This window comes from Segatella copri (assembly GCF_002224675.1).
Lineage (GTDB): Bacteria > Bacteroidota > Bacteroidia > Bacteroidales > Bacteroidaceae > Prevotella > Prevotella copri_U.
Map to the genome: position 1 here is coordinate 1 of NZ_NMPZ01000029.1, position 46695 is coordinate 46695.

The window sequence follows — 46695 nt, forward strand, 5'->3', positions numbered from 1 at the left end:
AAAGGGCAGAAGCTCCTAGCCCAGGGCATCGCCCTGGGTAATTATGAACGCAAACCCGTCGCCCTGTAAGGGCAAAAGCTTTAAAATACTGGCAATGTACAAAGCTTTTGCCCTTACAGGGCGTCTTATTGATTGCTATTATACCCAGGGCGATGCCCTGGGCTAGGAGCTTCTGCCCTTTCAGGGCGTGTGGAGCTTACATGCGAAACTTGAGTAGAATTACAGTTGTATTTACATTTGCGTTTGTATTTACATTTGTATTTACACAGAATAGGTGACTATTCCTCCATCAACTTGCGATAGCGACCCTTCTTGATCTCTGTATCGCCAAGACGGCGGGCCTTGTTGATTTCATACTCAGAATAGCTGCCCTCGAAGAAGAAGACCTCACCATTGCCCTCGAAGGCAAGAATGTGGGTACAGATACGGTCAAGGAACCAGCGGTCGTGGCTGATTACCACCGCACAACCGGCAAATGCTTCCAAACCTTCCTCCAAGGCACGCAGCGTGTTCACGTCGATATCGTTGGTAGGCTCATCGAGAAGCAATACGTTGCCTTCCTGCTTCAATGCCAAAGCCAACTGCAGACGGTTGCGCTCACCACCTGAGAGAACACTGCAGAGCTTGCTCTGGTCGGTGCCCGAGAAGTTGAAACGGCTGATGTAAGCACGTGCATTCACGTCTCTGCCACCCAGACGCAAGGTCTCGTTGCCCTGAGAAATCACCTCGTAAACGGTCTTCTGAGGGTCGATGTCCTTGTGCTGCTGGTCAACATAAGCCAGCTTCACGGTCTCACCCACCTCGAATGTACCGCCATCAGCCTGATCCAAGCCCATGATGAGGCGGAAGAGAGTAGTCTTGCCGGCTCCGTTAGGACCAATCACACCTACGATGCCGTTAGGAGGAAGCATGAAGTTGAGGTCGTTGAAGAGAACCTTCTCGCCGAACGCCTTCTTTACATGCTGAGCCTCAATCACCTTGTTGCCCAGACGAGGACCGTTAGGGATGAAGATTTCCAGCTTCTCCTCGCGCTCCTTCTGCTCCTGGTTGAGCATCTGCTCGTAAGAGTTCAGACGAGCCTTACCCTTAGCTTGACGAGCCTTAGGTGCCATGCGAACCCATTCCAACTCGCGCTCCAATGTCTTGCGGCGCTTAGAGGCAGTCTTCTCCTCCTGAATCATTCGCTTGGTCTTCTGGTCGAGCCATGAAGAGTAGTTGCCCTTCCATGGAATACCCTCGCCACGGTCCAACTCCAGAATCCACTCGCTCACGTCGTCGAGGAAGTAGCGGTCGTGGGTAACGGCGATAACCGTACCCTCATACTGCTGCAGGTGCTGCTCCAGCCAGTCGATGCTCTCAGCATCCAGGTGGTTGGTAGGCTCATCGAGCAGGAGTACGTCCGGCTTCTGCAGGAGCAGGCGGCAGAGAGCCACACGGCGGCGCTCACCACCCGAGAGATTGGTAACAGGCCAATCGCCAGGAGGACAATGCAGGGCAGCCATCGCACGCTCCAGCTTGGAGTCGATGTTCCAGGCATCGGTTGCATCAATGATATCCTGCACCTCTGCCTGACGCTGCATCAGCTTGTCCATCTTATCAGGGTCTCCGTAATATTCTTCGAGACCGAACTTATTGTTGATGTCCTCGTATTCTGCGAGTGCATCATAGATTTTCTGCACACCCTCCATCACGTTTTCCTTCACGGTCTTGTTCTCGTCGAGTGGAGGATCCTGAGGCAAGTAGCCCACAGAGTAGCCTGGGCTCCAAACCACCTCACCCTGGGTAGGTTGCTCAAGTCCTGCGATGATTTTCATCAACGTAGATTTACCGGCACCGTTCAAACCGATGATACCGATTTTTGCTCCGTAGAAGAACGATAGGTAGATGTTCTTCAGAATCTGTTTCTGGTTTTGTGGGATAATCTTAGATACGCCCACCATTGAGAAGATGATCTTCTTGTCGTCAACTGTTGCCATATATATTATTAAATAATGTGTATTTGTGAATAAATAGAGTAAATTGCCGAAATTGGCACTAACAGTTGCAAAGATACATTATTTTTTTGAAATTCTCGCCTTTCTTTCCAAGAAAAGTTGTATATTTGCAATTAAATGATTTTTTGTTGATTAATTAAAGAAAGGACAATAATATGGATGCAACTTATATTGACCTGACCATTCGCCTTTCTCTCGCCCTGCTTTTGGGAGGAGCGATAGGCATTGAGCGAGAATATCGTGCCAAGGAGGCTGGTTTCCGCACCCACTTCCTGGTGGCTTTGGGAAGTGCGCTTTTCTGTGTCGTTTCCCAGTTTGGATTCGGAGTGGATCTGAAGGATTCCTCGCGTGTGGCGGCGCAGGTGGTTTCGGGCATCGGATTCCTGGGCGCCGGTACGATTATCTTCCAGAAGAATGTGGTGCGTGGTCTTACTACGGCGGCTGGCTTGTGGGTGACGGCGGCCATCGGATTGGCGTGCGGTACGGGAATGTATGTTGCGGCGGCTCTTACCACGGTGATGGTGCTGCTGGGACTGGAGGTGCTGAACTATTGGATTCCGCCATTGGGAACCACTACCGTTGAGCTGAATTTCTCTGCCCCGTCTCGTGAGAGCGTGAAGGAATTCATCAGTCAAATCAAGCAGAAGGGAATGGAGGTGCATTCCTACGAACTGAAAGAGCGCCGGTTATCCAAGGAGGAATTCCTGGAGGCGAATATCGAAGTGAAGGCGAAGAAGGATTTCCATACCCTGGAGATTCTTGACCTGATGAACGATTTCTCGGATGTCACGATTTCTGCGATAAAATAGAAATCCTACGATAAGTATCTATGATAAAATATAAAGAAAAAAGGAGTTAAGATGATGGCCTTAACTCCTTTTTTTCTTTATATACTGTAAAATCTTATCGCCTTTTGGATGCTTAGAAGATTCTCGCCAGATAGTCGTAGTGTTCGCCTTCTGCCACGAGTTCCCCATGTAGGCCGCAGGTTTCGGCGATGGATTTCAGTAATGGAAAATCCACGTAGAGCCAGTCGAAGCGGTCGCCCTTTACATCCTTGTAGATCATCTGATAATCTACTTCTCCGTAATAGGCTCCGTTCAGATTGATATCGAAACTTCCATCCTCATTCTCGTAGATGTATTTCAGGTCGGAGGAATCGATGAGAATCTGACCGCCCGGATTCAGCAACGCCTTCAGGCGCTGGAAGAGGGCAGGGAGATGTTCTATCTTTCCGGCAATTCCCGTTCCGTTCATCAGGAGGAGAATCGTATCGAAACCCGTTCCCAGATGATCGTCGAAGAGATTGATGCATTCCGCATCCTTCACTCCTCTCAACTTCATTGCTTCGCAACTCAAGGGCGAAATATCTATCGCCTTCACCGTAAAGCCCTTCTCTTGCAGGGCGAGTGTATGGCAACCGCTGCCGGCTCCAATATCCAGCACCCGTCCCTTGGCTAGCTGCAAGGCTTTCTGCTCCAGCACCGGCATTTCCGGGACGCTTCTGAAGAGATGGGTTACTGGCATTTCGTCTTCCTCGAACATCGAAGACAGCACTCTCAGTCGGGCCGCCTTCCCCTGCTTTTGAAAGTCGAGAATGGCTGCGCCCATCGGGTCTTTATCTGCTGATAATATTTCTGTATTCATTTTTCTTTTTTTCTATCTGTTTTATCTCAAGTATATTTCTATTTTATCCAGATGAACTCAATTGAGTTTAAGTTTCTTGAATTCTTCTGCAAAAATACAATAAAGTTTTGATAAAACAGATATATTTCTGAAAAAACTGATCAGATTTTTACTCGTATCTGATTGCCTCGATAGGGTCGAGTCTTGCTGCCTTCTTGGCCGGATACCATCCGAAGAACACACCGGTGAAGGTACAGACGGCGAAACTCATGATGATGCTCCAAGGCTCTATCTGAGTGGCTATGTGCAGGAAGGCATTCAGACTCAGCGACAGACTCACTCCCAGGATTACTCCGATGATTCCACCGGTTACAGAGAGCAGAATCGCCTCGATGAGGAACTGGTTCAGAATATCAATTCCTCTAGCTCCCACACTCATTCGAAGACCGATTTCACGGGTTCGCTCGGTAACTGAAACATACATGATGTTCATGATTCCAATACCGCCCACCAGCAGGGAAATTCCTGCCACACTACCCAGAAGAATGGTGATGGTGGACATGGTGGAATTCATCATGCTGGAGATTTCCTCCTGCGAACGGATGTTGAAATCATCCTCATCTGCCTCGGTGGTCTCGGTGGCTTCCTTCAACTTATGATTGCGGCGGAGGATTTCCGAAATCTGATCCTGCGCAGGCTGCGATGCTTCCTCAGTAATGGCAGAACATACGATTCCGCCCAGATAGGTCTGTGCCAGGATTCGCTTCATCACGGTGGTGTATGGGGCGAGCACGAGGTCATCCTGGTCCATTCCCATGGAGTTGTAACCCTTCTTCTGGAGCACTCCTACTACACGGAACGGGATGCTGTTGAAACGTACTACCTTGCCGATCGGGTCGCTGCCGTCGGAGAAGAGATAATCCACTACGGTCTGACCCAGGATGCAGACCTTGGCTGCTGCCTTGATATCGGTATCAGTAAACATTTCTCCATCTGCCACCTTCAGCTGGCGGATGCTCAGGTAGTCCTGGTTCACGCCATAGATGGAACTCTGCGTATTGTTGTTGCCGTAAATCCACTGTCCCGAACTGTTTACGGTAGGCGAAATGGCACTGATGTAATTACAATCCTCCTTGATGCTCTGGTAGTCTGCCTGCTTCAGGGTCTCCATCGATGAAGCATCCTGTCGCACACCGCCTCTCATGTCGGCACCCGGCGAAATCATAATCATATTGCTACCCATCTCGGCGATGTTCGCCTTGATGCTCGCCTTACTTCCCTGTCCGATGGCAAGCATCGTAATCACGGCTGCAATACCGATGATGATGCCTAGGGCTGTGAGGAAGGAGCGCATCTTGTTGGCTGCTATCGCCCGGATGGCTATCTTAAAAAGATTCTGATAATTCATATTCTATACTGTTATTCGTCCGTATTGGCTGGCAGGGCGGCAAGGCCTTCTGCTGCCGAAAGGATGTGGTCATTATAGGTATCGCTGATGATGTGTCCGTCGCGCAATTCGATGTTGCGACTGGAATACTTGGCGATATCCGGGTTGTGGGTTACGAAGATGATGGTTCTGCCCTCAGCGTAGAGTTTCTGGAAGAGAACCAGAATCTCGAAGCTGGTTCTCGTATCCAGGTTACCCGTAGCCTCGTCGGCGAGAATCACAGCAGGATTGTTCACCAGTGCTCGGGCGATGGCTACACGCTGCATCTGTCCACCCGACATCTGATTGCTCTTATGATAGAGTCTCTCGCCCAGTCCTACAGCCTTCAGAGCTTCGATGGCACGCTGCTTGCGCTCTTCTGCGCTGATGGCAGGATTGTACATCAGCGGCAGCTCTACATTCTCCACACTCGTGGTCTTTGGCAGGAGATTGTAGTTCTGGAAGATGAAGCCAATCTTGCGGTTGCGCAGGATGGCTCTGTCGTTGCGGCTCATCTTGCGCACGCTCACGCCATCCAGGTAATATTCGCCCTTGGAAGGGGTGTCGAGGCAGCCCAGCTGATTGAGCAGGGTGGATTTGCCGGAACCCGACTTACCCATGATGGTAACGAACTCGCCCTCGTAGATCTTGAAGCTTACGCCTTTCAGGGCGTGGACGGTTTCATCACCCACAAGAAAGTCGCGGCGAACGTTGTCGAGCTCTATCACCACCTTCTTGTTCTCGTTGTTATTTGATGTTTCAGACATAATGATTCTTTTTTACTTCTCCCCTTACTTCTTCTTTCCTCTAGGACCCGGACCGCTGATCAGTCCCTGACTCTGCTGTGGAGCATCCTCTTCTTCCGGAACATTCACCACGATTTCCGTTACAATCTTATCGCCCTGCTTCAATCCCTTGGTGATTTCTGTATTGATTCCATCACTCTGACCGATGGTTACAGGATGAGCGGTGAGGGTGTTGCCGTTCAATGTCCAGACCTTGTTCTTGCCCTTGCAATCCACAATCTTTATATCCTTGCCCACGGTTTCCTTGGTAGGGGTAAAGCGGAGAGCCTTGTTGGCTACGGCGAGCACGCCGCTGCGCTCCTGGGTGTAGATGGTAACGTTGGCTGTAAGACCCGGTTTCAATTTCAAATCAGCATTTGGTGCTGAGATTACAACCTCGTAAGTTACTACGTTATTGGTAGTTGTAGCTTCCAGACGCACCTGCTTCACGGTTCCCTCGAAGGTATCATCCGGATAGGCATCTACGGTGAAAGTTACTCGGTCGCCCTCCTTTACATTGCCGATATCAGCCTCGTCCACATTGGCTACTACCTGCATATTGGTCAGGTCCTTGGCGATGGTGAAAAGCTCTGGGGTGTTGAAGCTTGCAGCTACGGTCTGACCTTCCTCTACGCTCTTCGAAATCACGGTTCCGTCGATAGGAGAGGTGATGGTAGCATAGCCGAGGTTGGTCTGCGCTCTCTGTACGTTTTCCTTGGAAGACGCAACCTGCTCCTTAGCCTGGCGATAGGTGAGGAGTGCATTCTCGTATTCATCGGCGCTGACAAGTCCCTTCTTGTAAAGGGTTTTGTAGCGCTCCATATTGGCTGCCTGATAGTTCAGACTGCTCTGTGCGCTGGCTAGGTTTGCCTTCGCGGTATTCAGTTCGCTCAAGAGATTGGTCTTGTCGAGTTCTGCGATGACCTGTCCCTTCTTTACCTGGGAGTTGTAGTCCACATAGAGTTTGTTGACGATACCACTCACCTGTGTACCCACGGTTACTGAGGTCACCGCCTCGATGGTACCCGTAGCGGTTACGCTGTTCTGCAAGGTTTTCAGCGCCACTTTTTCCTCCTTGAAGTTAATATCTTCCTCCTTTTTTCCGCCCGACATCGCCCATGCCGCCACGGCAACGATTACTATCACCACGACAGCAATCCAGATTTTGCTAATTCTCAACTTTTTCATTTATATTCAGATTAATTTAATTCGAAATAATAAAACTTTGTTAGGGAGGGGGAGTTAAGGAGCTCCTTAACTCCTTCACCCTCCTTAAATATGTCCCTCCTTATAGAATTTCAACATATTGATGTTGAGGATGGCGAGGTATTTCGCCTGGAGCTCGTTCTGCTTCGCTTTGAGCAGGTTATCCTTTCCTGTTCTTAGCTCAACGATGTTCTTCAATCCCAGCTTAAACTGCTCGCTCAGCAGATTGTAACTGGTCTGGGCACTCTCGCTGCTAACCTTTGCCGCCTTAAACTGGCTCTGGTTGGTGGTAGCCTGCAACCAGTAGTTCTCAATGGTAGAGTAGAGCTGGGTCTGCTGGTTCTTTAGGTCGAGCTGGATGCTTTCGCGCTGAATCAATGCCTTGTTCACCTGAGTCTTGGTAGAACGGTTTTCAAAGAGAGGGATGCTCACTCCTACGCCGCCTCCAACGCTGAAGTTGGTCTTCAACTGTTTGGCAAGACCATTGCTGTTCATGGAAGTATTGCTGGTAGAGATACCTCCGTTGGCGCTGATGGTAGGCAGCTTGCCCGCCTTCGCAATCTTGATGTTCAAGTCGTTCTGAGCCAACTGATTCTTGATGGTCTTGAACTCCGGACGGTTTTCGAGAGCCGCAGCATAGACTCCGTTCATTGCCGGAACAGCTACGAGAGCCATCTCATCGGTGGTATTCGGAATCTCGATGTCAAAAGCTTCATCACTTGTAATCTGAAGCAGTTCCTTCAACTGTCGCTTGTAGTTCTTCACATTACTTTCAGCCTGCACGATGTTGAATTCATCCTGAGCCCGCTGAGCGGTGAGCTGTGCCAGGTCTGCCTGACTCATCTTGCCTATCTTCACCATCTCCTTGCCCCGTTCCTCGTTCTGCTGGCTCGAGAGATAGCTCTCCTTGTTCACCTGGATAGCCTCTGTAGAGTAGAGAATCTGCACGTAGAGTTGTGCAATCTGTTCCTGCAGTTTGATAGCCTGAGTAGCCGAATCGAGCTGTGCAGCCTCGGCAGAGAGCTGGTTCAGTTTTACCTGATTATGGTTCTTGTTTCCATTCCAGATGGTATAGTTACCCATCACGGAGTAGTTTCCGTTGTAATACACCTTGTCGATGCTGGCTCTTGAGAAACCGTCACCGCTGATACCGCTAGCCACCCACGGCGTATAGTTCACGCTTTGGTTGGTGCTGGCGCTGAGCGACGGAAGCAGAGCAGCTTTCGACTGCAGATAATCTTCTTGGGCGCTGGCCTTGGTGAGTTGCGTCTTCTGAAGAGCGATGTTGTTGGCAAGCGCATAGTCGATACAGTCTTTCAGCGACCATTGTTTTGCCTGCGTAGCCAATGGTGCCGCCACAAGGAGCAGGACAGCCATTGCGTTTTTTACTTTTCCGTTCATAATCTTCTTCTATTTTCTTTTTATCCCGTTTTATTTATTTCAGAAAGATATTAATCTGATTGCATTTAGACGGAAAAGTTTAGCATAAAGTTTCAATTTTAACAATCCTTGTGATTTTTGTGAAAAAATGGCAAGGGAGGGGGAAAGAAAAATCCGTGAGCAAGATGCTGTATCTTGCTCACGGATTTGATTCTGTGGTTATCTGATATCCGTTAGGCGTCCTGCCGGATTTGCAATCCGGCATCAATCACCTTATTTATCTGCTATTTCTGATGATTTCCTCAGCCTTATCCTTTTCGCTGTCGAAGCTGAATATTTTATAGATGAGACCTGTATTCTGAAGATCCACGATATGTGGCGCCATCATTTTGAGCGCTTTCAGCTGTTCGTCGTCGAAAGGGAATATCTTCATGATGCGGACCACCTGGGCGCAGGAATAATAGCAGCCGAGGCTTGCCACTTCTATCAGGTCGAACTTGTTGTCGTCGAAGCTTGCCTTCTTCACCTTATTATATAGTTTGGAGAAGGAAGCATCATCGAGGCAATAGCCGTAATCCATTCTGCCATCGGGATCACATCTTCCATCGTAGAGGGGTGGAGTAGGGTGTTGTGGTTGCTGTACATTTGATGTCTTGCTGTTGGGTTCTATGATTCTTGTATCGTACTGCACAACCTTTCCGTTTCTGTCGAAGAAGACCGTGATGTACTTGGAATCTCCAAACAGATTATTATATTTAGCATATTCCCATTTGTCCCCATACATGTCGAAACTGGTGAGCTTAGGTTCTCCGAGAATGGCTATTACTTCCTGCTTGCTCATTCCCCGCTCCACGTTTCTTTTTCCCTTAGCCGAAGCTGAGAGGCATACGGCAAACATCAATATGGCTGTGACGATGAGTGCCATTACTTCATTTCTTTTCATAAGCGATACTGTTTTTGAAAGTTATAATCTTGAGCCCCTTTTAAAAAGAGTGCTCGGTCATTATCTTGTTTACGCCTGCAAAAGTACTACTTTCTTTCGAAAAGAAACGAGAAGGATTCCCTAAAGTAGAAGGGGGAAATCCCTATTCCCGATTAGGGCGAAAGGTTACGACCTCAAGGGTGAAAGGTTACGACCTCAAGATGAAAGGTTACGACCTCAAGGGCGAAAAAGATACCGCTAAAGAGCAAAGGATACCACCTCGGCATGGTACATTTGGCGAAAAGATACCACCTCAGCATGGTACATTTGGTCAAAAGATACTACCTCGGCATGGTACATTTGGTGAAAAGATACCACCTCAAGAAGAAATGTACCATGGTAAGCATGGTACATTAGGCGAAAGGTACCAAGGCGAGAACGAAAGGTACCAAGCTTTTTGGTGAAAGGTACCAAGGTAAAGCAACGAAAGGTACCAAGCTCCTTGGTACCTTTGAAGATTATAGGAGAGGGATTAGATTTTTCCCTCCTATAAATTAATATCATAAGTCTTCTCCATCCTCCATATTGTATCCATTTTCGTAGTATATTGCTATATTATATTGGTTAAAGTTCTCTATAATCATGAACCATACCGATCTCTTATCCAAAAAATCCTTAATAGCTTCAACAGAGATGTTAGTCATATCCGTTTTTTCCTCTGGCTTTGGGTTTTGAATTTGCTCTTCAGTATATTTGGCTAGTACACATTGATGAGCATATTTTAATATCAAAGAGGAATCTGATGGCAATTGTGTGAAATTCGCTTCATATCGTTTGTGTTTTACTTGCATATTAAACGAGATATTCTCGTCCTCACTAATGTATTGATCTTCCTTTAAAGGGAGATACTTTGTGTTCTTGGAGAATTGGCGGACAAGGTTGTTGAAGCGAATACGGATATCCGTTTCATTTGTAGGTGTCTGATTGATAACACAAATGCGCCAAACTTTTCCCTTATTTTCCATAGGCATAACATAAGCTTTAAAACCATTAAATTCCCCCTCAAGTTCGTCACTAGACGAAATTGGTTTGAATCCCTTGGTTTTTAGTTTTGCCTTCATTTCTGAAATAGTCCCGTCTATGGGAAATCCAAGAAACTTAGTTACGTCCTTTTGGGCGAATATAGCAAGAGAATTCACTAATACAAACAAAATAGCAATAAGTCGTTTCATAAGCTCATATATTAAATGATGAATACTTTCGGCAAAGATACATAAAAAAAATAAATGATGTTTATATAAAATGGAAAAAAATCGATTATTCCCCTGAAATTCTGATTTTGTAAGACATATAAGGCAATAAGATAGAAAATGGCCCCCCTAGTGTGGATGATATAAGAATAGAAAAGTGCCGACAAGATTTAACTTGCCGGCACTTCTTGTTAGTGTTCGCGATTTTCTACGACATGCAACTCGTCACGCCCAGAGAGGCGGCGATGGCGGTCAAGATAGATATAACTATCTGAAATACAGTTTTCTAGGTTTCTTTCTTCATAAGCAGTTTTTTTAGTGATTAGTGATTAGTGATTTAAAAATTTACGTTGTCGCCGCCGCCGTCGGTTCCGCCGCCATCCTCAGCCCCGATGGTATAGTCATCGTATGCCACGATCTTGGTGAGCTTCTTCAGCTCGGCGTTGCTCCAGGTCTTCGTGTTTCTCCCAATAAGATGCACGCCCAGCACACCGTGAATAGTGCTTCGGCTGTATGGAGAGTTGTGCTCAGAGATGTGGGTCACGAAATCCTCGAAACTCATCTCACGGTCGCTCACGACAGTAGCATACCAGAGCTTCTTACCTGCGTTCTCACCCGTCTGAGGGGTACGTGTAATCTTACTATACTTACTAGTTCCTTGTCCCATAATCAATCAGTTTTTAAAGGGTTAATAATTCAATTTTTAATGGTTACTAATTTAGTTTTTTGTCATTCATCCGATTGGCGCCTTATCTCTGAATGACGGTGTCGCCTTTCTCCTAACGATGGTGCAAAGATACGGCTTTTTTCTGGAACCACCAAATTTCGAGGTGTGATAAGGGCCGATTTTCAGCAGCTTTCAATTTGAAACTGCGTTAATAATCCTAACTCGTAAGTAACTTTGCTCCTATAAAAGAAACATTAATAACATAAGGATTATGAAGCAGGTAGATTTTCCCAACTTCACTCCGCAGGAGCAGCGAGAGTACGAAGCCAGCAAAATGGCGTATCGTGATATCAAGAATTCGATAGATACCGCCAAGCGAGAAGGGAAAGAAGAAGGACTGGCTGAAGGAATGGAAAAGGGCATGAATCAGCGAAGCTTCGAAATTGCCAAAAAGATGCTGGCAAAAGGTATGGATGTAGCTGCTGTGATGGAAATAACAGGGCTGTCGGCTGAGCAGCTGGAGTTAAAATAGTAGAATGATAATATAATAGGCAAATGGCAGGCTATGATAATCATACAGTTCAAAGTAACGGAGTTCAAAGTTCCGAAGACGAGGATTATCCTGTTCCGCCTCCGATGCCGAAGAAGCTGCCGAAGCTTGTGGAGCTGCTGATTTCCAAGACTCCGGAAATCTATCAGCCGGCTGTGGCTTGCGCCATTTTTCCTCCGCTGGCTACCCATCTCTGGAGAACCAGATTCAGATATATCGACAACGTGGAGCAGGAAGCTACCCTGGCGAGTGTGCTCTACCGATTCCCCCAAAATTTTATATGTGTTGAGAGGTATCTTTTATACAAAAAAAGTCCGTGAACATTCATTGCCCACGGACTTTTTAAATTATCTGATTCTTATAAATGTCTTATGCCTTGAAGCTCTCCAAGTCTTCTGCCTTGAAGTTCTGGATGTATGCTGAATGGCCGAGAACTTCCTCCTCTGCCATGCGAACATAAACGTTGGCACTCTTGGCAAACATCTCTGGTGCCTTGGTAGCATCGTCGAGGATGAGGAGAGACATTACGATGTCGCCAGTCATATTGTAGAGACGGCGAGCCAGGAAGTCGTGAACTGCCTGATCGTTAGCTTCCTTCACCTTGTTGATGGCTGCCTCGTAAAGTTCTACGAGCTTGGCAACGCGCTCCTTCAATGCCTTCAAATCATCTGATACCTCATTCTCCAACATCTCCTTGATGATGCTGAGATAAGTACCGTTGGTGATGTAGCGGATGGCTGCAACAACCTGAAGCTGGGTGGTACCCTCGTAGATAGAGAAGATGCGGGCATCACGGAACAGGCGCTGGCACTTGTACTCCATGATGAAACCAGAACCACCGTGGATGCTGATGGCATCGTATGCATTCTGGTTGGCATACTCTGAGTTCATACCCTTTGCCAATGGTGTGAATGCATCGGCAAGGCGGGTGTATTTCTTCATCTCCTGACGCTCCTCTGGAGTGAGCTTAGTGTCGCGGGCGATGTCTTCCAAAGCCTTGTAGATATCTACGTAGCGAGCGCAGCAGTAGAGGAGTGAACGGCCTGCATCCAACTTAGCCTTCATTCTTGAAAGCATATCATAAACGGCTGGGAAGTTGATGATCTTCTCACCAAACTGAGCACGCTCCTTGGCATAAGCCAAACCCTCGTTGTAAGCCTCCTGCTCAACACCTACACTCTGAGCAGCAATACCCAGACGGGCACCATTCATCAGAGCCATCACGTACTTAATCAAACCGAGACGGGTGTTACCGCAAAGCTCAGCCTTGGCATTCTTGTAAACCAACTCGCAGGTAGGAGAACCGTGAATACCCAACTTGTGCTCGATGTGACGAACGGTTACGCCACCATCACGCTTGTCGTAGATGAACATAGAAAGACCACGACCATCCTTGGTGCCTTCCTCTGAACGAGCCAGAACCAGGTGGATGTCTGAGTCACCATTGGTGATGAAACGCTTCACACCATTCAGACGCCATGTGCCGTCCTCATCCTGTGTAGCCTTCAGCATCACGCGCTGCAAGTCGGAACCTGCATCAGGCTCAGTCAAGTCCATACTCATAGTCTCGCCTGCGCAGATGCGAGGGATGTACTTCTGGCGCTGCTCCTCAGAACCGAACTCATAGAGTGTATCGATACAGCTCTGGAGAGACCAAATGTTCTGGAAACCGGCATCGGCAGCAGCGATAATCTCTGAAGCCATAGAGAAGATGGCGTTAGGCAGGTTCAAGCCGCCGTAACGACGAGGCATTGACAAGCCCCAGAGGCCAGCCTTGCGGGTAGCTTCGAGGTTCTCGAATGTCTTGCTGGCATAAATCATGCGGCCGTTCTCCAAGTGTGGACCTTCGAGGTCAACATCCTCAGAGTTTGGTTCGATGATGTTAGCAGCTACATCGCCGGTAATATCCAGCAATCGCTTGTAGTTCTCGATGGCATCCTCGTAGTTGACAGGAGCATCTTCAAACTGGTCTTTTTCTGCGTAATTTCTTTCCTTCAGGTCCACAACACGCTTCATGAGCGGATGATTCAAGTGGAACTCTATTTCAGGATGGTCTGTATAATAATTAGCCATTTTGCTTTTCTTATTTAAATAATGTGTAATGCAGATTACTTAGAATTCTGCTTGTAGTACTTGATGAGCTTAGGAACCACATCCTCTACATTACCGTTGATAACGTAGTCGGCAATCTTGTTGATTGGAGCATCAGGATCGTTGTTCACAGAGATGATGATACCTGAATCCTGCATACCGGCGATGTGCTGAATCTGACCAGAGATTCCGCAGGCGATATAAACCTTAGGATGAACGGTAACACCAGTCTGACCAATCTGACGGTCGTGATCTACCCAACCTGCATCTACTGCAGCACGGGAAGCACCTACCTCACCATGGAGGAGATGAGCCAACTCGAAGAGCTGGTCGAAGCCTTCCTTGCTTCCTACACCATAACCGCCGGCTACAACGATGGCAGAACCCTTCAGGTTGTGCTTGGCAGCCTCTACGTGGTGGTCGAGTACCTTTACTACAAAGTCTTCAGCAGGAACATACTTGCTTACCTCTGGATAAACCACTTCCTTCTTGCACTCACCCTCGTAGATGCTCTTCTGCATTACGCCGGAACGGACGGTAGCCATCTGAGGACGGTGCTCTGGGTTGACGATGGTAGCCACGATGTTACCACCGAAAGCAGGACGAATCTGATAGAGCAGACCCTCATAGTGCTTGCCGCTCTTCTTGTCGTCGTAATCACCGATTTCAAGCTCTGTACAGTCGGCTGTAAGACCGCTGGTCAATGAAGAAGAAACACGAGGACCGAGGTCGCGACCGATAACGGTGGCACCCATCAATGCAATCTGAGGCTTCTCCTCCTTGAAGAGGTTGACGAGAATGTCGGTATGTGGAGCTGAAGTGTATGGGAACAATCCCTCAGCATCGAAAACAAATAATTTATCTACACCATAAGGGAGAATCTGATCCTCTACCTGACCCTTGATGCCAGTACCAGCCACGATGGCATGGAGCTCCACGCCCTGCTGGTTAGCGAGCTTACGACCCTTGGTGAGCAATTCCTGAGATACTTCGGCAACGGTTGTGCCTTCTACCTCGCAATATACAAATACGTTGTTCATTGTCTTTTTTAATAAAGCATTTTTAAATGAATCGGAATCTGAATCATCCTTCGATGATTATCCGATAATACTTTCGTCCAACAATTCCTTCATCAGTCCGTCGATGTCCTCATCGCTGCTGGTCAAGGTCTTGCTCTCCTTTGCCTGGAACACGATGTTCTTCACGGCCTTCACCTTGGTAGGTGAACCGCTCAAACCACACTGTGCAGGGTCGCCATCCACATCGGCAACGCTCCACTGGTTCAAGGTGAGGTAAGGGCGCTCCTCATAGAGGTTGGCCCAAGGCTCATCACCCTTGCGCTCCATAGGGCAGGTAGCGTATTTATATTTCATCACGAGCTTCACGTTGCATGGGCGACATGGAGCAGCACTTCCGTTTACGGTGATAACCAGTGGCAATGGAGCCTCTACGGTCTCAACACCACCATCGATGAGGCGGCGGATTGTAGCCTTGCCGTCTTCTACCTTGAGGATTTCCTCGGCATAGGTAACCTGGTTGAAGCCCAGCTTCTGAGCCACCTGAGGACCTACCTGAGCAGTATCACCATCGATAGCCTGGCGACCACCGATCACGATATCCACGTCACCGATCTTCTGGATTCCGGTAGCAAGGGCATAGGAAGTAGCCAATGTATCAGCACCGGCAAAGAGGCGGTCGGTGAGCAACCAACCGGTGTCTGCACCACGATAAAGACCCTGACGGATGATTTCTCCCGCACGAGGAGGACCCATGGTCAAAATTCCAACTGTAGAACCTGGATTCTGCTCCTTCAGACGGAGAGCCTGCTCCAGCGCGTTCAAATCTTCTGGATTGAAGATAGCAGGAAGGGCTGCACGGTTCACGGTGCCCTCGGCTGTCATCGCATCCTTACCCACATTTCTTGTGTCAGGTACTTGCTTGGCAAGTACAACGATTTTCAAACTCATATTTAAAAATGGTTATTGTTATAATTCTCTTAAGTTGTTAGTGTTCGGAGCTCAAATCCTTGATTTGGGAGCAAACACGTCGGCAAAAGTACCATTTTTTTGTCTTTTACCCAAATATTTTAAAGAAAAAATGCACAAATGTCTTTATCTTGTGCGCAAAAAGAGACATTTGTGCAGGTTTTTCTTACTCGAAGCTTTTCAATCTTGCGATATACTTGCCGAGAATATCGAATTCTATATTCACCACGGTTCCTACTTCGATGTTGCAGAAGTTGGTGTTCTCTCGGGTGTAAGGGATGATGGCTACGGTGAAGGTGTTGTCAGTTGGCTCGCAGACGGTGAGTGAAACGCCGTTCACTGTCACGCTGCCCTTATCTACGGTGAAGTAGCCCTTGCGCGCCATCTCCTTGTTCAGTTCATATTCGAAGGTGAAGTAGGTAGAACCGTCTGCATCCTTCATGTTGATGCACTTGGCGGTTTCATCCACGTGTCCCTGCACGATATGGCCGTCCAGTCTGCCGTTCATAATCATCGAGCGCTCCACGTTCACCTTGTCGCCCACCTTCAGCAGACCGAGGTTGCTTCTATCCAGGGTTTCCTTCATGGCGGTAACGGTATAGGTACCGTCCTTGATTTCCACCACGGTGAGGCAGACGCCATTGTGCGCCACGCTCTGGTCGATGCCGAGTTCATCTACGAACGAACATTTCAGGGTAAAGTCGATGTTCTCCTTATCCTGTTTAATCGCCACTACGGTGGCCATTTCTTCTACGATTCCACTAAACATATATTCTATTTTTATTTGATTTCATGATTATTTAAAATGCAAAGATATTGCATTAGCTTGAAGCAACCAAATTATTTAAGTTCTTTTGATAAAATAATCGAGATATATTTGTTTAATTGCCATATTTTTTATATTTTTGCACATTATAATATGTGCACATGATAAATGTGATATACATGTTTTTCCAAAACTCCACCGAATATGAAGAATAATGAAACCCAAATGTCGCAAAACAATGACTTCGATGGTCTTGTAGCCCATATTCAGCAAACGCAAGATGTATTGCAGAACAATGCTCGCTTAGTGATTAATCGCCACGTCACAGCCAAGGCTTGGTTGACGGGCTATTATATTGTGGAGTATGAGCAGAAGGGAGCTGATAGAGCTAAGTATGGTGATCAACTTTTGAAGAAGTTGGCAGAGAAGTTGAAAGACAAGAAGACTTTCAGCTATAGAAGCCTAAATATTTATCGAAAGTTTTATTTGACCTATCCTGCGTTGAATGACCAAATAAAGCATTTTGTTTTGTCTTTGCCGTCAATTGTGCAGACAGTGTCTGCACAATTCCAACTGTCTGTTCTTGTCTTCTATCATAGGATATTGAAACGCCATGTCATCATCGAATTGAAAGCGAATCGTCTGAACTATGCCGATGCCGCCCAGCTTCACATGTATCTTGCTTACTATCGCAAGAACATCATGCAGCCAGATGATAATCCGCCAATCGGTATTCTCCTTTGCTCGGAAGTAGGACAGGAAATGGCAGAGTATTCTTTGCTTGATTTGGATGAGAGTGTGTTTATCTCCAAGTATCAACTCAATGTGCCTTCAAAGGAACGAATGACAGAGTTCTTGCGTAAGGAAAATGAGGGACTATATAATAAGGTATAGGAGCAGCAAAATTAGATAACACAGTTTAGGTAACAATAAAAACATTTGAAGACAATGGAAATCAAGGAAGGATATATGCCCTTCATGGGCTATCAAACATATTATCGTATCGTAGGTAAAACAGAGGAGGGCAAGAGCCCTATCATCCTCTTGCATGGTGGACCAGGCAGTACCCACAACTATTTCGAGCTATTGGATAGGGTAGCGGAATCAGGTAGAGCTGTCATCATGTACGACCAGTTGGGCTGTGGCAACTCATTTGTGGAGGGACATCCCGAACTCTGGACTCCTGAGACTTGGCTCAACGAACTCTGTGTGCTCATCGACTATCTCCACATCGACCATTTTCATCTCTTGGGACAGTCGTGGGGTGGCATGCTCGCCATCATCTATCTGATAGAGAAGCAAGCAAAGGGCGTGAAGTCAGCCATCCTCAGCAGCACTCTTTCGAGCAGCAAGCTTTGGGCAAGTGAGCAACATCGCATGATTAAGTTTATGTCGGAGGAAGACCAGCGTGCCATCGCTGAGGCTGAGGCGAAGGATGACTTTTCTAGCGAGGCGTATGCCAAGGCGAATGAGCACTTCATGCTCTTGCATTGTGCAGGCGAGGTAACGGAGGATAGCCCAGAGTGTCTTCGCCGGAAGAAACGTGCAGGTGCCGAGGCTTATCTCCATGGTTGGGGACCAAATGAATACACCCCGACTGGCACGCTTCGTGATTATGATTACACCGACCGCCTTGGCGAGATACAAGTGCCATGCTTGGTGATGAGTGGCACCAACGATCTCTGCACTCCATTGGTGGCGAAGACCCTCTATGATGGCATCTCCGATTCCAAGTGGCATCTCTTCGTAGGAGCGAGACACATGCCTTTCGCTGAGCAAAACGATGAGTATTGCCAGGTGCTGGAAGAATGGTTGGAGGAGAAAGATTAGGCTCTTTAGAATTAGAAACGGTTCAATTCCTCATGACCAGCACCCTTACCCTTGTATCGGTTCTTAGATGTGTTAAAGTTATATTGCAATGTCAAGAGCAAGGCACGGCTGTCGCTGGTGCTGCTTTGCCAAAGCGTAACATCCTTATTGTAGAATCGTATGTCACGATTGCTTTTGTTGAAGATGTCGTTAGCTTCAAGCGTAACCGAGAAACGATTCTTGCAGAAAGCCTTGTAAAGCTTGGCATTGAGGCTAGAGGAAGAACTGAGCTGCATGTTCTCCTTGTTTCCACGGCTGTTCCATTTAAACTCTTTATTAAAGTAAACGATTTATAAGTTGTCCATAATTAAAAAACTGTGTCAAACTACATTTATTGTAGTTTGACACAGTTTAGTTTACACTCTCGAATTTTATTTTATTTTTCCCTTTCAAGCAAAGTTATTTAGTTGTGTTTTAATCCATTAGAACTCTTATTTCTTAAATATTCTTCCTTTAATTCTCTCTCTACGCTTAGTGATGGATGATTATATATCTGCAAACGACATACTTCATTCGGTATTTTTTCATAAGATGGTGTATTTTCTATCCATATAAGGTGATTATCATCTATAGAATAGAGGTATTTTGTATCCGGTGTAGTTATATAATCACTAATATTTTTAACATAAAGTCTATTTGCTTTTTCATTATACATATAAGGTAATATGACATATCCTATTTTTTGTGGTGGAATAAAATATAATAATCTAAAAGAAGTTTTCTTACGAATTTTATAAAAACCAGTACATATATCTCCAACGATGTCTCCAGCTTTTAAACTGTCTAATATTACATTTGTTTTGCCAATAATATATGTTTTCTGCCATTGCCAAATTCTTTCATTATCCATATATTTATTTAAAGAGTTTAAAGCTACTTTCGGTAAAATAAAATAGTTCTTGCCTTTATATACTTGCATTCTAAAATGAATATTCTCAGAAGGAATATCTATCTTTAAGTTTGTCTTTGAATACCTTTTAGAAAACGATTGGAAAAAAGGTATAGACATTATGCAAAGAGTGATAATCATTCTTTGCATAATGTCTATTTTATTTTTGGGGAGAAATATTAACATAAGCAGATATGTTAGAATTACTGAGCTCTCTTAAAAAAGGGGCTCTGTTAGTGTAATGTAAATAAAATAAGGTGTACAAATCTGTGAGCTGGAACATGGCACCATTGTTCTTGTTGCCGAAAGCATTGTATTTTCTGATGAAGTCACAACTTATCAAATCATTGAAGGCTTCGGTCAACTTTCCACCAGAAGTGAGTTTTAAGGATTTCATGATGTCCTCACGGCTCATTCCAATTTTCTTCTTGGCTAATCTCCAACAAGTTGATTTCTCGCTTTCTTCCTATTATATTTTGCTGCATATCTTTTGTCGTTTTGATGATGGGGCAAAGATACTATAAAATATTGAAAAATAAGCAGAAAAGCATAGAAAAGTGCCGATAGTGGTGCCAAAAGTCGATTTTTTTAGGACTTTTGGCACCACTATCAGTACTTTTTAGTAATTTGAATACGATACGAAAGCCTCTAATTGCTTCTCTATTTCAGCGAAAGGTACGTTGAGGTCAAGAGTGCGGAAGTATATGGTATTGCCATCCGCAAGCTTCATACTTCCATTGGGTGTGATGTCTTCGTCTGTTTTAGCATAAAGCAACATGCCATCCACTTTGCCAGAATGCAGTTTGTCCTTATTCATGACATATGTATGAATTTGGTACAAGTTGTTAGAATGTATAGTCGCTTTGTCAAATTGCACTTGCATGGTATGTCCATAATACTTGGTGTCAATGATGAGCGTTCGGTCATTGAGAGTAAGTAATATGTCAGTTTGCATGATAGGAAGAACATGAGTGGAAGATACTTCTCGGTTGATATTCCAATCTATTTGTGCAGCTTGAGCCTTGTATTCAGGATGTTTAGCCCTATAGTATTCTAAGACAAACTTCTCGAAAAGGCGACAAAGGTGTTCATCCGTAAATGATTTCATCTTATATTTTCCCTTTTCAGTTGTCATCAGAATATCTTCGGTAAGGAAATAACAGACATAAAGCAACATTTGATAGGACTTGTTATTTCTGTCGAATGCCAGCATGTTCCATTTTACCGTGCTTAGTTCGATGATGTCGATGCCTGAAAAGAACAGCATGAGATTCTTTAGCTTAGTCTTTTGACCTTTTTTGATGGCTCCGTGCTTGAGAAGTCCAAAGACTGTAGCTTTTATAATCTGATTGAAGATGTTGTTTTCCGATAACTCATCATATTCACAACCGATTTCTTGCTTTCTGCATAACTTGTTTTGTATGGTAACTTTCAAGTCAAGTTTTCCACGAAGGGTAGGGAGTGAGTCTTTGCGAATGATATATTGCTTGAGGATGCCTTGTTTCAATTGACATGAGATACCCTTGATGAGAATTTCGGCAAACAATTGTTGTATATTGTCGAAATCCTCACCAGCAATCTCTTCATAATTGTTCTGCTTTAGCTCACGAAAAGCATAAGTGAGCATAAAGTAGATGTTGAGTATGAATATGTTCTTGTCTTTCGTCATTTGAGTGAATCTAATAGTTTATCTACAGCCATTTGATACTTCGAATCGTTGTCAAACCAATATTCTCTAAGCATTGGCTTGATGTCATATTCCACGATATTCTCCAACCACAAATCATTGATGGTGCTTGGATTGGATGCGCAGAAGTAACTGTGCCCGATACAGAATCCCGAACCAAGTGAGTCGTCATTGATTATGTCATGGTTGAGTGAAACTATAGCATTGACAACTTTATTAAACTTATCATTTCCGATGGACTCTTGGTGCTTCTTGAAACCTTCAGTGTCAAATCCAGGAGTCATTTCATAGAAACTAAATCGACGGCGCAAGGCATAGTCTATCATGGCAAGGCTTCTGTCTGCAGTATTCATCATACCTATTATATATAGGTTGCTTGGCACGCTGAACATTTCGCCATTATAAGCTAATTTGATTTCTGTATCTCGATAGTCTTTTTCTATCAGCATCAACAATTCACCAAATATCTTGCTCAAATTTCCTCGGTTTATTTCATCTATGATGAAGAAGTAGTCCTTGTCGGGATTGCTTTGGGCTCGTTTGCAGAAGTTATAGAATACTCCCTTTTTGAGTTCGAATCCGCCATCCTCGTTAGGTCGATATCCCATCATGAAATCCTCATAGCTATAGTTTTGGTGAAATTGGATGAATTCGATTCTAGATTCGTCTTTTTCACCTATCATGGAATAAGCCAATCTCTTGGCGGAGAAAGTCTTACCTACACCAGGTGCTCCTTGCAGGATGATGTTCTTCTTGTTTTGCAAGAGTGAACGCAACTTGGTATAGTCTTTCTCGCTCATATACACTTCCTTGAGGAAGTCCTCTTCGGTATAGGATTCCAACTGTTTGTTGTCTTCTTTTGGATTAGCTTCTCTTATGAGATCTATCAGGTATTCATATTCGTCAGGTGTAACCTTGAAAAGCGAACCATTCTTGTTTTGGATGAATTCCATGCTTTTTAGCTCCTGTGCATCTTTGAATGTGGCGTAGTCGATAGGATATTGCAGAGTTTCTATTTTCTTGAAGCAAATGTGCTGTCCATCGGATGGTGTGTCGATTTCGGCAATGGCAACGATTTGTTTCACAGGGTTAGCCTCATACCCTATGACAATATCCCCTTTCTTGGCATTCACGAAGTTCTGAAAGATTCTTCGTGGATTGCCATTCTCATTATAAAGAGTATAGTCTTGGATTTCACCGACCTTCATCTTGGAGAAACTCCAAATCTTAGGACTGGCTACGAGCCACCAATATTGCTTGTCTATATTGTAATTTGTTTCTTTTGGGGTATCCATATCTTTTTTTGTAGATTCTTTCTTTAGTTCCTTAAGAATGTTTTGTAGTTCTTCTGTAAATTCAAAAATATCTTTTTGACCTTGTTCTGAAATGATTACAGATTGGAGCTTTGAAATGGATGCTTTATTTGCTTTTTTCATTCCAAAATATTTAGCTAAAGTGACAAGATCTTTCTTCTTGAATATTGGAATGCAGTCTTTCTTTGAATACAAAAATGCAATTTTCCATTTATATTCTTCACCAAGCTCTGTGATTGTATTTATAATTTCAAAATTTCCACTTTGTGCATTAGTCGCAATTGTAATTATGGCTTTTTTTACAACTTCAAATGCTTCAGAGGATGTCGGTTTATTGTATTCGGAGTGCCAAGCGTAGATTCCATCACTTGTTAATCTTTCATCCCAAACCTTTGTCTTACGCTGTTGGTATTTGAATATGCCTAATTTATAAGAGCTACCTCCCCAAATAGAGCCAAGATTGTATGTGCGTGTTTCTATCCAATAGCAAAAGGAATCCTCATTTTTAGTATCAGCGTATTGGTCAAGAGTCATTCCTTTTAGATTTTCAGTAGGAAATGCTAAAAGAAATGATTTCTTAATAAAATGAAGATATGCAATATGATTCTTTGTTTCATTTGTGTTGTTAAATTCAAGGCACAATGCCTCGTACTGATTTTCATTAAGTTTAAAGGATGGCTCTTCTCTAATTTCACCTAATTCCTAGTGTCTTAATAAAAAATCAGTAGCAGTCTTAAGGCTGATATTGAGATTACGTAATGCTTTGTTTAATCTAATACTCATATTTTATTTCTTTTTTAAGAGTGTTATTAATAATTTTTTACCTTTATCCGTTAGCTTAAATTTCTGAAATCTACTTTTCGGAATCTCAGGAATTGTTAACTCTAGAAATCCATGACTGACAAGTGGCTCAATATGCATCTTGTAGTTTTTGGTCTGGAATGTTAATCCTAAAAAAGTAAGAATTTCTCTTCTCGTTTTTGGGGTTAAGCAATAATCCAAAATCTTTTGAGTGTTTTCTGTGACATAGTTACTGACATGGTTACTGACATAGTTACTGACATAGTTACTTTCTCTGTTAGTAGCTCTGTCACTAGCTTTGTCACTATCCAGCCAAAAAGTGACAGTGCTGGTGCAGATATCACTCTCAAAAGTCACGTCATTTCCTGTGATTTCCTTCCACTCATTCATCATGTCGAAACCATAACCGATGGTTTCTGATAGATTTACCAGTCTGAATATCTTGGCGATAATCGGGTTGCGAGGATTGGAATAGAGATGGTTGCCCAGTTGGGATATAGGCACAGGATAGCCACCAGCATTGAAGAACTCGACTCTGTCGGTATAGATATGAATGCAGGAGTGAATGGTGCTGAATGGATCGAAGTGAGAGAGCATATTGACTAATGCTTCTCGCAAAATCTTAAACTGCGAGCGATCTTCCACATTGAAACCCTCATCGTTCATCATGAAAGGCGTATCCACGATGAGGCGCAGTCTCCTGATCATAATCTGAAAATACTCCCAAAGGTTCTCTTGCTCGGGAATGCGGTAGGTATAGCGGGTTCGGGCTTCTCTTACACTTCTACCTGGAATCTCCACCAAATCCATCCAAAACGTCGGTACATAATGACGAACCCATTCTTCTTTGCCGAAACACATCAAACCGCCATAATTCAGATGCCCCTCATTATCGGCGATGCCGATGCGCTTGCAGAAGTCGGTGATGTCATTGCCTATCAGATTGGGACGAGGACTGTATAGCTTGAAGTAATTGCGATAGTCACGAATGGTGTCCTCGTTGAGCATGGAGAGATTGGAGTCTAAGAGTATTTGCTCAGACTTGATGCCGAATGATTGGTTATGAAACATGGCGGTTATCTCACCATTGGTTGCTCGTTGGTCTCCACTGCCAAATCGGATGAATGTATTCTGTGGATTGTTATAGTAGATAGGCTTGTGGGGTGATGAGGCAATATGAAATGCCAAGACCCTATGCCCATCTATATGATAGAGCATACTCTTGGCATCGACTGGCTCATTGAACTTTTGGGAACGCAAAGTACCCAAAAAGTCTTGTTCCAACTTCTCTGCATTGTCAACTCCTGATATTTCAAACTTCTTGCCATTCTGCTTTATTCCAAGCACTATCCATCCGCCGGAAGTGTTTGCGAATGCACTTACGGTCTCCCATATATTCTTAGGAAGTTCACTCTTGGCTTCCTTTGCCTCGAAGTCTTCCCACTCGATGTCGTTGATTCTGTCTATCAGCTCTTCCTTGGTCATAATCTTAATGTTTTGGTGATTTCTTTTTGCAAATATACTCATAATAATAGATATTTGCAAGTTTTTATTTTTCTTTTCTAATTTCATTTTTCCTTTCACCTATCTTGCAATCATTTGTGAATCATTTGTTTATGGTGAAAGGAGAATGGAGAAAGCTGCCTTTGTTACTTTAGAAAATAGATAGGCGCATGGGGAGTTCCATCCTTCACCATGATATCTTTCTCGCAGAAATGAGTGAGCCACTTCTGAGCCATGTAAGGTGTCAAGCCGAAGTGGATGCGCATGATGCGAGTGGTGATGTAACGATTCTCTTGAAGATACTCCTTGATTTTCTCCAACATCTTTTCTTCTGAGTATTTTGTAGATTGGTTGGAATAAAGGGAGCGGACAAAGTGGACGTTGCGCTGTACTTCCTTCATCAGCTTTTCCTCTGGACGGAAGTTGATGCCAGTGATGCGTACTTCCTTGCCCGTAATCTTCTTGTCAGGATTCTCCTCAGGCATCTCTAGGCTAGCCGACATGGAGAAGTAGCCAATTTCTGGGATGTAAAAGCGGTGTCCCATGGAGAATTCTTCCACCAAAAGGTCATGAAGCTCTGCCAACACCGCAGCCACATCTCCCTTGGTGAGTGAGCAGCGGTTCTGGATTTTCTCTTGCAGTTGCTTCTCGGTCATAGGTTCATGCTGCACGATACGAACGTATTGGCGCTTTTCTCCTGTGCCCTGGGCATTGTTGAGAGTGTAAATGTCGTATTTCAGTTCCATATTTCTTGTTGTTTGATGTTTCGTTGTTTTCTATATTCTTTGTCTTCTATGAAAGATGATGCAAATATATATAATAATGTGATAACTTGTATCTTTTGGTGTAAAATATTAGGTTTATTTAAATATTGGTATATGTCATATGATTATACGGCATTTGTCATTCGACCGTATGATAAGTGTCGTGTAATCGCATGACAAATGTCACGCAATCGTTATAATTGCTTCCTTGCATCGTTATGGTTGCTTCCTTGTATCGTTATAATTGCTTCCTTGCATCATATAAGTCACAACATTGTTACCATCCATCTCATCCTTGCCAATTTCAAGAAATGCTCATTCTAAATGAATGGTTTTGCTCTGAATTACTCATTCTGAATGAGCAAAAATAATAGAAATTGCTCATTCGGAATGAATAAAAGGAGGATTTATACCCCAGCATTTGGTGGATTCAAAAAAGTAGTACCTTTGCTAACTTCTATGGGATTACCTGCCGAGAAGAAGCTGAGGCTTATCTGGAGAATAAGATACTCAATGAAAGGTTGAGAAAGGTTTGCTGTATTGATGCCGTCTTGCCCAATGATATCTTTGCGGAATGGCTGAACACCGCACACTACCTAATTTATTGTGTAAGAATTAGTTTAGTGCTGCTTAGTGAGGTGTGCGGTAGAAAATCGAAACTATGTTTCTACAACCTGGTAGTCGGAGAATCTTAATATAATAGTTCCTGCGGAGGGCACGAAAGTGCTCTCCGCAGGAACTATTATTGTTTACTGGAAGCTGCTTTCCATTCATCATAGATATGGCTAAAGATAGCTACGCCATCATTCAGTTGCTTCCTAGCTATAGACTTATCTTTGTTCCACCATTCAAGAATGTAATTCTTCAGTCCCTCATATTCCTTTTGATCCTTGAATTGTCGATCCAGGCTTCCCATTTTGCCAAGCGTTGCATTGTAAAGAATAAATGCCCTTTTCTGTCCATTAGGCTTCAGTGCATACCAAGTAGCCCAAGAGTTTCCTGTGTTTATGCCATTGCCAGGCAGAAATACGTGAACTTGGTAGACAGATGCATTCTTGCCGCGGTAAAGGAGTTCCATAAGGCGATCCTCTTTTACAGTCCTAATCGAATTACGTGCTATCGTTTGGCAATGTTCCCACACTTCACCTTCCGGGTGTTCCTCTGTGAGTGCAAGCCATTCCATCTTGGTTACTTTCTCAGCATCGTACTTCTTGGCTTTTTTGCCATCTGGATTCTCGGCAAGTCTTACTTGATATTCTAGCGCCCACCCCATGTACTTCTTAGGAATGTAGCCCTCTATCTGTTTGCCATCCATCATAGTGAGGCGAACATGACGCATTTCTGGGTCGTCATTCTTGCGAGCGTGTGCAGCTATCGCTACCACCATTACTGCCATGAGCAGCCAAAACTTCATTGCTTTCATAATGATTCCTTTTAGTTGTTATTTATTGTTTGTCATCTAATACTTCTATCACTCGTTGTATCATAGAACTTCGGTTGTGTTCACCTAGTCCAATGAGTTTCTTTTCCCATTCCTGCGAAAGTCCTACACAGTGGCAAAGTTCTCGGATAAAGGATTTGTCGCATTTCTTATAGGTATCTCCCAGACATATAAGCTTGCCATCAGTCTGTCTGACATAGAAGTCGCAAGCCGTCTTGCTTGGGATGAAAAACATTGCTGCTGCTGTGTTACATTGCCTAGCTTTCATTCCTCCCATGTCCGTCACGGAATAACCTTGGGAGGCATAAATATAGACTTGCAATCGTGGGTGGTTGATATATAGCCAGCTCCATCCCACATTTTCCAAAGGAACAAGTGTGCGTACGTTTTGCTTGGAGGTTGCATTCCACACCACTACAGAATCAATGTTGGCGAAAGGTATCACATCGCTAGTGCATTGGCGAGAAAAGAAGTTTCTATAAACTTGAACATCCTTTTTCTTGCGTGGCAAGTCTATTCGGTCATTACTTTCATAGAGTTGCTGGATACCATTCTTTAGGTACACTCGTCCCTCGCATGATTGAGCTTGCATGCTAATAGTTCCCATATAAGCAAACAAAATGCTAATGATGAGATATATTCGCCCCAAATTTACCTCCTCATGCACGGCATTTTTGATCTTTCGGATGGTCTTGCCATTGGAAAGACGCCAACCTTCTATTTCTTCATATTTGCACATAAGCGATTTCTCTTGATAATTATTGCAAATATACGAGGAAACTTTCTGATTACCAAATAAATTAACCATTTTTTTTATAAAAATAGGCACGCATCCTTTCGGGGGCGTGCCTATAACCTTATTATTATATTATACCTTTATATTCATCATGTTGCCACGTAAGCGGAGGATGAATTTCTCGCGCTTGCCCTTGAGTAGATTTCCGTTGATACGTTTCTGCTTGATGAACTGGTCTATGGCAGCAGAATGTCCGATTTATGTATTTGATGTATGATGGCTGCAAAGGTAGGAATATTCGTCGTATTTCCTTTGTCAAATGTATTCTTTCCTTTATTCTTTGTTTCATTTTGGCTTTCCATGCGGTTTCGGTACGTCTTTTTCCTTAAATGTTTTGTGTTTTCAGAGAAAAGTATTAATTTTGCAACATAAAAATAAGAGGATTAGAATAATGATAGACAAACCGACGATAGCACGTATCATGGACTCCACCAAGATAGAAGAGGTGGTGTCCGAATTCGTCACGCTCAAAAAGCGCGGCATCAACTATGTCGGCTTGTGTCCTTTCCATAACGATTCACATCCATCCTTCTCCGTTTCTCCTACGCGTGGCATCTGCCATTGCTTTACCTGCGGAAAGGGTGGAAACGCCATCAACTTCCTGATGGAGCTGGAGCAGATGACCTATCCTGAGGCACTGAGATGGCTGGCTAACAAATACCATATCGAGATTCAGGAACGCGAGATGACCAACGAGGAGAAGCTGCGCGAAAACGAACGCGAATCGATGTTCATCGTGAATGAATGGGCGGCGAAATACTTCCAGGACATCCTGCAGAATGATGTGGATGGTAGAGCCATCGGCATGCAGTATTTCAGAAGCCGAGGATTCAGAGACGACATCATCCGGAAATTCCAGCTGGGATTCGCCCTGAACCAGCGCACGGCGCTCTTCGACGAGGCGGTGAAGAAAGGATATCAGCCGAAATACCTGGTGGATACCGGTCTCTGCTTCAAGGTGGACAAGGAGGAAGCGGGCAACAAGAGCGGACAGGACAAGTATCTGGACCGATTCTCCGGGCGCGCCATCTTCCCGTGGCTGAGTGTGAGCGGAAAGGTGGTGGCTTTCGGCGGACGTGTGCTGGATACTCGTACCAAGGGTGTGAGCCAGAAATACGTGAACTCGCCCGACAGTATCATCTACCACAAGGAGCGGGAACTCTACGGACTGTATCAGGCAAAGAAGGCCATCGCCAAGGAAGACTGCGTGTATATGGTGGAGGGATATACGGATGTAATCTCCATGCACCAGTGCGGCATCGAAAACGTGGTGGCCAACTCGGGTACGGCGCTGAGCATCCATCAGATCAGACTGCTCCACCGATTCACCAGCAACATCGTATTGCTCTACGACGGCGATGCTGCGGGTGTGCATGCGGCGCTGCGAGGTACCGACATGCTGCTGGAGGAGGAGATGAACGTGAAGGTGCTCTTCCTGCCGGATGGAAACGACCCTGACAGCTTTGCCCGAAGCCATACCGCTGCAGATTTCAGAAAATACATAGAGGAAAACCAGAAGGACTTCATACAGTTTAAGACCGACCTCTCGCTGAACGGCGTGACCGATCCGGTGAAGAGAAGCCAGGCGATCAACAGCATCGTGGAGAGCATCTCGAAGATCAAGAACCAGATTACCCGAGCCTCTTACATCACCGACTGCGCCCACCGGCTGGGCGTGAACGAGGCGATTATCGTGAATGCGCTGAACAACTTCGTGAGAAACGGCATGAGCGAGCAGGTGAAGGCTGAACGGCGCGCAGCTGGACTGAGAGACCCGAAGGCTACTGCCCCACAGCAGGGAATGCAGGCTGCCATGAGGGGCGTGACGCCGCTGGACAAGCTGCTGGAGGTGGAAGACCTGCTGGTGAAGCTGATCATACATCACGGAGAAAAGCATATCGTGGTGAAGGATGTGGAGGGCAACGATATTGAACTGCCGATAGCACAATATATCTATCTGGATATGTCGGGCGATGAATTCAGATTCCATAACGAGCTTTATAACAAAATCTTGCAGGAAACGCTGGAGCATCTGGAGGATGAGAACTTCGTGGCGGAAAACTATTTTGCCAACCATCCGAATCCGGAGGTGAGCAGGATTGCCAGTCTGCCGACGGGAGAACAGGAGGTTTCTACGGCGAGTCTGCAGCTGCAGCTGAACGCTGAAAAGCTGCGCCAGTTTGTCTTCAAGGATCTGCTGAGCTTCCGCACACATTATATCGCACAGCGACTGATAGAGGTGCAGCAGGAATTTGCCAGAAATCCTTCGAACAGGGAGCTGGTGGAGGAGTTTATGAAACTGAAGAAGATGAACTCGCTGCTTGCCAGCCAGACCAACTCGGTATTCAACTAGATTAAAAAAGAAAGGTATGATATATATTCATTGGATTTATCTCTTGCTTTATATGGCGATCATGATTCCCGCTATCATCACCGTCTTGATGGACAACCGACAGCCCGCCAAGACGATGGCGTGGATTCTTGTGCTCGCTTTCATGCCTTTCGTGGGAATCATCTTCTACATCTTCTTCGGGCAGAACACGAGAAAGGAACGGCTGATCAGCGATAGAAGCATGGACCAGTTGACCAAACGATCGATGCTGGAGTTTGCCGAGCAGGAGAATCTGCATATCCCAGCCAACAACAAGCCGCTGATGAATCTCTTTACCAATCAGAACTGGGCATTCCCGTTTAAGGACAATCAGGTGGATATCTTTACCGATGGTTATGAATTTATCTTCTCCTTATTATATAATATAGGTCAGGCGAAGCATCACATCCATCTGGATACCTACATCTTCGAGGATGATGCCCTGGGCTACCTGGTGGCTGATGCCCTGATAGACAAGGCGGAACAGGGAGTGGAAGTCAGACTGATATACGATGACGTGGGCTGCTGGAAGGTGAAGGATGCCTTCTTTGAGCGCATGAGGGAAGCGGGCATCGATGTGCATTCGTTTATGCCGGTAAGGTTTCCGGCGTTTACCAGCAAGGTGAACTACCGCAATCACCGCAAGATATGCGTGATAGACGGCAGGGTAGGATTTATCGGTGGCATGAACATCGCCAAGCGCTATGTGAAGGGCACCGGGAAGCAGAAGTGGCGCGATACGCATCTGAGGATAGAGGGCGGAGGCGTGTATGCCCTGCAGCGTGCTTTCCTGATAGACTGGTATTTTGTGGATCGCACCTTGGTGTCAAACCGAAAGTATTATCCTCCGGTGGATTCGAAAATCAGGAATAATTGTCTGGTGCAGGTAGTAACGAGCAGTCCGATTGCTCCATGGCCTGATATCATGCAGGGATATGTGCGCATTCTGCTCCAGGCGCAGAAGTATGTGTATATGGAGACGCCTTATTTCCTGCCTACCGAACCTGTGCTCTTTGCGATGCGCACGGCGGCGCTGGCGGGAGTAGATATCCGTTTGCTGATGCCTAGACATTCAGATGCCAGGATGGTGGAGTGGGCTTCGCGTTCTTATCTGATGGAGGCGATAGAGGCTGGCGTGAAGGTTTATCTCTATACGGGTGGATTCAATCACAGCAAGTTGCTGGTGAGCGATGACAATCTCTGTACCGTGGGCAGCACAAATGTGGATTTCCGTAGTTTTGAGAATAATTTCGAGGCGAATGCCTTCTTCTATGATGAGGAAATGGCTCAGAGAATCAAGCGGATTTATCTGAAGGATGAATCCAGCAGCATTCTGGTGGATGATGTGGCGTATTTCGTAAGGCGCCCGTTCCTGAAAAGATTGTTCGAGAGTATCGTAAGATTGCTTTCGCCGCTGCTGTAAAAAAGGGAGGGTGTTGTAATCTTGCTTCTGCCCTTTGTTTTTTTCCCAATACGCCCTGAAAGGGCAGAAGCTCCTAGCCCAGGGCATCGCCCTGGGTAGTCTTGTGTTTCCCCTTTCGTCCTGAAAGGGCAGAAGCTTTAAAACAATCAGCAGATTTTATCTGAATATCGAGAAGTTTACGCTTCCGTAACTTCTATGCTCCAGGAATCTTGGATGGTCGGAGAAATCGTAGTTCTTGCCATGTTCGAAAACGAAGATGCCCTCTTCGTTGAGAAGATCGCCATTGAGTACGAGGTCTGGAATCTCGGGGAGCTTCTCCAGTGCGTATGGCGGATCGGCAAAGATGAAATCGAACTTCTGCTTGCAGGTTCTCAGGAAGCGGAATACATCGCCGCGAATCAGAAGATCCCTGTCTTCGCCCAGTTTCTTGAAACACTCGCGGATGAAGTTGGCATGGTCGCGGTCGGCCTCTACGCTGATTACTCGGCTGCATCCACGGGATACCAGTTCCAGCGAGATACTGCCTGTGCCGGCAAAGAGGTCGAGGGCTGTGGCATCCTCGAAATCGATGTAATTCTGCAAAACATTAAAGATGTTCTCCTTTGCGAAATCTGTAGTTGGTCGCGCCTTGAACGAACGTGGTATGTCGAAGTGGCGACCCTTATATTGTCCTGTTATGATTCTCATAATTAACTTTTAACTATCAACTTTTAACTATCAATTTTTAACAATCAGCTTTTAACAATCAACTCCTACTTGCTTAAGTAGAGCGTCAGCAGATCGAACGGCATTCCCTTGATTTCCGTGATGGGCGCACGATTGAATTCGGCGCTTGGATTCAGGAGAAAAGTCTTCTTGACATAGAGCTTGGCGTTGTAGAGGAACCAATCCTTATCCGGAATATCGCCCGAAACATGCAGCTCATCCTGCATCTGCTGCAATCCCAGCTGCTTCCATACGAAGAGGATGAAGTAGAGTGCATCCTTGGCATGATCAGCCTGGAAGGAATTGTAGAACTTGAATCTGTTTTTCTCGAAACAGAAGATGTCCACCTTCTTGTCGTGGAAATACGCATAGAGCTTGTGGTAGATACCCGTGAAGCTGCGCTTGTGCAGATAGTTCCACATCGGCTGCATGATAGGAGTGAAGCGCACATCCTGGAAGTTGTCTTCTATCACCATCTTCAGATCCTTGTTGATCGGGAAAACGGCCACCACATTCAGATTCGGCTGCACCCTGTAAAGGATGGCATCGCTGTGGCTGCCCGTGAAGGCATGCTGATAGAGCACGGTGAGGTCTTCCTCGTGGAATTCCTCTATAGGTACCAGCAGGATAGGCGTATCGATATAGACACGCACCTTCTGATAGCCGCGCTGCAGGAGTTCGCTTTCGCCGAAAGCCTGTCTGAGGTTGGCTGCTATCGATACACCGCTTTTCACGGTGTAAGGTTCGTATATCAACTGGTGCTCGGCTTCGCGATCTACAACCGAGAAGCTGAGTGTATTCTTGCTCACACGGATGGTGAGTCGTGCTTGCTGTGTTCTTTTTTTACCAATTACTTGCATTGTCGTTGTCTTTGGTGATGTCTCCGATCTTTAATCCAGGAAAGTTGCCGGCATCGGAAGCTTTTTCTGTTACCTGTTGGATCGCCTCCTCGTTGAGACCATCGAGATAGTCTTCGTAGGTGGCTCCGCATTCCATCAGCGGAATCTGCTTTCCGCTTTTATGGATGATGGTAGTGGCGGCGAGCGAGAATTTCCTGCCATCGGAATAAGGGATGAGGGTATCCTCATCCTTGAGATACTTCGCCTTGATGAGGATAGCGAAATCGCCGGTATAGACTCCGTGCTTCGCCCTGTATCTTTCTTCGGCAGAACGGATGAGCATCAGTTTCTCCTTCACCTCGGCTTCGCGGTTCGCCATCTGTTTCTCGAAGATGAGAGGCTGGCTGATACTGAGAGCGCAAAGCAGCATCATGATAATGACGCAGGCGCCCAGGATGGCATTATTGTTTATTTTTCTTAATTTCATTCTCATTTCAATTAGTACTTTTGCATCTGCTTCTGCAGCTTATCTTCTGCAAAGATACAACAAAAAGTTGAAAATCAGTAATAATTAAAGCAAAATAGTTGAAAATGACTGAATTATGTCGGTGGATGGGGCTTTCCATAAAGACATCAGAAGACAGAAAAATGCCAGTCTAAGACAGACTTTCGTTACTATAACGTTACTGTTTTTTGATGATAATGAATGGGCGAAAATCACAGAATTAAGAGGCAAAAGTATCTAATAATTAGAAGATTGCCAAGAAAACTCGGAAGATTCTTTTATGCATGATTCTAATGCTTTGATTCGCTTGGATTTGCAAATGGGATAATGACTCTGTACATAGTATTTTTGCAAACAGTTAAAAAAGTAGAAAGTTATGAGCAGATCAACATTCAGAGTATTATTCTATCTGAAGCGTAATGCGCCAAAGAAGAACGGACTGATTCCAGTCATGTGCCGTATTACGGTAAACGGCAAGATTTCACAGTTCAGCTGTAAGTTGGACGTGGATGAGAAAATGTGGAGCGTGGAACTTGGTCGCATGAGTGGACGAAGCATCGTTGCGCAAGAGGCCAACCGAAAGCTGGACAAGATTCTTGTCGGCATCAATAAGGCTTATCAAGATGTATGTGATAAGGATAGCTATGTCACAGCAGAGAAAGTGCGTAATTCCTATCTTGGTATGGGGATGAACCACAAGACCCTTCTTGCAGTATTCCGTAAGCACAACGAAGACTATGCCAAGCTTGTTGGCAAGATGAAAAGCCAGCGTAGCTATTGGAAATACAGAGTGGTTTACAAGCATCTGGAGGAGTTTATCAAACAGCGTTATAAGATGGAAGACATTGCGCTTAAAGAACTCACCCCTGCATTCATCACCGATTTCGAAGTTTTTTTGCGAATAGAGAAAGGTCACTGCACCAATACTGTATGGTCGTATATGATGCCTTTCAGAAGCATCATATTTATGGCTATCAACAACGGTTGGCTTGCACGTGATCCATTCTATGCCTATCACATCAGTAAGGAGGAAACAAAGCGAGGTTTCCTGACAATGGAGGAAATAACAAAGTTGATCAACGGACAGTTTACCAAAAAGAAATACGAACTTGTCCGTGACCTATTCGTTTTCTGTTGCTTCACCGGACTGAGCTGGACAGACATGCGCAATCTGACCAAGAGCAATATTCAGACCTCTTTTGATGGACATGTGTGGATTAAGACATCGCGACAAAAGACAGGCGTGGAAAGTGATATTCGGTTACTTGAAGTAGCCAAGCATATCATTGATAAATATGAAGGATTGGCAAAAGATGACCGTTTATTGCCGGTTCCTGCTTATAGCGTATGCAAATATGATATAAAGCAAGTTGCCAAACAATGTGGTATAGAGAAGAATGTGTCCTGGCATGTCTCTCGTCATAGCTTTGCTACCTCGGTCTGTCTCTCCAATGGTGTGCCTATTGAGACACTCTCCAAGATGATGGGACACACAAGCATCAGAAGTACGCAAATCTATGCCAAGATAACCGCTCAGAAGTTGAGTGACGATATGGAAAAATTGTCACAGCGCATACAATCTGTCGAAAATATCATTTGTCAAACCATCTAATTTAATCAGCAGTATGAAAAGAAACATTATAAAGGTGAGCAACTACTCTGTCACACTCACTGGCAATAATATCTGGATGACATATTGGGAGATAGCAGAAGCATTCAATGTCATCCCTGCTTCGGTGAACAGGACAATAAAAAGAATGTTCAAAGAAAATGTCTTTTCTGAGTGTGAACATAGCAAATATATCCGATTGTCAAACGGCAACCATGCCTATGTTTACAGTCTTGATGTAGTGATAGCCATTTCTTTCAAATACAGAACCCATTATACCGATGTGTTCAGAAAATGGCTGACAGACAAAGTAAAGGAGCAGCATCCTCCAGTATTCATCAGTTTTCAGACAAAAGATCTGTATGGTTGCTGATTGTATACTGACAATAGTATAATATAGAAAAGCGGATTGTCTTCCTAAAAAGGAAGCAGTCCGCTTTTCTCGGTTATAGTTCATTTTGGTGGTTACTGTAATTACTTTCCAACAGAGCCTGAATGTCGGATTCCCGATACAGTACTTTACCTCCAATGATAAAATAAGGCAAGATAGCTGCATGTCGGTATTCCTGCAAGGTCCGCTTGCTGATGTGTAGACGGGCTGCAACATCCCTGTCTGTCAGATACATCTCGCCGTTCAACGGGAAATGACTGCATTCAGCCAGCTTGTCAGCCTTTCTCATGCTTTGTCGAATTGTTTTCAATACTTCGACAATAATCTCGTGGTCTTCATTCAATACTGTCTGTATCATACGCAGTCCGCCTCTATTGTGCCTGCACTATGCAATATGAAGTTTTCCACATCAGCAGGCTTGTAATAGAACTTTCTTCCAATCTGGGTGCATGGAAGCAAATCCTTGTCACGCAGACTCTGTAGGGATCGTTTGCTAAGGTTCAGAGCCTTACAGACGTCTTCTGAATCCATCCACTTAGCCAGACTTCTGTCTTTAGATTTCTCCAATAGGAAGTCCACCTTTCTCGTCAATGCCTTCACACTCTCCAGAAGCAAATCGAAGGTCTTTCTTTCAATGATTACTATATCCATATTTGTATACTTGTTGATTAACGAGCGCAAAGGTAAATCAGAATATTGTGAGATGGATAAAAACACGGAAATCGTGTTGCTTGTGTCGCCTTAGAAGGACACTCAGAGACAAATTCAATAAAAATCTCACGGTAGTAACGCGTAAGTACCGTGCCCGATAAATTCCTTTGCCGTACTTTTGCAGCGAACAAATGCAAAAGCGTATGGAAATCATAACAATAGACAGCTTGGCGTTCAAGGAACTGACTGGGCAAATAAGAGAGATTGCAGCGTACGTAAGAAAATATGGTACAGCAATCAGAGAAGAGAATGACACAGGAAAGGAGTACCTTACCAGTGCGGAGGTCTGCGAGATGCTTCATATCAGCAGCCGCACCCTGCAGCGCATGAGAGATGCCAAAGTTATAGGCTTTACCTTCGTAGGCAATGCGTGCCGTTTCAGACGGTCAGATATAGAGAAGTACCTCAAGGAAAGAGGAACAACATAAAAAATGGAGAAATATGGATACACTTGACAGAACAACATTTGAGAATGGTATGAGACAGCTTATGCAGAGACTTGACAAGCATGAGGCAGTTCTCAATGTCATCAACGAGTCTGGAAGGGATATGATGCAGACCATCCCTAAACTTGAAGATGAACTGCTTGACAACCAAGACCTGTGTCTCATGCTCCATGTGAGCAAGCGTACATTGCAGCGATACCGTAGTAGCGGAATGATCCCTTATCGACTATTGAAGCGTAAGCCGTACTACAAACGCTCCGATGTGGAGGATTTTATCAGAACGTATGCAAAGGAAATAAAGAAAGAAAACGACGGGAACAGAAAAGCCCGCATTTATGTATAACAATTAAATATTTACAATTATGGTACAAAAGAAAAAGAGTGATGAACAGGACGTGCTGGTAGTCCGTGACGAAAAGACGGGCGAGATCAGCGTCGTCGCCGGACTCAGCAGAGACGGCACACCGAAGCGAGCACCCGCCAAGGCGGAGAACACGCCCGACTTCCTGCGTTTTGACCGCAACAGTGACCTGATGGACAGTTTCTTTAGAAACTTCTTCCGCCAGTGCAAGGAGCCAAGCCGATTCGGATTCTACCGCATAGCGGCAGACCAGGTGGAAAACCTGCTTGACGTGATGAAGGAGTTACTGAAAGATCCGGAGGCTAACAAGGAGATTCTTTCCGCCCACAAGGTTGACACCTCCAATTATGAGAAAGAGGCAAAGCAATCGGAAGGTCAGGCGAAAGAAACCGCATCATCGGACGATGCGTCCAAGACGCAAGCTAACACAGAAAAAGAGAATGTATCATCTGAACAAACAAACGAAAAAGAGAACGACATGGAACAGAAACCAGAACAGACCGCAACCGCACAGCAGGCACAGACCGCTCCGGGTGTAAAGCAGAACCTCATCAGTGGTAACGATGTGAACCTGCAGGAACTTGGTGCCAAATATGGCATAGACTTCAACAGTATGAATGAGAAGGATATGAAAGCCCTGCTCAACTACGGCAAGACGGGGCTTGTGATTGTGAAGCCGACCTTCGGTGGTGAACAGATAGAGATACAGGCCCGTCTGTCATTCCGCAAGGACGATAACGACCAGTTGCAACTCGTGCCGCATTTCGTGCGCAACGAGCCTAAACTCGATGTCGCTTACAAAGGCTATACCTTCACTCCAGAGGACAAGAAGAACCTGTTGCAGAACGGTAACCTCGGAAAGGTTGTGGATTTCCCCGACAAGAATACAGGTGAGCTGCGTCCTCATTTCATCAGTATCGACCGTCTCACCAATGAGATTGTTGACATCCCGACCAACAAGGTGCGCATACCCGATACCATCGGCAAGACACCTATTACCAAGGACGACAAGAGGGTGCTCTACTCAGGTATTCCGCTTCGCAAGGAGATTGAGCTTGCCAACGGGCGCAAGTTCACACCGCTGCTGCAGGTGAATGTGGAACAGCGTGGCGTGGAGTTCGTGCCTGGCAGCACAAGACAGGCGCAAGGTCAGAAACAGAATGGAGACAAGAAGCAGACCGCTGACAAGCAGGAGCAGAAGGCAGAAGGTGATGCGGGCGGTCAGAAGAAGCAGCAAGATCCCAACCACTGGCTCAATGAGGACGGGACCATCCGCCGACTCAACACCTATTTCAAGAAGGAACTGACCGAGCAGCAGAAGGACGACTATGTGGCAGGCAAGACCATCGAGATCAAGGAAGTGCCCAACAAGAACGGCAGCGGTACCTATACCGCCTACGTAAAGTTCGACTTCGACAAGATGCAGCCACGTTCCTACCGCAACAATCCAGACCTCAAACAGGCGAAGGAACAGATTCCGACCAATGAGAACAAGGTACAAGTCGCCGTCAACGAGCAGGGCAAGACCCATGAGGCGACCAAGCACACCAAGGATCCGCTGAGTCCGGGACAGTCTGCGCCAAAGAACGAAAAGCAGCAGAAGGAACAGAACGCCGAGGGACAGAAGCCAAAGAGAAAGGCAAGAAGCGTGAAGATGTAGTTGCCGCCACTTGATCCACAGAGTTAATCATCCATCATAACAACCGACATCTGCGACCGTCTATCCCACGGTTGCGGATGTCACAAAAACAACAGACAATGAAGACAATCATCGCAGAGAAACCAAGCGTAGCCAAGGAAATCGCCCACATTGTAGGAGCTGACAAGCGTGAGGAAGGCTATATGCAGGGCAATGGCTATTATGTGACATGGGCTTTCGGACATTTAGTGCAGCCTGCCATGCCGGAAACCTACGGCATGAAGGGATTCCATGCAGAGAATCTGCCTGTGATTCCCGACCCGTTCGTTCTTGTTCCCCGACAAGTCAAGACAGAGAACGGCTACAAACCAGATGCAGGTGTGCTTGCCCAGATTAAAATTATCGGCAAGCTGTTTGACAGCAGTGAGCGCATTATCGTAGCAACCGATGCCGGACGTGAGGGAGAGTTGATTTTCCGATACCTCTATGCGTATCTCGGTTGCAGGAAACCTTTCGACCGTCTCTGGATCAGTTCGCTTACGGACACCGCCATCCGTGAGGGACTTCTGAACCTCAGGGATGGCAAGGGGTATGACAATCTCTATCATGCAGCCAAGGCACGAAGTGAGGCAGACTGGCTCGTCGGCATCAACGGCACACAAGCCCTGACGATAGCCGCAGGACGTGGCACCTATTCCGTAGGTCGTGTGCAGACTCCGACCCTTGGCATGGTGTGCGAACGCTATTGGGAACACAAGCGTTTCGAGTCGAAACCGTTCTGGCAGGTACACTTCGGTGTTGTTGATGCAGACAGTGGCAATATACTGAAGTTCACATCTGCCAACCGATGGGCAGACAAAGGCACCGCAACCGATATATATAATAAGGTGAAAGATATCGGTTCTGCCATCATCACAAAGGTCGCAACCAAGCGAAAGGTGGAGAAGGCACCGCTCCTTTACGACCTTACCACCTTGCAGAAAGAAGCCAACTCCCAGCATGGCTTCACGGCAGAGCATACACTCTCCATCGCCCAGAAACTCTACGAGGCAAAGTTCATCACCTATCCAAGAACATCAAGCCGCTATATTTCGGATGATGTATTTGCCACCCTCCCCAAACTCTTTAAGAATCTGGAGAATCATTCGGAATATGGAGAGAAAGTGAAACTCTTGCCTGGCAGTGAGGACTACAGCAAGAACAGCGTGAATGCAGCCAAAGTGACCGACCACCATGCCCTGCTCATCACAGAAAATGCAGCCATTGGTCTTTTCAAGGACGAGCAGATCGTTTATGACATGATATTGTGCCGGATGATTGAAGCGTTCTCGGCAGACTGCATCAAGGACATCACATCAGTATCGGCGCAAGTGGATCATGAAGTTGAGTTTGGCATCAGTGGCTCCATCATCCGACAGACTGGCTGGCGAGCGTTGTCGCTCAAGGAAAAGAACAACAGGCAGGACAAGGATGCAGACGCAACCGACAATGAGGTCAAAGAGCAAGTCATTCCCAACTGGCAAGAAGGACAGCATATCACTCTTTCTGGCTGCACCATCACGGAGGGTAAGACCAAACCAAAGCCATTGCATACGGAATCCACATTGCTTGCAGCAATGGAGACCGCAGGCAAAGAGATAGAAGATGATACGATGCGCCAGGCAATGAAGGACAGCGGTATTGGCACACCAGCTACACGTGCCGCCATCATCGAAACCCTGCTCAAACGAGAGTATATGGTGCGCCAGCAGAAGAAACTTGTGCCGACGGAAAAAGGACTCGCCCTGCATTCCGTGGTGAAGAACATGGCGATTGCCAATGTGGAGATGACGGGCAAATGGGAGGCGGAACTTGCCAAGATTGAACGAGGTGAAGCAAGTGCAGACGGGTTCACCCATAGTATCGAAGGCTATACCCGTGAAATCACTGCGGAATTGTTAGGTTGTGACAGACTTTTCAGCCACAAGGATTCCGGCTGCCAGTGTCCTAAATGCAAGCAAGGTACCATGCAGTTCTTCGGAAAGGTAGTAAGATGCAGCAACAAGGAGTGCGGTATGCCAGTGTTCAAGCAGGTAGCAGGAAAGTTGCTCACTGATGCCGACATCACCGACTTGCTCACCAAGGGCAAGACCAGAACGCTCAATGGTTTCACCAGCAAGCAAGGCAAATCATTCTCCGCAGCCATAGCCTTTGACGAGAATTTCAACACGAAATTCGTCTTTGTAGAGCGCAAAACAGCAGAAAAGCGAGGAAATGTGAAGAGATACAAGAAATAGTTTGTACCTTTGCCACCGAAACATGGTTCATAAATGGTGTCTTTATTCAGGATGCTTTTATTTACTGTGGATTAAGTGGCGGCACTCGGAGGGATACCGAGTGCCTTTTTCTTGCTTTCACACAAACACCAACCGCCATCCACGGTTCATTATTCACCACTTAATCCATTCAACAGACAGATGAACAGAAAGAAACAGGCACAGATAGAACTGTCCTATTACGGACTGTACCTCTTGAACCACCTCAGAGAGAACCGTTTTCCACAAGCCAGCGATGCGGACTTTATCCGCGAACGTGCAGACCATGCCGCAGAAGTATATGAGCAGGCACGGCGTGATGCCCTCTTTGCCGATGCGGCACAAGAACTTGCCATGTCAGCATTGCTGAAAGGTCTCCGCTTTTCCAAGTACAGCATCCTGTACGATGTTGTTGACAGTGAGTTTCCCCTGGAGGTAGCAGTAGAAGATCAGAAAGCGTTTGTCAAGTACCTCCTGCCTTTGGTTGACAACGTGTATTCCATTTACGACCTCACCGATGACGATTTTGCCCAGTCACCGGACTACGACCAGCTCTATACAGAGTTGACTGGAGCCGTAGCCCTTTTCATTGAGTCAAATGGCGTACAATAGAAAACAACGGCTGAACGACAACATCAAGGCGATAGAGACGGCATTCATCCTTGACAGGGAACAGCGCACGCCGACCGCCCGTGAGCGTCTCCTTCTGGAGCGTTATTGCGGATTCGGTGGATTGAAGTGCATCCTGAACCCTGCCAGGGAACTGGCGGATGCCGTCCATTGGGCAAAGTCAGACCTTGAATTGTTTGCTCCAACGGTGGAGCTGCATAGACTTATCCGTGAAAACAGCAAGAATGAAAGCGAGTACAAACAGTTGATGGACAGTCTGAAACAGTCCGTCCTTACGGCATTCTACACGCCGTCAGCCGTTACGGAGGCTCTGACGGATGTGTTGAAAGAGCATCAGATTATCCCCGAAAAGGTGCTTGCCATACACTGGTGTAGGTAGCGGCATCACTCGTGCTCTGGACGAAGACATCAATGTCACATTTATGAATAATGACAAGGCGCAGGAATTTGTCATCACGGTTTGGAGAGAAGAAAGTAACGAAGTCGAGAAAAAAAGTAACCAAGTCGAGGGGAAAAGTAACCAAGTCGGTAACCAAGTCGAACAAAAAAGTAACGAAGTCGAGGAAAAAGTAACCAAGTCCAAGACTCTGACATTCGACTTAGACACTCTGACACTGACTTAGCCACCGACCATGACACTTTTGTCGAAGACCATGACACTATACATAGTTACCATGACACTAACCATGACACTAAAAGAGTGCCATTGACGAATAAACAGAAGGATATAGTAAACTTCTGTAGCGTGCCAAGAACAAGTAGGGAAATTTTGGAAAGAGCCGGTGTTGTCTATCATACAAAAAATATAGCCAAATACATCACATCCCTTGTTGCAGCAGGGTATTTGCAGATGACTAATCCAGATAATCCTACGGCAAGTAATCAAAAATACAAGAAAGTAAACAAAAGATAAGAAGCGTATGGATTCATTATTGAAATGTCATCTGATAAAAACGATGTGGTTTGGGATCCATTTGGCGGATTGTTTACAACTGCCGTAGCTTGCTATAATCTACAACGCTCATGTTTTACTTCCGAAATAACACCAGAGGTTTTCGAGGAAGGTAAAAAACGTGTAGAACTACTTGTTTCCCAACAACAATTGCAATTCGCTAATTAAAGTTTCATCATCAGAAGAAGTGAGGATGCGACTCCACTCCTTGATGGTCTTACCATTGAATTTTACGAAAAGCCCAATCTTTCCAGCTTGTAGATTTTGGAAAGATTGGAGCTGTTTATATTTTGCTATACTACTATAGCCCGACATAGTCATTATCCCCATCAGAAGACGAGCTTCCACCTGATGAAGAACTACCACTTGATGAACCTGAGTCTGACGATGAACTTCCACTTGGGGTACTGCTGCCAGAATCCGCAGAAGAACTACCCGAAGTAGAAGGAGCGGAAGACTTCTGACCAAGTACCTCACGCTTGTAATGAGTAATTTCGGTGTTCACATAGTCAATGAAAGCCGTATAATCCTTTTCGCCATAGACGAGGGCAAGAGCGTTCACCATCTTCACCAATGCACGGTAAGCGTTATCACTTGCTGTGCGAGCAGTCTTCAAAGCTCCGACAGATACGCCCATCTTCTCGTTAGTACGTTGCAAAGTAAGTGTTCTTACACGCTCGTTGGCTTCCTTCATGTTGGTAACAAATGCTGTCAAGCCCAACTTGGCAACCTGTGCAGAATATTTGTTCTCAAGGTCTGTGATAAAGTTCACCAAAAGACCGGTCTCCTTGTCGAGTTGGTCGGCGGTGTTAATCTTGTAGTCCTTGATGTGCTGTGCGAGAACCTTTGCAGCCTGTGCCATGTCTGCGATAGGCATAGCAAGGAATGCTTCAACGGCTTTCTTGTAGCCAGCATAGAGTGCGTCACGGTCGTTGTCTGCCTTGGCGATGTCATCGGTCAAAAGACTCTTCTGCGAAACTTTCAGAACTTCGTCCTCTGTTGAGACGGCAGTCTTGAAATTACTTACTTGGTCAGCAGCCTTGCTCTTTACAGCACTGTCTGACTCAACACGTGCAAGAATGTTACTTACGAACGTGAAATGCGCACCATTATTCATGCGTGGCAAACTGATGTCATTTATTTCCTTCATAATCATTGGAATTAAGTTCGACATTTAGATTTTTGCGTTGTCGGTTTCCCGATTGCGAATGCGAATATACAAAAATAATCGCTAAAATGGGAACAAATGAATAAAAATCGGATGAAATTGCGAAATAAAACCTACTTTTTAACGGTTGTTATACCATTGGCGCACGTTTATTGTAGAACTGGAATTGCAAATGCTGTAAGAAACGCCGTTTCTTGCTCTTGTTAGTTCTGATTGGGGTAAGAAACTTGCATCAATATCTCCGTTAGCATTTGAATGTAGAAAGAAACGCAAAACAAGACCTTAGTTGAATCCCAAAATGACAAGAAACGTGCGTCGATACCTCCAACAGAGGTTAAAAGTAGCGAGAAATGCTAAATAAAAGCACCAACAACCATCAAAAGTAGAAATAAACGCTAAATAATTCGTCCAACGGCTCCCTAAATGGCAAGAAACGCAAAACAATGCCCACTTTTTTCTTCTGGTAAGGTATTGTTTAGCGTTTCTTTCTATTTTGGGACTCAAACGAAGAAATTGTTTAGCGTTTCCTGATACATAGGCATCAAAATTACCCCACAGTTACCCCATAGTTGTCATATAGCTACCCCACAGCTCACTTTTCTTTGTGCCTTGCCCCAACAAGTACCCTACAAGCACCCAACAAGTAACCCTACAAGCTACCCAACAAGTTGACAGGTAAGAAGTCGTAGGGCGTTTTGACTTTTTACAAGCGCAAGGTGAAGCATATCGGCAGCAAGCGTTTCGGCATCCAGTACCTTGGACGGAGCGACCTTGCAGAACAAGGGAGCACTTATCTATGGTGGTGCCGTGGCATTGGAAACGGAAATATACCTGTCGGATGCTATAGCTTTGACCGCTTCCGTTAAGGAAAGGCTTGTTTGGGGCAACAGCACGGGACATTTCCACACGCAGTTTGGCATCGGCATGAAGTTCATCATCAACTAAAACAGTGAGCCTATGGACATCAATGAAATCAAACAAGTGCCTATTGTGGACTTTCTCTATATTCTCTGCATTGAGCCTGTCAAACACAAGGCTTCGGGACTTTGGTATCATGCGCCATACCGCAATGACCGCAATCCTTCGCTTCGGGTATCAACGGACAAGAATGTCTGGTATGACTATGGCGTCGCCAGAGGTGGTGACATCTTCAACCTCGCAGGGGAGTTCATCAACAGCAATGAGTTTGTGGCACAAGCCAAGTTCATATCTGAAACGCTTGGTGGCAGTTTCCCGACATCGTTTCCGCATCATCAAAGAATAGCGGAAAAGGCTGTGAAGGCGAAAGGCAATCCCTTTAGTGATATTGTGGAAAAGCCATTGAGCCATCCTGCACTTCGGCAATACTTGCGTGAGCGTGGCATATCGGCTGACGTGGCGAGCCGTTTCTGCTGTCAGGTGGAATACCGATACAATGGCAAACAGTTCTTTGCTGTCGGTTTTAAGAACAACAGCGGCGGCTACGAGATACGCAACCGCTTCTTCAAAGGTTGCGTGTCGCCAAAGGACATCACTCTCATTGGCAGGAACAGCAATGTCTGCCATCTGTACGAGGGTTTTATGGATTACCTCTCTGCCGTAATTCTCGGCATAGGTCGTGGTGAGGATCATATTATCCTCAACTCGGTGGCTAATATGCAAAAGGTGCATCATCTTTTAGATGGCTATGCACAAGTGTACTGTCATTTGGACAATGACGAAGCTGGCGAGAATGCCTGTGTCGAACTGCAAAAGCGATATGGCGATAAGGTCATTGACCATTCGCACCTATACACTGGCTACAAGGACTTGAACGAGTATCTGATGACCCATAAGACAAGAAAGTAACAATCATTCAAAAACATCAAGACAATGAAGAAGAACAATAAAATCAAGAAATCAGTGAGCATGTTGGCATTCCTTTTCGTGTGTGCCGTGTCGGTACTCCTTTCATCGTGCAGCGATGAGCTGGACATTCAGCAGTCGTATCCGTTCAAGGTGGAGACGATGCCTGTGCCAAAGGACATTGTGCGTGGACAGACCGTTGAAATCCGCTGCGAGTTGAAGGCGGAGGGAAAGTTTGACGGCACCATCTATACTATCCGCTATTTTCAGCATGACGGAAAAGGTTCGCTGAGAATGGAGAACGGAACGGTGTTCCAGCCAAACGACCGCTATCTGTTGGAGAACGAGAAGTTCCGTCTTTACTATACCTCGGCAAGCACGGAGACACAGACGCTGACCGTGGTGGTGGAGGACAACTTCGGCAAGTCATACGAAATGGAGTTCAGTTTCAACGATACTGACGAGGAGGAAGAGTTTGCGAGAAGTGCCAACAAACTCGGTAGCGTATGAGGTTGATGATATTGTTAGCCTTGCTTCTTGTGTCGGGCAGCTTGTCTGCCCAGACGCAAGGGGCGATAAAGCGAGTTTGTCATGTGTCACGTTTTGAGTTGGCTGTCGCCTGCATCAAGAAGTACGAGGGTCTGCATGGACCGAAGCATCATCCTTATGTCGGATATGGGCACAAGCTGTTGCCTGGCGAACGGTTTTCTCCAAAAATGACGGAACGGCAAGCCGATGCCTTGCTGCGCTCTGACCTCAGAAAGCTCTGCGCCATGTTTCGTGGTTTCGGTCGTGACTCGCTGCTATTGGCTGCACTTGCCTACAATGTGGGGTGTGGAAAGGTGATGAAAAGCCGGATGTATGCCAAGATGCGAAGTGGCAACAGAAACATCTATCGTGATTATGTGGACTTCAAAAGGTGGAACGGAAAGACAGTGCCTTCCATCGAGCGAAGAAGAAAAATGGAGTATCTGCTCTTGTTTACTCCATAGTAATAAGGTTTTATAAAAATAGGACAGTCCTTTTGATTGGGGGCTGTCCTTTGTTTTTTTGCAAGCATCGCAGATAAGGGCAAGACGGTTTCTTTGCCACTTTCTTTTCCGCTCCTCGGCTCAA

Annotated in this window: 50 protein-coding genes and 2 pseudogenes; 24 read left to right on the top strand and 28 right to left on the bottom strand. The window is 45.5% G+C overall.

The window, feature by feature from the left end:
- Positions 1-278: 278 nt before the first annotated feature.
- A complete protein-coding gene (gene ettA / locus CFT61_RS13875) occupies positions 279-1976 on the bottom strand; it encodes an energy-dependent translational throttle protein EttA (protein ID WP_006847047.1) in 1698 nt (565 codons plus the stop codon).
- A gap of 173 nt (positions 1977-2149) precedes the next feature.
- Between ettA and CFT61_RS13880 the strand changes: the two genes are divergently transcribed.
- Complete coding sequence (locus CFT61_RS13880; protein WP_089544999.1) at positions 2150-2803, top strand: MgtC/SapB family protein; 654 nt, start codon at positions 2150-2152, stop codon at positions 2801-2803.
- Positions 2804-2915: 112 nt separating this feature from the next.
- On the opposite strand, the gene CFT61_RS13885 is transcribed toward CFT61_RS13880, so the two are convergent.
- The 9 genes and pseudogenes from CFT61_RS13885 to CFT61_RS13925 all read right to left on the bottom strand — a co-directional run bounded on the left by CFT61_RS13885 (position 2916) and on the right by CFT61_RS13925 (position 11256).
- A complete protein-coding gene (locus CFT61_RS13885) occupies positions 2916-3641 on the bottom strand; it encodes a class I SAM-dependent methyltransferase (protein ID WP_089545000.1) in 726 nt (241 codons plus the stop codon).
- A 148-nt stretch (positions 3642-3789) separates the two neighbouring features.
- Complete coding sequence (locus tag CFT61_RS13890) at positions 3790-5028, bottom strand: ABC transporter permease (RefSeq protein ID WP_089545001.1); 1239 nt, start codon at positions 5026-5028, stop codon at positions 3790-3792.
- A gap of 11 nt (positions 5029-5039) precedes the next feature.
- Positions 5040-5813 carry an ABC transporter ATP-binding protein gene (locus CFT61_RS13895; protein ID WP_089545002.1) on the bottom strand — a complete coding sequence of 258 codons (774 nt, stop codon included), beginning with the start codon at positions 5811-5813 and terminating at the stop codon, positions 5040-5042.
- A 24-nt stretch (positions 5814-5837) separates the two neighbouring features.
- Positions 5838-7019 carry an efflux RND transporter periplasmic adaptor subunit gene (locus CFT61_RS13900; RefSeq protein ID WP_089545003.1) on the bottom strand — a complete coding sequence of 394 codons (1182 nt, stop codon included), beginning with the start codon at positions 7017-7019 and terminating at the stop codon, positions 5838-5840.
- Between the two features lie 84 nt (positions 7020-7103).
- Positions 7104-8438 carry a TolC family protein gene (locus CFT61_RS13905; RefSeq protein WP_089545004.1) on the bottom strand — a complete coding sequence of 445 codons (1335 nt, stop codon included), beginning with the start codon at positions 8436-8438 and terminating at the stop codon, positions 7104-7106.
- A gap of 256 nt (positions 8439-8694) precedes the next feature.
- Positions 8695-9360, bottom strand: a complete 666-nt coding sequence (locus CFT61_RS13910) for a DUF4476 domain-containing protein (protein WP_089545005.1) — start codon at positions 9358-9360, stop codon at positions 8695-8697.
- 539 nt (positions 9361-9899) lie between these two features.
- Positions 9900-10571, bottom strand: coding sequence for a hypothetical protein (locus CFT61_RS13920; RefSeq protein ID WP_089545007.1), 672 nt, complete (start codon positions 10569-10571; stop codon positions 9900-9902).
- Between the two features lie 226 nt (positions 10572-10797).
- A pseudogene (locus tag CFT61_RS17385) lies at positions 10798-10866 on the bottom strand (smalltalk protein); the annotation flags it as partial.
- A 60-nt stretch (positions 10867-10926) separates the two neighbouring features.
- The gene (locus CFT61_RS13925; protein ID WP_254918987.1) at positions 10927-11256 is read right to left on the bottom strand and encodes a hypothetical protein; all 330 of its coding nucleotides are present in this window, start codon (positions 11254-11256) and stop codon (positions 10927-10929) included.
- Between the two features lie 271 nt (positions 11257-11527).
- Between CFT61_RS13925 and CFT61_RS13930 the strand changes: the two genes are divergently transcribed.
- Together CFT61_RS13930 and CFT61_RS17460 are read left to right on the top strand one after the other, a co-directional pair.
- Positions 11528-11788, top strand: a complete 261-nt coding sequence (locus tag CFT61_RS13930; RefSeq protein ID WP_176425617.1) for a hypothetical protein — start codon at positions 11528-11530, stop codon at positions 11786-11788.
- 23 nt (positions 11789-11811) lie between these two features.
- Complete coding sequence (locus CFT61_RS17460) at positions 11812-12126, top strand: hypothetical protein (protein ID WP_367379345.1); 315 nt, start codon at positions 11812-11814, stop codon at positions 12124-12126.
- Positions 12127-12175: 49 nt separating this feature from the next.
- On the opposite strand, the gene CFT61_RS13940 is transcribed toward CFT61_RS17460, so the two are convergent.
- The 4 genes from CFT61_RS13940 to CFT61_RS13955 all read right to left on the bottom strand — a co-directional run bounded on the left by CFT61_RS13940 (position 12176) and on the right by CFT61_RS13955 (position 16651).
- Positions 12176-13879, bottom strand: a complete 1704-nt coding sequence (locus tag CFT61_RS13940) for an acyl-CoA dehydrogenase family protein (protein ID WP_089545008.1) — start codon at positions 13877-13879, stop codon at positions 12176-12178.
- A 35-nt stretch (positions 13880-13914) separates the two neighbouring features.
- Positions 13915-14937, bottom strand: coding sequence for an electron transfer flavoprotein subunit alpha/FixB family protein (locus tag CFT61_RS13945; RefSeq protein ID WP_089545009.1), 1023 nt, complete (start codon positions 14935-14937; stop codon positions 13915-13917).
- Between the two features lie 57 nt (positions 14938-14994).
- A complete protein-coding gene (locus CFT61_RS13950) occupies positions 14995-15864 on the bottom strand; it encodes an electron transfer flavoprotein subunit beta/FixA family protein (protein ID WP_089545010.1) in 870 nt (289 codons plus the stop codon).
- A 184-nt stretch (positions 15865-16048) separates the two neighbouring features.
- Positions 16049-16651 carry a riboflavin synthase gene (locus CFT61_RS13955; RefSeq protein ID WP_089545011.1) on the bottom strand — a complete coding sequence of 201 codons (603 nt, stop codon included), beginning with the start codon at positions 16649-16651 and terminating at the stop codon, positions 16049-16051.
- Positions 16652-16852: 201 nt separating this feature from the next.
- Here CFT61_RS13955 and CFT61_RS13960 point away from each other — a divergent pair, with 201 nt between their 5' ends.
- Complete coding sequence (locus tag CFT61_RS13960) at positions 16853-17542, top strand: PDDEXK nuclease domain-containing protein (RefSeq protein WP_254918988.1); 690 nt, start codon at positions 16853-16855, stop codon at positions 17540-17542.
- Positions 17543-17596: 54 nt separating this feature from the next.
- Positions 17597-18478: a proline iminopeptidase gene (gene pepI / locus CFT61_RS13965; RefSeq protein WP_089545012.1), complete on the top strand. Its 882-nt coding sequence runs from the start codon at positions 17597-17599 to the stop codon at positions 18476-18478.
- An 11-nt stretch (positions 18479-18489) separates the two neighbouring features.
- Here the strand turns inward: pepI and CFT61_RS13970 are convergent, their stop codons facing one another.
- From CFT61_RS13970 to CFT61_RS13990, 4 genes are all read right to left on the bottom strand, one after another.
- Entirely contained in the window at positions 18490-18807 is a 318-nt protein-coding gene (locus CFT61_RS13970) for an outer membrane beta-barrel protein (protein ID WP_254918990.1), read from the bottom strand.
- Positions 18808-18920: 113 nt separating this feature from the next.
- Positions 18921-19556: a hypothetical protein gene (locus tag CFT61_RS13975; protein ID WP_142990644.1), complete on the bottom strand. Its 636-nt coding sequence runs from the start codon at positions 19554-19556 to the stop codon at positions 18921-18923.
- A 469-nt stretch (positions 19557-20025) separates the two neighbouring features.
- On the bottom strand, positions 20026-21075 hold the full coding sequence (mcrC, locus tag CFT61_RS13985) for a 5-methylcytosine-specific restriction endonuclease system specificity protein McrC (protein ID WP_089545016.1): 1050 nt from the start codon (positions 21073-21075) through the stop codon (positions 20026-20028).
- Positions 21072-22388 (bottom strand): AAA family ATPase, encoded by a 1317-nt coding sequence (locus tag CFT61_RS13990; RefSeq protein WP_228112876.1) that lies wholly within the window; start codon positions 22386-22388, stop codon positions 21072-21074. Before CFT61_RS13990 ends, mcrC begins: the two co-directional genes overlap by 4 nt.
- Positions 22389-22479: 91 nt before the next feature.
- Here CFT61_RS13990 and CFT61_RS17355 point away from each other — a divergent pair, with 91 nt between their 5' ends.
- Positions 22480-22764, top strand: a complete 285-nt coding sequence (locus CFT61_RS17355; protein WP_228112880.1) for a hypothetical protein — start codon at positions 22480-22482, stop codon at positions 22762-22764.
- Between the two features lie 428 nt (positions 22765-23192).
- On the opposite strand, the gene CFT61_RS13995 is transcribed toward CFT61_RS17355, so the two are convergent.
- Entirely contained in the window at positions 23193-24692 is a 1500-nt protein-coding gene (locus CFT61_RS13995) for an RNA-binding domain-containing protein (RefSeq protein ID WP_176425618.1), read from the bottom strand.
- A 164-nt stretch (positions 24693-24856) separates the two neighbouring features.
- Positions 24857-25456 carry an HU family DNA-binding protein gene (locus CFT61_RS14000; RefSeq protein WP_089545019.1) on the bottom strand — a complete coding sequence of 200 codons (600 nt, stop codon included), beginning with the start codon at positions 25454-25456 and terminating at the stop codon, positions 24857-24859.
- Between the two features lie 437 nt (positions 25457-25893).
- Between CFT61_RS14000 and CFT61_RS17465 the strand changes: the two genes are divergently transcribed.
- A complete protein-coding gene (locus CFT61_RS17465; RefSeq protein WP_142990646.1) occupies positions 25894-26169 on the top strand; it encodes a DUF1810 family protein in 276 nt (91 codons plus the stop codon).
- A 47-nt stretch (positions 26170-26216) separates the two neighbouring features.
- Here the strand turns inward: CFT61_RS17465 and CFT61_RS14005 are convergent, their stop codons facing one another.
- Together CFT61_RS14005 and CFT61_RS17055 are read right to left on the bottom strand one after the other, a co-directional pair.
- Positions 26217-26897, bottom strand: coding sequence for a hypothetical protein (locus CFT61_RS14005; RefSeq protein ID WP_142990645.1), 681 nt, complete (start codon positions 26895-26897; stop codon positions 26217-26219).
- A gap of 22 nt (positions 26898-26919) precedes the next feature.
- The gene (locus CFT61_RS17055; protein WP_176425619.1) at positions 26920-27723 is read right to left on the bottom strand and encodes a hypothetical protein; all 804 of its coding nucleotides are present in this window, start codon (positions 27721-27723) and stop codon (positions 26920-26922) included.
- Between the two features lie 379 nt (positions 27724-28102).
- On the opposite strand from CFT61_RS17055, the gene dnaG reads away from it, so the two are divergent.
- A complete protein-coding gene (dnaG, locus tag CFT61_RS14015) occupies positions 28103-30064 on the top strand; it encodes a DNA primase (protein WP_089545021.1) in 1962 nt (653 codons plus the stop codon).
- A 16-nt stretch (positions 30065-30080) separates the two neighbouring features.
- Complete coding sequence (cls, locus tag CFT61_RS14020) at positions 30081-31505, top strand: cardiolipin synthase (protein ID WP_089545022.1); 1425 nt, start codon at positions 30081-30083, stop codon at positions 31503-31505.
- Between the two features lie 156 nt (positions 31506-31661).
- On the opposite strand, the gene CFT61_RS14025 is transcribed toward cls, so the two are convergent.
- From CFT61_RS14025 to CFT61_RS14035, 3 genes are all read right to left on the bottom strand, one after another.
- Positions 31662-32192 (bottom strand): RsmD family RNA methyltransferase, encoded by a 531-nt coding sequence (locus CFT61_RS14025; protein ID WP_089545023.1) that lies wholly within the window; start codon positions 32190-32192, stop codon positions 31662-31664.
- A 65-nt stretch (positions 32193-32257) separates the two neighbouring features.
- Positions 32258-33070, bottom strand: a complete 813-nt coding sequence (locus tag CFT61_RS14030; protein ID WP_089545024.1) for a DUF3822 family protein — start codon at positions 33068-33070, stop codon at positions 32258-32260.
- Entirely contained in the window at positions 33054-33536 is a 483-nt protein-coding gene (locus CFT61_RS14035) for a hypothetical protein (protein WP_176425620.1), read from the bottom strand. Before CFT61_RS14035 ends, CFT61_RS14030 begins: the two co-directional genes overlap by 17 nt.
- A gap of 394 nt (positions 33537-33930) precedes the next feature.
- Between CFT61_RS14035 and CFT61_RS14040 the strand changes: the two genes are divergently transcribed.
- The gene (locus CFT61_RS14040; RefSeq protein WP_089545026.1) at positions 33931-35166 is read left to right on the top strand and encodes a site-specific integrase; all 1236 of its coding nucleotides are present in this window, start codon (positions 33931-33933) and stop codon (positions 35164-35166) included.
- 13 nt (positions 35167-35179) lie between these two features.
- A complete protein-coding gene (locus CFT61_RS14045; protein WP_089545027.1) occupies positions 35180-35536 on the top strand; it encodes a hypothetical protein in 357 nt (118 codons plus the stop codon).
- Positions 35537-35609: 73 nt separating this feature from the next.
- Here the strand turns inward: CFT61_RS14045 and CFT61_RS14050 are convergent, their stop codons facing one another.
- Entirely contained in the window at positions 35610-35912 is a 303-nt protein-coding gene (locus CFT61_RS14050) for a helix-turn-helix domain-containing protein (protein WP_089545028.1), read from the bottom strand.
- Positions 35909-36205, bottom strand: coding sequence for a helix-turn-helix domain-containing protein (locus CFT61_RS14055; protein ID WP_089545029.1), 297 nt, complete (start codon positions 36203-36205; stop codon positions 35909-35911). The genes CFT61_RS14050 and CFT61_RS14055 overlap by 4 nt, the downstream gene beginning before the upstream one ends.
- Positions 36206-36408: 203 nt before the next feature.
- On the opposite strand from CFT61_RS14055, the gene CFT61_RS14060 reads away from it, so the two are divergent.
- From CFT61_RS14060 to CFT61_RS17475, 9 genes and pseudogenes are all read left to right on the top strand, one after another.
- Positions 36409-36693 carry a helix-turn-helix domain-containing protein gene (locus tag CFT61_RS14060; protein ID WP_176425621.1) on the top strand — a complete coding sequence of 95 codons (285 nt, stop codon included), beginning with the start codon at positions 36409-36411 and terminating at the stop codon, positions 36691-36693.
- Between the two features lie 13 nt (positions 36694-36706).
- Complete coding sequence (locus CFT61_RS14065; protein ID WP_089545031.1) at positions 36707-37054, top strand: helix-turn-helix domain-containing protein; 348 nt, start codon at positions 36707-36709, stop codon at positions 37052-37054.
- Between the two features lie 19 nt (positions 37055-37073).
- Positions 37074-38732, top strand: coding sequence for a DUF4099 domain-containing protein (locus tag CFT61_RS14070; protein ID WP_089545032.1), 1659 nt, complete (start codon positions 37074-37076; stop codon positions 38730-38732).
- Positions 38733-38830: 98 nt separating this feature from the next.
- Positions 38831-40987 (top strand): type IA DNA topoisomerase, encoded by a 2157-nt coding sequence (locus CFT61_RS14075; RefSeq protein ID WP_089545033.1) that lies wholly within the window; start codon positions 38831-38833, stop codon positions 40985-40987.
- Positions 40988-41167: 180 nt separating this feature from the next.
- The gene (locus tag CFT61_RS14080; protein WP_089545034.1) at positions 41168-41617 is read left to right on the top strand and encodes a DUF1896 family protein; all 450 of its coding nucleotides are present in this window, start codon (positions 41168-41170) and stop codon (positions 41615-41617) included.
- A pseudogene (locus tag CFT61_RS14085) lies at positions 41604-42072 on the top strand (N-6 DNA methylase); the annotation flags it as partial. The gene CFT61_RS14080 and the pseudogene CFT61_RS14085, both read left to right, overlap by 14 nt.
- A complete protein-coding gene (locus tag CFT61_RS17060) occupies positions 42058-42258 on the top strand; it encodes a hypothetical protein (RefSeq protein WP_176425616.1) in 201 nt (66 codons plus the stop codon). The pseudogene CFT61_RS14085 and the gene CFT61_RS17060, both read left to right, overlap by 15 nt.
- Before the next feature lie 122 nt (positions 42259-42380).
- Positions 42381-42548: a Fic family protein gene (locus CFT61_RS17470; RefSeq protein WP_367379346.1), complete on the top strand. Its 168-nt coding sequence runs from the start codon at positions 42381-42383 to the stop codon at positions 42546-42548.
- A gap of 24 nt (positions 42549-42572) precedes the next feature.
- The gene (locus CFT61_RS17475; RefSeq protein ID WP_089545035.1) at positions 42573-42755 is read left to right on the top strand and encodes a DNA methyltransferase; all 183 of its coding nucleotides are present in this window, start codon (positions 42573-42575) and stop codon (positions 42753-42755) included.
- 133 nt (positions 42756-42888) lie between these two features.
- On the opposite strand, the gene CFT61_RS14100 is transcribed toward CFT61_RS17475, so the two are convergent.
- Positions 42889-43737 carry a DUF6261 family protein gene (locus CFT61_RS14100; RefSeq protein WP_176425622.1) on the bottom strand — a complete coding sequence of 283 codons (849 nt, stop codon included), beginning with the start codon at positions 43735-43737 and terminating at the stop codon, positions 42889-42891.
- Positions 43738-44511: 774 nt separating this feature from the next.
- On the opposite strand from CFT61_RS14100, the gene CFT61_RS14105 reads away from it, so the two are divergent.
- The 4 genes from CFT61_RS14105 to CFT61_RS14120 are packed head-to-tail and all read left to right on the top strand — an operon-like array spanning position 44512 to position 46571.
- Positions 44512-44700, top strand: coding sequence for a conjugal transfer protein TraO (locus tag CFT61_RS14105; protein WP_373175123.1), 189 nt, complete (start codon positions 44512-44514; stop codon positions 44698-44700).
- Between the two features lie 12 nt (positions 44701-44712).
- Complete coding sequence (locus CFT61_RS14110; protein WP_089545037.1) at positions 44713-45582, top strand: toprim domain-containing protein; 870 nt, start codon at positions 44713-44715, stop codon at positions 45580-45582.
- Between the two features lie 15 nt (positions 45583-45597).
- The gene (locus CFT61_RS14115) at positions 45598-46089 is read left to right on the top strand and encodes a DUF3872 domain-containing protein (protein ID WP_437176831.1); all 492 of its coding nucleotides are present in this window, start codon (positions 45598-45600) and stop codon (positions 46087-46089) included.
- Positions 46086-46571, top strand: coding sequence for a lysozyme (locus CFT61_RS14120; protein WP_089545039.1), 486 nt, complete (start codon positions 46086-46088; stop codon positions 46569-46571). Before CFT61_RS14115 ends, CFT61_RS14120 begins: the two co-directional genes overlap by 4 nt.
- Positions 46572-46695 lie beyond the last annotated feature (124 nt).

Excerpts from the sequence above, each read along its gene's own strand:
- ettA (WP_006847047.1), bottom strand. The coding sequence starts at position 1,976 with ATGGCAACAGTTGACGACAAGAAGATCATCTTCTCAATGGTGGGCGTA.
- CFT61_RS13880 (WP_089544999.1), top strand. The coding sequence starts at position 2,150 with ATGGATGCAACTTATATTGACCTGACCATTCGCCTTTCTCTCGCCCTG.
- CFT61_RS13885 (WP_089545000.1), bottom strand. The coding sequence starts at position 3,641 with ATGAATACAGAAATATTATCAGCAGATAAAGACCCGATGGGCGCAGCC.
- CFT61_RS13890 (WP_089545001.1), bottom strand. The coding sequence starts at position 5,028 with ATGAATTATCAGAATCTTTTTAAGATAGCCATCCGGGCGATAGCAGCC.
- CFT61_RS13895 (WP_089545002.1), bottom strand. The coding sequence starts at position 5,813 with ATGTCTGAAACATCAAATAACAACGAGAACAAGAAGGTGGTGATAGAG.
- CFT61_RS13900 (WP_089545003.1), bottom strand. The coding sequence starts at position 7,019 with ATGAAAAAGTTGAGAATTAGCAAAATCTGGATTGCTGTCGTGGTGATA.
- CFT61_RS13905 (WP_089545004.1), bottom strand. The coding sequence starts at position 8,438 with ATGAACGGAAAAGTAAAAAACGCAATGGCTGTCCTGCTCCTTGTGGCG.
- CFT61_RS13910 (WP_089545005.1), bottom strand. The coding sequence starts at position 9,360 with ATGAAAAGAAATGAAGTAATGGCACTCATCGTCACAGCCATATTGATG.
- CFT61_RS13920 (WP_089545007.1), bottom strand. The coding sequence starts at position 10,571 with ATGAAACGACTTATTGCTATTTTGTTTGTATTAGTGAATTCTCTTGCT.
- CFT61_RS13925 (WP_254918987.1), bottom strand. The coding sequence starts at position 11,256 with ATGGGACAAGGAACTAGTAAGTATAGTAAGATTACACGTACCCCTCAG.
- CFT61_RS13930 (WP_176425617.1), top strand. The coding sequence starts at position 11,528 with ATGAAGCAGGTAGATTTTCCCAACTTCACTCCGCAGGAGCAGCGAGAG.
- CFT61_RS17460 (WP_367379345.1), top strand. The coding sequence starts at position 11,812 with ATGGCAGGCTATGATAATCATACAGTTCAAAGTAACGGAGTTCAAAGT.
- CFT61_RS13940 (WP_089545008.1), bottom strand. The coding sequence starts at position 13,879 with ATGGCTAATTATTATACAGACCATCCTGAAATAGAGTTCCACTTGAAT.
- CFT61_RS13945 (WP_089545009.1), bottom strand. The coding sequence starts at position 14,937 with ATGAACAACGTATTTGTATATTGCGAGGTAGAAGGCACAACCGTTGCC.
- CFT61_RS13950 (WP_089545010.1), bottom strand. The coding sequence starts at position 15,864 with ATGAGTTTGAAAATCGTTGTACTTGCCAAGCAAGTACCTGACACAAGA.
- CFT61_RS13955 (WP_089545011.1), bottom strand. The coding sequence starts at position 16,651 with ATGTTTAGTGGAATCGTAGAAGAAATGGCCACCGTAGTGGCGATTAAA.
- CFT61_RS13960 (WP_254918988.1), top strand. The coding sequence starts at position 16,853 with ATGAAGAATAATGAAACCCAAATGTCGCAAAACAATGACTTCGATGGT.
- pepI (WP_089545012.1), top strand. The coding sequence starts at position 17,597 with ATGGAAATCAAGGAAGGATATATGCCCTTCATGGGCTATCAAACATAT.
- CFT61_RS13975 (WP_142990644.1), bottom strand. The coding sequence starts at position 19,556 with ATGCAAAGAATGATTATCACTCTTTGCATAATGTCTATACCTTTTTTC.
- mcrC (WP_089545016.1), bottom strand. The coding sequence starts at position 21,075 with ATGACGAAAGACAAGAACATATTCATACTCAACATCTACTTTATGCTC.
- CFT61_RS13990 (WP_228112876.1), bottom strand. The coding sequence starts at position 22,388 with ATGGATACCCCAAAAGAAACAAATTACAATATAGACAAGCAATATTGG.
- CFT61_RS17355 (WP_228112880.1), top strand. The coding sequence starts at position 22,480 with ATGATTACAGATTGGAGCTTTGAAATGGATGCTTTATTTGCTTTTTTC.
- CFT61_RS13995 (WP_176425618.1), bottom strand. The coding sequence starts at position 24,692 with ATGACCAAGGAAGAGCTGATAGACAGAATCAACGACATCGAGTGGGAA.
- CFT61_RS14000 (WP_089545019.1), bottom strand. The coding sequence starts at position 25,456 with ATGGAACTGAAATACGACATTTACACTCTCAACAATGCCCAGGGCACA.
- CFT61_RS14005 (WP_142990645.1), bottom strand. The coding sequence starts at position 26,897 with ATGAAAGCAATGAAGTTTTGGCTGCTCATGGCAGTAATGGTGGTAGCG.
- CFT61_RS17055 (WP_176425619.1), bottom strand. The coding sequence starts at position 27,723 with ATGGTTAATTTATTTGGTAATCAGAAAGTTTCCTCGTATATTTGCAAT.
- dnaG (WP_089545021.1), top strand. The coding sequence starts at position 28,103 with ATGATAGACAAACCGACGATAGCACGTATCATGGACTCCACCAAGATA.
- cls (WP_089545022.1), top strand. The coding sequence starts at position 30,081 with ATGATATATATTCATTGGATTTATCTCTTGCTTTATATGGCGATCATG.
- CFT61_RS14025 (WP_089545023.1), bottom strand. The coding sequence starts at position 32,192 with ATGAGAATCATAACAGGACAATATAAGGGTCGCCACTTCGACATACCA.
- CFT61_RS14030 (WP_089545024.1), bottom strand. The coding sequence starts at position 33,070 with ATGCAAGTAATTGGTAAAAAAAGAACACAGCAAGCACGACTCACCATC.
- CFT61_RS14035 (WP_176425620.1), bottom strand. The coding sequence starts at position 33,536 with ATGAAATTAAGAAAAATAAACAATAATGCCATCCTGGGCGCCTGCGTC.
- CFT61_RS14040 (WP_089545026.1), top strand. The coding sequence starts at position 33,931 with ATGAGCAGATCAACATTCAGAGTATTATTCTATCTGAAGCGTAATGCG.
- CFT61_RS14045 (WP_089545027.1), top strand. The coding sequence starts at position 35,180 with ATGAAAAGAAACATTATAAAGGTGAGCAACTACTCTGTCACACTCACT.
- CFT61_RS14050 (WP_089545028.1), bottom strand. The coding sequence starts at position 35,912 with ATGATACAGACAGTATTGAATGAAGACCACGAGATTATTGTCGAAGTA.
- CFT61_RS14055 (WP_089545029.1), bottom strand. The coding sequence starts at position 36,205 with ATGGATATAGTAATCATTGAAAGAAAGACCTTCGATTTGCTTCTGGAG.
- CFT61_RS14060 (WP_176425621.1), top strand. The coding sequence starts at position 36,409 with ATGGAAATCATAACAATAGACAGCTTGGCGTTCAAGGAACTGACTGGG.
- CFT61_RS14065 (WP_089545031.1), top strand. The coding sequence starts at position 36,707 with ATGGATACACTTGACAGAACAACATTTGAGAATGGTATGAGACAGCTT.
- CFT61_RS14070 (WP_089545032.1), top strand. The coding sequence starts at position 37,074 with ATGGTACAAAAGAAAAAGAGTGATGAACAGGACGTGCTGGTAGTCCGT.
- CFT61_RS14075 (WP_089545033.1), top strand. The coding sequence starts at position 38,831 with ATGAAGACAATCATCGCAGAGAAACCAAGCGTAGCCAAGGAAATCGCC.
- CFT61_RS14080 (WP_089545034.1), top strand. The coding sequence starts at position 41,168 with ATGAACAGAAAGAAACAGGCACAGATAGAACTGTCCTATTACGGACTG.
- CFT61_RS17060 (WP_176425616.1), top strand. The coding sequence starts at position 42,058 with ATGAATAATGACAAGGCGCAGGAATTTGTCATCACGGTTTGGAGAGAA.
- CFT61_RS17475 (WP_089545035.1), top strand. The coding sequence starts at position 42,573 with ATGTCATCTGATAAAAACGATGTGGTTTGGGATCCATTTGGCGGATTG.
- CFT61_RS14100 (WP_176425622.1), bottom strand. The coding sequence starts at position 43,737 with ATGAAGGAAATAAATGACATCAGTTTGCCACGCATGAATAATGGTGCG.
- CFT61_RS14110 (WP_089545037.1), top strand. The coding sequence starts at position 44,713 with ATGGACATCAATGAAATCAAACAAGTGCCTATTGTGGACTTTCTCTAT.
- CFT61_RS14120 (WP_089545039.1), top strand. The coding sequence starts at position 46,086 with ATGAGGTTGATGATATTGTTAGCCTTGCTTCTTGTGTCGGGCAGCTTG.